We start from the raw sequence: 57,671 nt of genomic DNA on the forward strand, positions 1-57,671 counted from the left end.
ATGCCCGCGCGCCGCCAATGCCGACCTGGATCCGGCGCGGCGTGGTTTCCGGGCGCTTGGGAATGCTGATCTCCAGCACGCCATTGCGGCCTTCGGCGGTGATGCCTTCGGCATCGGCGCTGTCGGGCAGCGCGAAACGGCGGTGGAAGACGCCGTAGCGGCGCTCGATCCGGCTGTAATGCTCGCCGCCGTCGTCGAATTCGCTCTTGCGTTCGCCCTTGATCGACAGGATGCCCTTGTCCATCAGGATCTCGACTTCGGCCGGATCCACGCCCGGCAGATCGGCCTGGATGACGAAACGGCCGTCCTCCTCGCGGATGTCGACGCGCGGAGTCCACTGGCTGGTGACGACCGAGGAGCCATCGCCCAGGTCGCCGAACTGGAAGAATCGATCGAAGAACTGTCGCAGGTCGTCCTGCTGCAGCTGCTGCCCGTCGCGCTGTTCGTTGCGCGCGAAACGCGGTCCGTGTGCATGCCTCATCGGGTTCATGGCGCTCTCCTGTGTTCGTGGCCGCATTGCCACCTGCCTGCGATATGGGATCATGCAGACGCCACGCAAGGCGTCGTTTTGCCGCACACGCGCCTCCATTCAATTATCTTTCAGGATTCCAGGAGCGTTCCCATGCCCATCCAGATCGGTGACCGCATTCCGGAAGCGGTCCTGCAATTCATCGACGACGGCGTACGCAAGATCAACAGCGCCGATCTGTTCGCACACCGACGCGTGGTTCTTTTCGCTGTCCCGGGCGCGTTCACGCCAACCTGCTCCGAACGGCACCTGCCGGGCTATGTCGAGCGCTTCGATAGCTTCAAGCAGCGCGGCATCGAGGTGGTTTGCATGGCGGTCAACGACGCTTTCGTGATGCAGGCCTGGGGCAAGAGCCAGAACGTCCCCTCCGGCCTGCGCCTGCTGTCCGACGGCAATGCCGATTTCACCCGTGCGCTGGGCATGGAGTTCGACGGCAGCGGCTTTGGCATGGGCATCCGCAGCAAGCGGTTCGCGCTGTACGCCGACGACGGTATCGTGCGTGCACTATGGGTCGAGGCGCCTGGCGAGCTGCGGGTATCAGCGGCCGACGCCGTGCTCGCCGCGCTGCCCGTCTGAAGGCGTGTCCACCGCAGGCGAACAGGATTCGCAGGGCTGCGGTTCGAGGATTGCGAAACGCAGACTGTCCCAGGCGCCGCTGTCGGCGAGCGCGGTCAGTTCATGGCGTCCGGGTTCGGTGAACTCGCGAACGAACGGGCTTCCACCGTTGCTCTGCGCGATCCAGCGACCGTCCAGCAGCCACTGCACCGAGCCCGCAGTACCCAACGCCCGCAGCGTGACGCGTACACCGGTGCGTCCCGGCGCCGGCGCCAGCACGGTGTCGGCATTGATGCCCTGGATGCGCAGGGTTTCCAGCGCGGCGCGGCCGTCGTCCACGCAGTCCTTCGCCAGCGGCGGCAGGCTGGACTGCGCGCGCCAGTCCGCCGGCAGCCACGGCCCGAGCAGCGCCGGCCAGCGCGCGATCTCCCGGCTCTGCGCGACATGCGGCGCGCTGCACTCCGCCGACAGCCGCTGACCGCTGCCAGCATCGACTTCGAAGCGCTCGATGCCGGTGGCCCAGCGCCTCGCATCGCGCTCGGGGAAGGTTGGCGGGATCACGCCGTCCAGCGTCCACGCCTTCAGCCGTTTGCGGCACAGCGACGGCGGCTGCGCGTCGGCGGCAATCCCCAGCGGCCAGCAGATTTCGACTTCTTCCACGCCGGCCGGGGGTGGCGGCTCTCGCAGGTCTCCGGCGCCGTGCGGCAGGCTGTCCACCACTTCGAACAGCAGCGGCAGCGCCGTCACGGCGCCGTACTGCCCCGGCAGCGACGTGCCGTCCGGGCGGCCAACCCACGCGCCCACCGTGTAGCGCGGCGTGGTGCCCAGCGCCCAGGCGTCGCGAAAGCCGTAGCTGGTGCCTGTTTTCCAGGCCACGCGCGCGCGCCGGCCGCGCTCGAACATGCCTTCGGGTTCGCCGGGGCGGGCGCCGCCCGTGAGGATTTCGCGAACGATCCATGCGGAACCCGGCGACAGGATGCGCCGCTCGATTTTCGGCGCATCCGGCGTGAGGCGCACGCGCCCGGCGATGCCGTCGCGCTGGAACGCGGCGAAAGCGCCGACCAGATCCTCCAGCTTCGCTCCGGTGCCGCCGAGGATCAGGCTCAGGTTGGGCTGCGCACCGAGCGGAAACTGCAGCGCAACGCCAGCATGTTCGAGTCTTGCGGCAAAGCGCGCCGGGCCGATCCGGTCCAGCAGGTCCACCGCCGGAACGTTGAGCGACAGCCGCAATGCCTCGGCGGCGCCCACAGGCCCGCGGAAACTGGTGTCGAAATTGCTCGGGCGATAGCCGCCGAAGGACTGTGGCGCATCGACCAGCAGGCTTTCGGAATGAATCAGGCCGTCATCCAGCGCCATGCCGTACAGGAACGGCTTGAGGGTCGATCCGGGCGAGCGCAGCGCCCGCACCATGTCCACGTCGCCCAGCCGCTGGCGATCGCCGAAGGCGACCGAACCGACGTAGGCGCGTGCTTCCAGCGTGGCGTTGTCGACCACCAGCAGCGCCGCCGAGGTACGCGGCGGCAGGCTCGAAAAATAGGCGCTCACGCGATCTTCCAGCGCGCGCTGCAGGCCGGGATCGAGGGTCGTCACGATCCGGCGTGCCTGCGGCGACTGCGCATGCAGGCGCTGCGCCAGCAGAGCCGCATCCATCGGGTTGCGCAGCTGCCGCGCCACCACGGTTTCGACCCGCGCATCGGCCACCTGCGCCGGCGTCCAGATGTGCAGGCTGGCCATCCGCGCCAGCAGCTTGTCGCGCGCGGCCTGTGCCGCCTCCGGATTGCGGTCGGGCCGCAGCCGGCTGGGCGACTGCGGCAGCACCGCCAGCAGCGCGGCCTCGGCGTGCGAGAGCTGACGGGCCGGTTTGCCGAGATACGCCCAACTGGCCGCCTCGACGCCTTCGATGGTGCCGCCGAACGGTGCGCGTTCCAGATAGATCGTCAGGATCTCGCGCTTGGACAGGTGCGCTTCCAGTTGCAGCGCACGCAGGATCTGGCGCAATTTTCCGGAGGCGCTGCGGGTGCCGGAACCGTGCAGCTTGGGATCGACGATGCGGGCCACCTGCATGGTCAGGGTCGAGCCGCCGGAGACGATCCGCCGGCTGGTCACCAACTGCACTGCGGCGCGCGCCATCGCCACCGGATTGACGCCGGGGTGGTGCCAGTACCAGCGGTCCTCGTAGCCCAGCAGCGCCTCCAGGTAGAGCGGCGAGACCTGCTCCGGCGAGGCCGGATAACGCCACACCCCATGGGCATCGGCGAAGGCGCGCAGCGGGGTGCCGTCGCGCGCCACCACCACCGTCGAAAGATCGCGCCTGCCGGGCAGCGGCAGTGGAAACGCCAAGTCCAGCGCCAACAGCAGCGCCAGCGCGGCGGCCAGGCCCCAGCGCAGCCACGGCAGCAGCGCCCGCCAACGGCGCCGGCGCGTCGAGGACGCACCCGCCGCCTCGGCTTCCGGCGCCCGCGTTGGCTGCGATCCCTTCTCCGGCTCCGACGTCATTCGTCTCCGCGTTCCGGGCACGCGCCGGAAGCCAACGCGCGCCGCAGCGTTCCGGCGGCGTTGCGCTTCCCGGCCCGCGCGACCGGAGACATCACGGCTCCACCACCGTCAGCGTCGCTGGCACGGCGCGCCCCACCCCGCGCAGCTGCGGCCGGTACATGTCCTCGATCATCGGCGGCGGCACGGTGTAGGTACCCGGCGTGACGGCGCGCACGAGGTAATAGACGTGCGATGTCGAGCCGGAACTCAGGCGCAGCGCAGCCACGTAGCGGTCGTCGCGGAACTCTTCGTGGACCTGGTCGGACTCGCTCGAACGATCCTCCATGCTGACGCCGTCGATCGTCACGTCGGCCCAGCGCGCGCTGTCGCCGAGATTCATGTTCTCGAGCTCCAGTCCGGCTGGCAGCAGGTCGGTGAGCAGCGCATTGCTGGTGCTCTGGTCGGAGCGGATCGTCAGTCGCACGATCAGGCTGTCGCCTTCCTTGAGCGGACCCGGAGTCCACGGCTTGCCGTCGAGGGTGAACAGCGCGCGTTCGATCTTGATCACGCTGGCATCGGGCGCGGGCGCGCTGCGCGGCACGCCGACGACGTCGAGGCTGGCGAAGAACGGCGGCTGGCCTTGCGGCAGGAAGCGCAGGCCGCCGGCAAGTTCAGCGTAATCGAAGTCGCGGGCGAAGCTGCGCGCCGCCGCGATCGTCTCGTTCGTTCCGCGATGGACAAGCGTGCCCGAGACATCGCGCGTCTGTGCGGCCAGCAGCGCCTTGCCCAGCCGCGCCAGGGCGATCTGCTCCTGGGTGCTCAGCCAGAACCATGACGTCTGGCGACGCGCATCCAGTTCACGCCCGAGATCGATCACCCGCGCGTCGTACGCCGCCTTCGGATAACCGCGTTCGTGGGTGAGCGCGATCATCAGCGCCAGGTCGCGCAGCGGGCTGCCGTAGTCGCCCAGCCAGCCGACCCGGTCGCCCTTGAACGCGAAGCCTGCGGCAATCGCCTTGTCGCCGCGGCCACGGTCGCCCTGCAGCGACAGCGCCAGCCCCAGGTGCACCAGCGGCAGTCCCTTGAGCGCCTTGCCGCGGTCGTTGTCGTAGAGCGCGCGCAGCGTGCCCAGCGGCGCGCGATTGACGCGCGCCAGCACGTAGCCGGCATAGGCCTTGTAGGCGAACTTGAGGTATTCGCGGTTGTCGCGGCCGTAGAACTCGACGCCGTTGGTCAGCAGGTCCTCGCTGAGCCGCTGCAGCGCCTTTTGCAACACCGCATCGGGAATCGCGAAACCGGCTTCGCGGGCATCGAGCAGGAACTCGACGATGTAGGGCGTGAGCAGCGGATCGACGGAGTCGCTGTCGTTGCCGCCCCACATCGAGAAATGTCCGCTCGACACCTGCATCGCCGACAGCCGGCCAAACGCGCCGTCCATGCGCGCGCGACGTTGCGCCGCATCCAGGCCGGACACGCCGAACCCGCGCGCGGTCGCCGCATCGAGCTCCAGTGCGGCGTAGCCCTTGCTGGTGGTCTGCTCGGCGCAGCCGTAGGGATAGTCCAGCGCGCCCTTGAGCGCCGCGCCGAACGGGATCGGCGGCAACGCGCTGACCTGCATGCGCGCCCGCACCGAGCCGGGCAGCAAGCCTTCGGCGATGCCGGCATCCAGCGTGACGCCTTCGCCGGCGCGCAGCGCCAGCGTGCGCGAGCGCATCACCGCCGGCCAGGCGGGGCGCACCGGCAGGTCGTAGCGACGGTCCACCTTGAAGCCGTTGCCCTCGACCCGGACCCGCACCTGGGCGGTGCCGAAGCCTTCCTGCGCCGTCAGCGGGAAATTCAGCGTGGTCTTGGCCTGCGGTTCCAGCGTGGCGGTGCGGGTGCCGTTGCCGACCTGGGCCGGCCCGATGCCTTCGACATTGACGCTGAAGCTGCCCGGCTTGCCGGTGTAATTGCTCACGTCCAGCGTGACGGTGCCGCGATCGCCCGGCGCCATCGCGCGCGGCATGCTGGCCTCGGCCACGATCGGCGCACGCACCAGCACCTCGGTATCGCGGTTGCCGTATTGGCGATCCGAATACACCAGCGCCGAAACGCGCAGGGTGCCGTTGAAGTCCGGCGTGTGCAGGGTGACGCGCGCCACGCCCTTGGAGTCGAGTTGCACCGGCCCCGAGAACAGGTCCACGGTCTGCACCCGCGAAGTCGGCCGACGCGCCTGCGGCAGGGCCGCGAGCGCCATGTCGCCGCCGAAGCGCATCCGCGCCGTTCCGCCCTCGAAGCTTTCGATCACGCGGCTGTAGATGTCGTAGGCGTCCACCCCGAGCCGACGCTGGGCGAAGAAGTGCGCGTTCGCGTCCGGCACCGGATAGCGGGTGATGTTGAGGATGCCGACATCGACCGCGGACAGCGTCGCCCAAGCCTGCTTGCCCGCCAGTTTCGGCGCGGCGATGGTCACCTGCAGCGGCTCATCCGGGCGCATCTGCGATCGGGCGGTGAGCGCGACATCGACCCGGCGGTCGCCGCGATCCATCGGCACGAACACCTCGCCAACCGCACGGCTGGGCGTGATCTTGCTGGGCGCGCTGCCGCCGCGGAACACCAGCGCGGTGATGTAGACGTCGTGGCGCTCCCAGTCCTGCGTCACCGGGATTTCGACCACGGTGCCGGCTTTCACCTGCAGCGAGCGCACGAACAGCATGCGATCGGTTTCGACCATCACCAGCCCTTCCCCGGAATGCGGCGGGGTCAGCGTCACCTTGAGCGTCTCGCCGGCGCGGTAGGCGGTGCGGTCGAGCGACAGCTTGACCTTGTCCGGGCGCGCGTCGAGGCCGCGGTTGTCGTCATCCCAGCCCCAGCCGGCCTGGAACGGATAGCGCATGGTCAGCCTGGTCTCGGGGTCGTACACCTCGACCCGGTAGTCACCCCACTCCACCGGGAAATCGAAGCGGGTGGCGGTCTTCCCGGCATCCAGCGTGCGGGTTTCGACGTTCTCGAAGCGGCGGGTGAAGTCGTAGTTCCAGCCGTCATCACCGTGGGTCCAGTGGTAGTCGCGGCGCTCGCGCACCAGGGTCACCTTCAGTCCCTTGACCGGCATGGGCTGGCCGTTGCTGCCGTAACGCAGCAGTTCGAAGCCGGCGCGGGTATTGGCGCCGGAGCCGTCGGAATCGTCGAACAGCGGACGCACCCCGACCAGTGCATTGGCCGGCCACAGGGTGCGGGTGAGGCTGCGGTTGACGCTGCGGCCGCCGGTTTCGAACAGACTGCCGGCAACCACCACCTTGACCGGGGTGTTGCCCTTCACTTCCTCGGGCAAGTCGATGTCTTCCCGCAGCTCGCCCTGCGCGTCGAGCTTGGCGTCGATGGCGTCGCTGGGTTCCCGCGGCAAGGCCACGGTGGGATCGCCGAAGAACCAGCCCCGAAGGGATTCCAGCGGATGCTGGTCTACCACCACCGCCATCCTGGCCGTGAACCGGTTGCCGCTGGCCGGCGCGCCGTACAGGTAGGCGCCCTTGGCCACCAGCTTCAGCGGCTGGCCCGGGCGCAACACGGTTCCGGCGGCATCCAGATCGAGTTTCATGCGCTCGGGCAGGAATTCCTCGATCCGCAGCTGCATGCCCTGCACCGCCTCCTTGCTGGCGGGGTCGGTGCGGAACTCGACCAGCCAGCGCCCTGTCGGCGCCTCGGCCGGAATCGCGCGCTCGAAGCGGAAATAGCCGCCCGCCTGCGCCTCGATCCGCGATTCGACAAATGTCTTGCCATCGGGTTGCTTGAGCCGCACGAACAGCGGCTGCGGCTTTCCGTTCTTCGCCGCAGCCACCGGCTTGCCGTCGAAATCGCGCAGCAGGGCGGAAATCCTCACGGTCTCGCCGGGACGGTAGAGGTCGCGCCCGGACCAGGCGAACACGTCGAACCATGCCTGCGTCGGCCCGGCTACGGCAAATTCGGACAGGTCCAGCGCCGGCTGGTTGAAGCCCAGGATCGACATGTCCTTGCCGCGCCTGGCCACGATCACGTGGCCCGCGTCCAGGGTGTAGTTGAGCAGCGCATTGCCGTTGCCGTCGGTGGTGCCCTTGAAGATGGGTTCGCCGTTCGCATCGAGGATCTTCAGCTCGACGCCGCCGATTCCCGACCCATCGTGGAGCGAGGCGGTGTGCACGAACAGCTTGTCCTTGTAGGCACGCACATGCAGGCCGATGTCGCTGACGGTGAAAAAGGCGATGTCGTAATCGTCGCGGAAGCTGCCGGTCTTCTTCATGACCGCGAAATACAGGCCAGGCTGCTGCAGCTCCGGGATGTCCTGCACCGGCAGGTAGGTCAATGAACGCTCGTTGGGCTTGCCGCCGAGGACGAAGCGATTGACGTAGACCGGATCGGCCATCCGGGTGATCGGTAGGCGGCTGTCCGCATCGTCGGAGTCGTACCAGGACGGGTCGAGCTTCCAGCTGTCGGCCTTGCCGCCGCGCCGGTAGTTGGCGAGGAACTGCGGCAGCGAGGCATCTCGCACCCGCAGGAATTCGACATCGACCTCATCGACATTGACCGACACCACCGGCAGGCCGCGCGATTCGCGCGCCGGCAGCACGCTGCCCTGCGAGGCGAAGCCGACCGCCGGGTCGAGCTTGCCGGTATAGACCTTCAGTTCCCGATCGCTGCCGAGGGTGGAGCCGTCCGCCGCGGCCAGCGTGCCGGCGATGCGCAACGTGTAGGTCTTGTTCGCCTCGGCATAGGGAAAGCGCAGGCGCTTGCCGTCGTCGCTGAGCACCCAGCTGCTGTCTCCGTCGCCACCCTTGGCGTCGATCACCAGCAGCTTGTCGAAATCCTGGGTGCCGACCAGCGGACGGGAAAACTCGACCGTCACCGCCAGCCCGTCGGGGCGCTGCTCGGGATAGGCGCGCACGATGCCGAAGCCGCGAACCGTCTCGCGCTGGGCCTGGATCGCCTCGCCGCCGGCGGTCGGCAGCTGACCGCCGACGTTGCGCTTGCAGCCTGGCAGTCCGGTCAGCAGCGCCAATGCCAGCACGACCACGACAGCGGCGCCCAGCGCCCTCGTCCCTACACGCTTCATCGCAGCCCCGTCCTGTTGCAGCTCGTCATGAGTATAGGACGCGAAACGGCGCGGGAAACGGACGCACGACGGCGCGACCGGATGGCGAGGATTCAGATTCGACGCAATGGTCGCCCGCAACAGAACCCCTGGCGCTGCAGGCCAGGCCCGCCTTCACCTGCGACCATCCGGGTGCGGCAAGGCGGTTTGGCCAAGACCTCGCCTCAGCCCGCCGCTTCGCCGCCGTTGCCGTTCTCGCCGCTGTCCTCGTCCAACGTGGCATCCAGGCGTTCGATCGCCTGCAGTTTCTCGCCTTCGGACAGCCGCATCAGCGTGACGCCCTGGGTGTTGCGGCCGACCTGCGAGATGTCCGAAGCCGGGGTGCGCACCAGGGTGCCGCCGTCGGAAATCAGCAGCACGTCGTGGTGTTCGGAAAGCTGGATGGCGCCGACCAGCGCGCCGTTGCGGCCGTTGGTCTTCATCGCGATCACGCCCTGGGTGCCGCGGCCCTTCTTCGGGAACTCCTCCAGCACGGTGCGCTTGCCATAGCCGTTTTCGCTGGCGGTGAGGATGTCGCCCTCGCCGTGCAGCACCACCAGACTGACCACCTGTTCGCCCTCGGCCAGCTTCATGCCGCGCACGCCGGTGGCGGTGCGGCCCATCGGGCGCACGGTCTCGCCGGCGAAGCGCGCCGCCTTGCCGTTGCTGGCGAACAGCATGATGTCGCGGGTGCCATCGGACAGGTCGGCATTGACCAGCGCATCGCCCTCGGCGAGGTTGATCGCGATCTTGCCGCGCTGGAGCTGGTAGGCGTACTCGGTCAGCGGGGTCTTCTTCACCGTGCCGTTCCTGGTGGCGAAGAACACGAACTTGCCTTCCTCGTAATCGCGCACCGGCTGCACCGCCTGCACCTTCTCGCCCGCTTCCAGCGGGATCCAGTTGACGATCGGCCGCCCGAGCGCGTTCGGCCCGGCGTCGGGAATCTGGTGCACCGGCAGCCAAAACACCCGGCCGCTGCTGGTGAAGGTGAGCAGGGTGTCGTGGGTGTTGACCAGCCACAGCTGTTCGATGAAATCCTCGTCGCGGGTCGAGGCGGCGTTGCGCCCCTTGCCGCCGCGGCGCTGCGCGCGGTAGCTGGTCGCCGGCTGGCGCTTGACGTAGCCGGCGTGCGACAGCGTCACCACCACGTCTTCCGGCGCGATCAGGTCGAGGATGTCGAGGTCTTCCTCGGAGGCGCGGATCTCGCTGCGGCGCGGATCGCCGAACTCGTCCTTGAGCGCGCGCAGTTCGGTGCGGATCACGTCCAGCAGCACGCCGGCGTCTTCGAGGATGCGGATCAGCCCGGCGATGGTGTCGAGCAGCTGGCGGTATTCCTCGGTGAGCTTGTCCTGCTCCAGCCCGGTCAGGCGGTGCAGCCGCATTTCGAGGATCTGTTGCGCCTGCACGTCGGTGAGCTGGTAGCCGTCCGCCAGCAGCCCCACCCCGGCCGGCAGGTCCTCCGGCCGGCTCGCCGCGGCGCCGGCGGCGCCCAGCAGCGCGCCGACCAGCCCAGGCGACCAGCGCCGCGCCAGCATCCGTTCCTTGGCGACCTGCGGGTTTTCCGAGGTCTTGATCAGTTCGATCATCGAGTCGATGTTGGCCAGCGCGACGGTCAGGCCTTCCAGCACGTGGGCGCGGGCGCGCGCCTTGCGCAGTTCGAAGAGGGTGCGGCGAGTGACGACTTCGCGGCGGTGGCGCACGAAGGCTTCGAGGATCTGCTTGAGGTTGAGCAGCTTCGGACGGCCATCGACCAGCGCCACCATGTTGATGCCGAACACCGACTCCATCGGCGTCAGCGAATACAGGTTGTTGAGCACGACCTCGGCCGAGAAACCGCGCTTGATCTCGATGTAGATCCGCATGCCGTCCTTGTCGGACTCGTCGCGGCGCTCGCCGATCCCCTCGATCTTCTTGTCCTTGACCAGCTCGGCGATCTTCTCGATCAGCCGCGCCTTGTTCACCTGATAGGGTATCTCGGTGACGATGATGGCCTCGCGCCCGCTGTCGCTGACCTCGATCTCGGTTTTGGCGCGCATCCGCACCCTGCCGCGGCCGGTGCGGTAGGCGAGCTGGATGCCGGCGGTGCCGTTGATGATGCCGGCGGTCGGGAAATCCGGACCCGGCACGAACTGCATCAGGCTGTCGATGTCGATGTCCGGATCGTCGAGCAGCGCCAGCAGCGCATCGACCACCTCGCCGAGGTTGTGCGGCGGGATATTGGTCGCCATGCCCACGGCAATGCCGGCAGAACCATTGACCAGCAGGTTCGGCACCCGGGTCGGCATGACCGTGGGTTCCAGTTCCTTCTCGTCGTAGTTGGGCTGGAAATCGACCGTGTCCTTGTCGATGTCGGCCATCAGCTCGTGGCTGATGCGCGACATCCGCGCCTCGGTGTAGCGCATCGCCGCGGCGCTGTCGCCGTCCACCGATCCGAAGTTGCCCTGCCCGTCCACCAGCATGTAGCGCAGCGAGAACGGCTGCGCCATGCGCACCAGCGTGTCGTAGACCGCGCTGTCGCCATGCGGATGGAATTTGCCGATGACGTCGCCGACGATGCGCGCCGATTTGTAGTACGGCTTGTTGCTGTGCGCACCCAGCTCGTTCATCGCGTACAGCACGCGCCGGTGGACCGGCTTGAGGCCGTCGCGAACGTCGGGAAGCGCGCGCCCCACGATCACGCTCATGGCGTAATCGAGGTAGCTCCGCCGCATCTCGTCTTCGAGCTTGACCGGGATGATTTCCTGCGCGAGATCGCCCATCGTGCGTCCGTTTTCCTGTCGCTGGCCCACGCCCGGACGCGGACGGCGAAAAGGCTGTCCGCAAGCGGTTTACGCGGGGATTCCTGAGGCTATGAATTGTAGCATTTCCGCGGCTTTTCCGCAGCCTTCCGGGGGCCGGAAGGCCGGGTGTCCAAGCATCGGATCAGCTTTCGGAAAACACCCGCATGCGCGTCGCGTCGGGGCGTTCGACCACCCCGCGTTCGGTGACGATGGCGTCGATCAGCCCGTGCGGCGTGATGTCGAACACCGGGTTCCAGGCGCGCACGCCTTCGGCCACCGTGCGCATGCCGCGCGCGCTCAGCAGTTCGGCCGGATCGCGCTCTTCGATGTCGATCCGAGAACCGTCGGCGGTGTCCATGTCGACCGTGGATGCCGGTGCCACCACCATGAACTTCACGCCATGATGTTTCGCCACGATGGCGAGCTGGCAAGTGCCGATCTTGTTGGCGGTGTCGCCGTTGGCGCAGATCCGGTCGGCGCCGACGATCACCCATTGCACCTGCCCTGTCTGCATCAGGTGCGCCGCCGCGGAATCGGCGATCAGGGTGGCGTCGATGCCGTCCTGCTGCAATTCCCACACGGTCAGCCGCGCGCCCTGGTTCCAGGGCCGGGTTTCGGTGGCAAACACGCGTCCGATGCGGCCTTCCGCCACGCCGGCGCGGATCACGCCCAGCGCTGTCCCGAAGCCGGCCGTGGCCAGCGAGCCGGTGTTGCAGTGGGTCAGCACGCCACTGCCCGTGGCCACCAGAGCCGCACCCAGATGTCCCATGGCGCGGTTGGCGGCCAGATCACCTGCTTCGATCGCAGCCGCCTCGCGCTCCAGAACCTGAAGCCAGTCGGTTCCGGCCGTCGCGAGCGACGCGCGCATGCGCGCCAGCGCCCAGGCCAGGTTAACGGCGGTCGGCCGAGCGGCATTCAGGCGCTGCAATGCCGGTTCCAGCCGCGCGGCGGCCTCCGGCCCGGACGCCGCCTGCACCGCACGTGCGGCCAGCACCACGCCCCAGGCCGCGGAAATGCCGATGGCCGGCGCGCCGCGCACGACCAGATTCCGGATGGCCTCCGCCACCGCATCGCTGCTTCGGCAGGCCAGATACGTGACATCAAACGGCAGGACGCGCTGGTCGAGCAGATCCAGCGCCTCGCCGGTCCAGCGCAGCGGGCGCACGTGGTCGTAACGGCCGTAATCGATGATGTTCACGCCGCCATTTTACCTGCCCGCAAAAACATCCGGCGCACTGGGCGCCGGATGCAGCTGTCCTGCCGCGGGCACCGCGATCAGTAGCTGCGGAACTCCGCCCGGCAGCCCTGCGAAACCCACACGCCGACCCGGCCATAACCCCAGCTGCGCCCCTGAATGCAGGGGGCATTCGACAGCTGGCGAACCAACTGCACGCCGGCACGAACATTGGCCGCGCACTCCTGGGTTCGGCCATTGATGGACTCGCAGCGGAAGATGCGACCGCCGTAGCCGCTGTTGCCCCAGCCGCCACCGCTGTAGCTGTTGGCGAAATCGCCGCGGCAGCCGTTGTTCACCCAGACCGAGTCGCGGTCGGAGCCCCAGGTTCGCCCTTCGATGCAAGGTGAATTGGAAATCTGGCGCACCAGCTGCGGCCTGCCGCGTCCGGGCACCGCGCAGCGGTTGTAGCGGCCGTCGTGGGACTCGCAGCGAACGGCTTCGCCATAGCCGGGACGATCATTCCAACCGCCACCGCGCAGCACGCGGAAATCGGCGCGGCAGCCTTGGCTGACCCAGACTCCATCGCGGCTGTTGCCCCAGGTGCGACCTTCGATGCACGGTGCGTTGGAAACCTGCCGCTCAAGCACCACCCGACCGCCGCCGGTATAGCACTGGTTGCTTCGACCGTCGATCGATTCACAGCGGATGATGGAACCGTTGTAGTCGCCATAACCGTAATTCTGGGCGAAAGCCGGCGCTGAGCCGAAGGTGCCTGCCAATGCCAGAACGAGGGATGTGGCAACGGCAAGGATTGGTCTGGACACGGCGGTCTCCTGAAGCCTATGGACGAAAATTTTTTGCGGAACATCACTGTCGGAAAACGCCCAAGCACCCGAAAAACGGACACTCGACACACTGCGCGATCATTACCGCAACGGACGGTTCCCGTTTTGCCATCCCGCTGCCCGAATTGCAAATCCACGCTCACCGCCATTCAGGCCCTGGCAAAGTCGAAGGCCAGCACATCGGCAATCCGTGGCGTTTCCAGCAGCGCCATCAGCAAGCGATCCACGCCCAGCGCCACGCCGGCGCACGCCGGGAGGTTCGGCAGCCCGGCAAGGAAAGCCTCGTCGACCGGCAGCAGCGGATCGCCGCGCGCATTGCGGCGGCGCAGGTCGTGATCGAAGCGCGCGCGCTGTTCCACGGCGTCGTTCAGCTCGTGGTAGCCGTTGGCCAACTCGGTCGGCCCGAGATAAAGCTCGAAGCGCTCGGCCACCGGCGACGTGCCGTTGCGAATGACCGCCAGTGCCGCCTGGCTGGCCGGCCAGTCATGCACCGCGGTCATCGCCCCGGCCGGAAACGCCGGCTGGATGCGGTGGGTCATCAGCAGGTCCAGCCAGTCGTCGCGGGACAGGCCTCGCGGATCGATGGCGATGTCGCCCAGCGCCTCCCGAAGCTCGGCATCGCTCGCGGAGAAGGGGTCGAGGCCAAGCGCATCGCGGTACAGATCGCGGTAGGTGGTCGCCCGCAGCGCCGCGCTGCGGCCCACCAAGGCCAACGCGGCGTTGACGAGTTCCGCGGTTTCCTCGATCAGGCGCAAATGATCCCAGCCAACGCGATACCACTCGAGCATCGTGAACTCGGGATTGTGGCGACCGCCGGCCTCGCCGTTGCGGAACACCCGGCCCAGCTCGTAGCAGTCGCCCACGCCTGCCGCCAGCAGGCGCTTGAGCGGATATTCGGGCGAGGTGCGCAGCCAGCGTCGGCGCGCGCCGGCATCGACGTGGCCGCTGAAGTCGGTGTGGAAGCTGGCGATGTTCGGCTCGGTATTGCCGGCCGCGGACAGGATCGGGGTTTCCACTTCCAGGACATCGCGGGCGCGGAAGAATTCCCGCGCCAGCTGGTTGAAGCGGGCGCGCAGGCGCAGCGCATCGATGCTTGCCGAAGGCCTCCAGTCAGGCATGGTCGGCGAGGAAGGCAAGCAGGCGTGCCTCGTCCCAGAGTTCGACGCCCAGCTCCTGCGCCCTGGCCAGCTTGGAGCCGGCGTCGACTCCGGCGATCACCAGCGACGTTTTCTTCGACACGCTACCGGCCACCTTCGCGCCCAGCGCTTCCAGCCGTGTTTTCGCTTCGTCGCGGGTCAGGGCGTTCAGCGTTCCGGTCAGGACCACCGACTTGCCGGCCAGCGGACCCGCCGGCGCGCGCTGCGGCTGGCCTTCCTGCCAATGCACGCCGGCCTCGCGCAGCGCGGCAATCGCCTCGCGGTTGTGCGGCTCGGCGAAGAAATGCGCGATCCGCGCCGCCACCACCGGCCCGACGTCGGGCACCTGCCGCAGGTTCTCCTCGTCGGCCTCCATCAACGGCTGCAGTGCGCCGAAGTGGCGTGCCAGCGTTTTCGCGGTGGCCTCGCCGACCTCGCGGATGCCGAGCGCGAACAGCAGTCGCTCCAGCGTCGTGTCCCGGCTGGCGGCGATCGCGGCAACGAGATTTTCCGCCCAGCGGGTGGCGATCTTCCCGGCCTTGACGGTTTCCGGAAGCTCGCCGGCGGCCTCGTCGGCGCGCCTCTTCATCTCGACGAAATCATCGACCGTCAGCCGATAGAGGTCGGCGATGCCGTGGACAGGGCCGTATTCGACCAGCGCATCGACGAAGCGCTCGCCCAGGCCTTCGATGTCCATGGCGCGGCGCGAGGCGAAGTGGATCAGCGCCTGCTTGCGCTGCGCCGGGCAGACCAGCCCGCCGCTGCAGCGGGCGACGACCTCGCCGTCGATGTGTTCGATCGCGGAATCGCATTCCGGGCAGCGCTTGGGCATCTTCCAGGCGGGATGCAACGGATGTCCGCGGGAATCGTGCGGGCGCAGCTCCAGGTTGACGCGCACCACTTCGGGAATCACGTCGCCGGCACGGCGGATGATGACGGTATCGCCCGGCCGCACGTCCAGCCGCGCCACCTGGTCGGCGTTGTGCAAGGTGGCGCGGCTGACCGTCACGCCGCCCACCTGCACCGGCGCCATCTGCACCCAGGGCGTGACGGCGCCGGTGCGGCCGATGCTGACCTCGATCGATTCGACCGTGGTCGCCGCTTCCTGCGCCGGGAACTTGTGCGCGATCGCCCAGCGCGGGGCGCGGGCGACGAAGCCCATCGCCTGCTGCTGGTCGTAGCGGTCAAGCTTGTAGACCACGCCGTCGATGTCGAACGGCAGCCGGTCGCGCTGCTCGCCGATGCGGGCGAAGTAGTCCAGCAGTCCGGCTGCGCCGCGCGCGGTGCCGACCAGCGCGCTGACGGGAAACCCCAGCGTGCGCAGCCACTGCAGGGTCTGCGAATGGGTCGGCGGCAGCGCGACATCGAGGCTGACCTCGCCCAGCGCATAGGCATAGAACGCCAGCGGCCGCCGCGCGGTGACGGCGGGATCGAGTTGCCGCAGCGAGCCGGCGGCGCCGTTGCGCGGATTGGCCAGCGGTTTCTGGTCGTGGGCCAGCGCATGAGCGTTGTAGGCCGAAAAGCCGGCCAGCGGCATGTAGACCTCGCCGCGCACTTCCAGCACCGCCGGCGGAGCGTCGCCGCGCAGCCGCAGCGGGATCGCCTTGATCGTGCGCAGGTTGGCGGTGACGTTCTCGCCGGTCGCCCCGTCGCCGCGGGTGGCGCCGAGCACGAAGCGACCGCGTTCGTAGCGCAGGCTGATGGCCAGCCCGTCGAACTTGGGTTCGGTCGAGAACTCCGGCTCCGCCACGCCGGTTTCCTTCACGATGCGGGCGACGAACTCCTCGACCTCGGCCGCGCTGAAGGCGTTGCCCAGCGAAAGCATCGGGATCGCGTGCTGCACCGGCTCGAACTTGCCGGATGGCGCGGCGCCAATCCGCCGGGTCGGCGAGTCCGGATCGGCAAGCTCGGGATGCGCGACCTCCAGCGCTTCCAGTTCGCGCAACAGCGCGTCGTACTCGGCATCCGGGATCGACGGATCGTCGAGCACGTGGTAGCGGTAGCTGGCCTCGCGCAGGCGCTGGCGGAGGTCGGCGATTCGGGCCGTCGGCATGCCTGCGTTCATCGCCAACCTGCGTGTCCCGGCAGCATGCGGCTCACCAGCGCGTCGGCTTGCCCAGCGGCGGTACGGCGTGCTGGCGGTCGTAGCCTCGCAGTTCCTCGCGGATGTGCTGGATGCGCTGGCGACCGAGCGCATTGCGCTCCTGGTCGAGCACCACGCCATCGAGCAGGCCGGCCATGCGCTGCGCCGCCGGCTCCATGGTTTCCCAGGCATCCAGTGCCGCGACCGGTGCCGGCAGGGTGAGGAAGAACGCCAGCGCCGGGGTTTGCAGATCGGCGATCGCGGCCATGTCGAAACTGCCGGGCTTGATGATGTTGGCCACGCTGAAGATCGGGCCGGCGTCCGGCCGGCCGTCGACCAGGCGGTGGTAGACGCCCATGTAGCCATAGGTCAGTCCGGCCTTTTCCGCGGCGACCACGATGTCGGGACCGTGCAGGAGGTTGCCGGGCTTGGCGGCGACGTAGAGCGCGATGATCTTGTCGTAATCCTCGTTCGGGCGCTTGCCCGGTTCTTCCGCACGCGGGGCCTCGGGCAGGGGCAGTTCGCCCTGCGCCGCCGGCGCCTTGCCCCAGCTGTCGGCCAGTTGTTCGCCCAGCGACGGTTCCTTCCGATCATCGCCGCCTTGCGCGTCGCGCGGCCCGCGCAAGTCGCGCGCGCCTTTCTGGCTGCGCCCGAAATAGATGATGGCGCCCAGCAGCAGCGCCATCGCCACCGCGATGCCGATGCGCAGCAGGGTCAGGTCCGACATCGCGAAGTCTCCTTGGTGTTCGGCAGCAGGAATAAAGAAGCGCGCCTCACACGGCGCCGGCCAGACGTGCGGCTTCGGCCAGGTCCACGGAGACCAGTCGCGAGACGCCCGGCTCGCGCATGGTGACGCCCGAAAGCTGGTGGGCGGCTTCCATGGTGGCCTTGTTGTGGGTCACGAACAGGAACTGTACCGCTTCGCTCATCTCCGTGACCATCGTCGTGAAACGGCCGACGTTGGCTTCGTCCAGCGGCGCATCGACCTCGTCGAGCAGGCAGAACGGCGCCGGGTTGAGCCGGAAGATCGAGAACACCAGCGCCACCGCGGTCATCGCCTTTTCGCCGCCGGACAGCAGCGAGATGTTGGACACGCGCTTGCCGGGCGGCCGCGCCATGATCGTCACGCCGGTGTCGAGCAGGTCCTCGCCGGTCAGCTCCAGATAGGCATGGCCGCCGCCGAACAGGCGCGGATAGAGCTCCTGGATGCCGGCGTTGACGCGATCGAAGGTGTCCTTGAAGCGGCTGCGGGTTTCGCGATCGATCTTGCGGATCGCCTCTTCCAGCGTCTCCAGTGCGGAGGTCAGGTCGGCATTCTGGGCGTCCAGATACTCCTTGCGCTTGGCCGCTTCGGCATGCTCGGCAATCGCCGCGAGATTGACCGGTTCCAGCCGCCGCAGTTTGCCGTCGAGTTCCTGCACCGCCTGCTCCCAGCGGGTGGCGTCAGCCTCTTCCGGCAGTTGTTCGAGCAATGTCTCGATGACGAAACCGCCGGCGACGATCGCCTCGCTGAACTGCGCCGCCTTCAGCTCCAGCGCCTGCTGTTCCAGCCGGCGAATGCCGATCGCTTCGCGCTGCTCCAGCGCGAGGGCGTCGCATTGCTGACGCTGCTGTTCCTGACCGCGCAACTCGGCGTCGATCTCCTCCAGTCCGGCGCGGGCCTGCGCCAGCGCCTGGTCGGCCTGTACCCGCGCGTCCAGCGCGGATTGGCGTTCGCCTTCCAGCGTGCCGGCCTGGGCGCCGCCGTCGGCAAGCTGGCTGGCCAGATCCTGCAGCCGCGTGCCCAACTGGCCGCGCTGGCCGTCCATGCGCTGCAGGGCCTGCACCAGCGCCCCCATCTGCGCGCGCTGGGTTTCCAGTGCCAGCGAGAGCGCATAGGCGGCCTCGCGCGACTGGCGCGCGGCTTCGCGCGCGGCTTCCCGCTCGGCGGCCACGCCTTCGCGCTCCTGCTCAAGCGCCATCCGCGCCGACTCCAGTTCGGCCATGCGGCCAACCGCTTCCTCAAGCCGCTCGCGTGCCTGCCCGACTGCCGTGCGTTGATCCTGCAAGCCGGCTTCAATCTGGGCCTGCTCGGCCTCGATGCGTTCGATCCGGGCGCGGGCGCCGTCGAGCCGTCCCTGCGCGCCCTGCAGCCGGCCGGAAGTTTCCGACAGGTTCCGGTGGGCGAGGTAGAGCTGCCGCTGCGCGTCCTCGCGCTGCTGTTCGGCCTCGCGCAGCGCATCGCGCTGGCGCGTCAATTCGGCGTCGAGTTCGGTCTCGCGGCGGGCATCGGCCTCGATCGCCTCGCGCAGGGAATGGATGTCCTTTTCGCGCAGCAGCACCCCCTGCCGCGAGGCGTCCGCACGCGCCACCTGCGCCCAGCCGGCGCCGAGGCATTCGCCGGCGCGGGTGATGACGCTTTCGCCCGCCGGCAGGCTTTGCAGCAGCGTCCGCGCCTGCGCGAGGTCGTCGGCCGCATGCACCCTGGCCAGGCGCCGACGGATCACGTCCGGACCGCGCACGCGGGCCGCCAGCGAGGTGTCCGGATATTGCTGCCCGGATGCGGCGGCATCGGCCACCAGGGCCACCCGGCCCTCGCCCAGCTCGGCGAGCGATTCCACCAACGCGCTATCGAATACGCCATCGGCCGCGTCCACCAGCGCCGCCTCGATCCACTGCCCGAGCGCGGTTTCCACGGCGGTTTCCCAGCCCGAATCGACTTCCAGGCACTCGCCCACGCGCGCGGCGGAGCCCAGACCGTGTGCCTGCAGCCAACGCGCACCGGCGCCGGCTTCCTGCCCGAGCGCGGCCGCCTGCAATGTCTCCAGCGACGCCAGCCGACCGCGCGCCGTCTGCATCCGCTTGCGCAGCTCGGCCTGCTCGCCCTGCAGCTCGCGCTGGCGTTCCTGCACCTGCGCGCTGGCCGCACGGCCGGCATCGACCCGCGCGGTCAGTTCCTGCACCGCGGTCTTGCCGGTTTCGCAGCCGGCCGCCAGTTCGTTCAGGGCGGCAGTCAACGCTTCCAGATCGAGGCCGGCCCGCTCCTCGCCCAGCTGCCGGGCGCGGCGATCGGCATCGAGGATCTGGCGGTCGAGGTGTTCGATCCGGGTGCGCTCGACATCCGCGGCCTTGGCCGATTCGGCCTGCTCGCGCGCGTGCGCGTCGCGCCGCTGCTGCCAGTCGGCCAGCCGGGTTTCGGTCTCGCGCAGTGCCTGCTGGCGAACACGGTCGTCTTCCTGCAGTCCCTCAAGCCGCGGGCTGGCTTCCTCCACCGCGGCGCGTAGCGCCTCCAGCCGCGCGCTGTCGGAGGCGATCTGCCCGCCCAGTTCGTCCAGCGCGCTGCCGGCCTCGTCGCGGGCGCGCTGCAGGCGGGTCGCCAGCTCGCGCTGGTGGGCGATTTGCTGCTCGATCCGCGCCAGCGATCCGCTGGCTTCGTAGACGGCGGCCTGCGCCTGATTGAGCGTTTCGCTGGCGGCTTCGCGCCGCACCCGGCCGGATTCCAGCGCGCTCTCTGCGCGGCGCTGGCCCGAAATCAATTCCTCCAGCCGGGTCTCATCGCGCAGCAGTCCGGCGCGCAGCGCCTGCAGCTGGGCGTCCAGCGCGCGGTATTCCAACGCCCGCCACTGCGCGTCCTTCTCCTTGCGCGTGGCCTGCAGCGCGGTGTACTGCTCGGCCTGCCGGGCCTGCCGCGACAGGTGCTGCAACTGCTTGTCCACCTCGTCGCGCAGGTCGGTCAGGCGGTCGAGGTTCTCGCGGGTGTGACGGATGCGGTTCTCGGTCTCGCGCCGGCGCTCCTTGTACTTGGAGATGCCGGCCGCCTCCTCCAGATAGACGCGCAGTTCTTCCGGGCGCGCATCGATCACCTGGGAGATCATCCCCTGCTCGATGATCGAATAGCTGCGCGGGCCCAGCCCGGTGCCGAGGAACAGGTCGGTGATGTCGCGCCGCCGGCATTTGCCGCCGTTGAGGGAGTAGCTGCTCTGGCCGTCGCGCCCGACCGTGCGCTTGACCGAGATTTCGTTGAACGCGGCGTACTCGCCGGTGATGGTGTGGTCGGAATTGTCGAAGATGAGTTCGACGCTGGCCTGCGAGACCGGCTTGCGCGCGCTGCTGCCGGAGAAGATCACGTCGGTGAGCGAATCGCCGCGCAGCCGGCTGGCGGCTGACTCGCCCATCACCCAGCGGATCGCGTCGATGATGTTGGACTTGCCGCAGCCGTTGGGCCCCACGATGCCGGTCATGTTGGTCGGCAGGTGCAGCGTGGTCGGGTCGACGAAGGACTTGAAGCCGGACAGCTTGATGGTGGACAGGCGCATGCGCGTCGGCGAACCTCGGCGGCGCAGAGGCGCGCCACTTGATTAATTGGTTTAAATTGACCCTCTAAATTATTGTTATATCTAGAGGAAACTCTTCGGAACTCGAATACCGATGCACCCAGTATAACGGCGCTCAGGCGGCCTCGGCGGGCGTTCGCGCACGGATCGACAAGGCATGGATGTCGGTTTGCAGCATCTCGCCCAACGCGGCGTAGACGAGGCGGTGGCGCGCCGCCGGGAATTTTCCGGCAAACGCGGCGCTGACGATATCAACGCCGAAATGCCCCTGCCCGTGGCGACTGCCGGCGTGGCCGGCGTGCTTGTGGCTGTCGTCGGTAATCGTGAGCGACTGCGGCGACAACGCCGCCTCCAGCAGTTCGCGCATGCGCGCGATCCGCGCCGGGTTCAGGCGCGGAATGTCGGCCTCGGTCCAGCCGTGTTCCCCGGCCACCGTCACGGCAGCGACAGCCGGAATGGACGCACCTCGACCCGCGCATACACACCGGCGGCCACATAGGGGTCGGCGTCGGCCCAGGCGCGCGCCTCGTCCAGCGACGGGAACCGGGCAATGACAATGCTGCCGGTGAACCCCGCCGGTCCCGGATCCTCGGCATCGATCGCCGGACACGGACCCGCCAGCAGCAGGCGACCTTCGTCACGCAGCGCGATCAGCCGCGCCAGATGCGCCGGACGGACGGCCTGCCGGCTGGCGAGGACGTCGGCGCCGTCGAACCCTTCGATTGCGTACCACATCGGATGTCGCTCCCCATGTTTTCGATGTGGCGATTCTAGGGCGTGTCCGATCCACGCCGCTTATTCGCTCCAAACCGGACGTGCTCGCCATGCGGCTCTGGCAGGCAGGCGTGCCCGAGTTCCAGCCGCAGGCCACGTTCAGCCAGCCAGTCAGTCAGTGGACAGTCCCGGCGCGAAGCCTTAACCTAGCCCTTCGTTTCCGGCCCGATCCTGCGGCCCGCGCGACGTCCGGCGCCCCACGCCGCACCGCGCCCGTCGATCCGGTCGTGTTCCGCCACCCGTCCCGATGTCGCCCAATCCGGGCGCACGCGCGCAGGCATGGCGGGCTTGCAACAGGCGCAACGTGACACCCCGGCCGCCCGCGGCCATTTCGACGAGCGTGGCCCGGAGGGGCCGCCCACCGATGACAGTTGAAACCCGCAGCGGCAATCTGGCCGCCGCCATCAGCGCAGGCAATCCGCCTCCACAGCAGCAGGAAATGCCGCTGGCGGTGGTGCTCGGCCAGCCGGTGGTGGAGATCCCGAAGGATCTCTACATCCCTCCGGATGCGCTGGAAATCATCCTCGAGGCTTTCGAAGGGCCGCTCGACCTGCTGCTGTACCTGATCCGCCGGCAGAATCTCGACATCCTCGACATCCCGGTCGCCGAGATCACCCGCCAGTACGTCGATTACATCCAGGCCATGCACGAACTGCGTTTCGAGCTGGCCGCCGAGTATCTGGTGATGGCCGCGATCCTGGCCGAGATCAAGTCGCGCATGCTGTTGCCGCGCCCGCCCAGCGAGGAAGGGCTGGAGGAGGACCCGCGCGCCGACCTCGTGCGCCGGCTGCAGGAATACGAGCGCTACCGCAAGGCGGCCGAGGATATCGACACCCTGCCCCGCCAGGAGCGCGACACGGTGGCGGTGTCCGCCTTCGTCCCGGATCGCGCGGTGGTGCGCCTGCCGCCGCAGGTGGACATCCGGGAAATGCTGCTGGCCCTGCACGAGGTGCTGCAGCGCGCGGAGCTCTATACCCAGCACGCCATCCGCCGCGATCCACTGAGCGTGCGCCAGCGCATGGGCGAGTTGCTGGAACGGCTGTCCGACGGCGTCTTCCACCGCTTCGAATCCCTGTTCGCGGCCGAGGAAGGACGGCTGGGCGTCGTGGTGACCTTCCTCGGCCTGCTGACCCTGGCCAAGGAACAACTGATCGACGTCGTCCAGGAACAACTACCCGACGATGGCCCCGCCCATGCGCTGGCGCCGATCTACGTGAAGTCGCTCGCCGCGGGGGAAGCCGCGCCGGCGATGGACACGCTGTCCAGTGAATTCGACGACGACGCGGTCGCCGGGACCTGAGCCCTTCGACCTTCATCCCTTGCATCCTCGCGCCCCGACCCGACCTGCAATGCAGCCCTCCGAAACCACACGCGCCCTTGCCCCCACCCAGGACGACATGCCCGCGCCCATGGACCAGCAACTCGTCACCCGGATCGTCGAGGCCGCCCTGCTTGCGGCCGCGCAGCCGTTGACCGCGGTACAGCTCCACGGCCTGTTCCCGCTCGACGAACCCGCGCCCGAAGGCAGCGTGGAAGCCGCGCTGCAGGCGCTGTCCGAAGGCTGCGCCGGGCGCGGCATCGAACTGGTGGAAGTCGCCTCCGGCTGGCGCTTCCAGGTGCAAGCCGACGTCCACGCCTGGGTCGCACGGCTGTGGACAGAACGCCAGACCAAGTACAGCCGCGCCACCCTGGAAGTGCTGGCGCTGATCGCCTACCGGCAGCCGATCACCCGCGGCGAGATCGAGCAGATCCGCGGCGTGGCGACCAACAGCAACATCATCCGGGCGCTGGAAGAGCGCGACTGGATCCGCGTCGTCGGCCATCGCGACGTCCCCGGCAAGCCCGAGCTTCTCGCCACCACCAAGGCCTTCCTCGACTACTTCGGCCTGAAACGGCTGGACCAACTGCCGCCGCTGTCCGAACTCAAGGATTTCGGCGAACTGGAACCGCAGCTGCCGATCGCGGGCATCGCAGTGGAAGCAGGATCAGAGCCGACTTCCGCCCCCGAAACCAGCGAATCGAATCCGTCGTCTTCGGAAGACGACTCCGACCCCACTCCCTTCCCACAACCAAGAGACGACGCGGACGCCGCATCGTCGGAGCAGATTGATGAGCACTGATACCCCGCGCCGCCCGCTGAGCCTCAAGCGCGCCGCCAGCGAAACCACCGCCGCCGCCACGCACATCAGCGAACGCCTGCACAAGGTGCTGGCGCAGGCCGGCCTCGGCTCGCGCCGCGCGCTCGAGCAGCGCATCGCCGACGGCCTGGTCAAGGTCAACGGCGAGACCGCGCAGACCGGCATGAGCATCGGCGGCGGCGACAAGATCGAGATCGACGGCCGCACCTTCGTCGCCAGCGCGCTGACCGACCCACCGCGGGTGCTGATGTACAACAAGCCCGAGGGCGAGGTGACCACCCGCGAGGATCCCGAAGGGCGCCCGACCATCTTCGATGCACTGCCGTCGCTGCGCGGCGCGCGCTGGATCGCGATCGGCCGCCTCGACATCAACACCACCGGTCTGCTGCTGCTCACCACCGACGGCGAACTGGCCAACGCGATGATGCATCCCAGCCACGAGGTCGAGCGCGAATACGTCTGCCGCGTGCGCGCGCCGGAAGGCGAGGAGAACGTCAGCGACAAGCTGGTCGATCGCCTCGCCCGCGGCGTGGCGCTCGAGGACGGGCCGGCGAAGTTCGACGAAATCGAACGCATCGGCGGCGCCCACATGCCGGAAGAGAGCCGGCACAACTGGTTCCGGGTCCTGCTGAAGGAGGGCCGCAACCGCGAGGTGCGCCGGCTGTGGGAATCGCAGGGCTGCCAGGTCTCGCGCCTGAAGCGGATCCGCTACGGCCAGGTGCGGCTGCCGCAGCCGCTGCTGCGCGGCCACTCGCAGGAGCTGCCGCAGGACGAAGTCGATGCCCTGCGCAAGTCGCTCGGGCTGGAAGACAGCACGCCGTCCGCGCTGACCCTGATGCCGGTGCTCGGTCAGCGCAAGGCCGGCAAGACCGTCGTCACCGGCAATGCGCGCGGCCACGGCTACATCGGCGGGCACAACACCGCCGACGAGGGGCGCGAGCTGCGCCTCTTCGACAACGTGCGCGAGGACCGCGGTCGCCGTGGTGGCCGCAAGCCGTCCGGCGGCTTGACCGTCAGCGGCGAACAGGCCGCCAACCAGGCCAACAAGCGGCTGAAGGTCAAGGGTCCGCGCCAGCCCGGGCAGCGCATGAAGCCGGGCGAACGCCGCGACTCCGGCAACCCCGCCGCGATGCGCACCTGGTTCGTGCCCGATGGCGTCGATACCGGCCCCAGCGGTCACCGCAATCCCGGCGGGCGCGGTCCGAAGAACTTCAAACCCCGCGCTCAAGGCGCAGCCGCCGGCGATGCGCGCCCGGCGCGTCCGCCACGCCCCTACGGCCACCCCGGCAATGCCCCGTACTTCCCCTCCGATCACGCGCACGGCGATAACACCCGTCCCGGCAACCCGCGCGGCCCTCGGCCCGGTAGCGGCCAGCGCCCTGGCGGTCCGCGTCCGGGAGGCGCTCGCCCCGGGGGGCAACGCCCTGGCGGTCCGCGGCCCGGAGGCGCGCCGCGCCCGGGTGGGCGCAGTGGCCCGCGAGGACCGCGCGGCGGCTCGCGATAATCGCTAGAGTCACGGCAACGCGGAATCACCCGGCAACGCCTCAACCCCAGGAGCCCCGTACATGACCGCATCCCTGTTGCTCGCCCTGCTGCTGACGGCCCCGCAAACCGCACCTGCAAACGCGCAAGCGTCGACGGCGTCCGCCGCCGCCGCACCCACGATGGAGTACGCCGAGGCCAAGCGGCGTTCCGACGCCGACGAAGCCAGCGTCACCGGCCCGGCGCACGAGGACATGACCCAACGCCAGAGCGACCTGCTGGATGCCGGAATCGCGGCCTGCGCGCGCAGCGAACTGCGCGACGACTTCACTCCGTTCACGGTCGTGATGCAGCTGGACGCCACCGGCAAGGTCCAGCAAACCTGGCGCCAGGGCGGTTCACCGCTGGCGATCTGCCTGCAACGCTACGTGCGCGACAAGACCGTCTTCACGCCCCCCAAGGCGCCGTTCTTCAACTCGATCGAAGTCAGTTTCATGAAGTGAGCCCGGCTCGAAGGCCGGACGTGATTTCCGATCCTTCTTGACGAACAAGGCCCGCATTGCTGCGGGCCTTGTCGCGTGCGTCGCCGGCGGTTTCCGTTCTTCGGGTCACGCGGCTTCCGATCGACGATCGCCAATGCGGCGAAAGTCCCCGGCTTCAGCCCAGCGCCGCCAGCGCCGCCGCGTAATCCGGTTCCTGGGCGACTTCGGGAACCATCTGCGCGTGCAGGACCTTGTTGTTCTCGTCGAGAACGATCACGGCGCGCGCCGCGAGTCCGGCCAACGGGCCGGTTTCCATCGCCACGCCATAGTCCTTCAGGAATTGACGTCCGCGCATCATCGACAACATGGTGACGTTCTGGATGCCCTCGGCGCCGCAGAAACGTCCCTGCGCAAACGGCAGGTCGGCGGAGATGCACAGCACCGCGGCGTTCTTCAGGTTGGCGGCATCCTGGTTGAAGTGCCGGACCGAGGCCGCGCACACGCCGGTGTCGATGCTCGGGAAGATGTTGAGGACCTTGCGCTTGCCGGCGAAATCCTGCAGGCCCTTTTCGCTCAGGTCGCCCGCAACCAGCTGGAACGCGGGCGCCTGCTGGCCGACCTGCGGCAGGCTGCCGCCGACCTGGACCGGATTGCCGTGGAAGGTGACGCTGGACATGGGTGATGCTCCTGTGGGGTTGACCGCGCGAATGGTAGGTCGTTCGGCGTGATGGTGGCGTTGCCGCCCCCACGCTGCCAGGGTGACGTCAGGTGCGCCAGCACCCTGGAGCCGGTAGAAGACCCGGCATGCATTCTCAAGGCTCGGCCGCACAACTCAGCCATTGCGTCCCCAATGGCGAGCCCCTAGTCTCGGCAGGGCATTCCCGCCGAGCTGCCCGCATGCTGCACAACCACGCCGTCCGTGCCTTCGTTCTCGCCGCCTGCGTTGCCGGCACACTCGCCGGATGCCAGCAGACTGCCCCCACCGCGCCGGTTGCCGGCAACCTGCCGGCCGCAGCCACCACAGCCAATGACGATGCCGCGCTCGACAAGGCGGTCGAGGCCTTCATCGACGGCTACTTCCAGCGCAACCCGGTATTCGCCGCCAACGCCGGCAAGCACGAGTACGACGGCAAGCTGCCCGACTACAGCCCGGCCGCGATGCAGGTGAACGCCGCCTGGATGCACGCCCAGCGCGACATCTTCGCGGCCTTCCCCGATGCCCGGCTCGACACCCAAGGCCGCTTCCACCGCGACTACGTGCTGGCGGTGATCGACGGCTATCTGTTCTGGCTCGAGGATTCCGGCTTCGCACACGACAACCCGGCCTTCTACACCGGCGACCTCTCGCCCAGCATGTACCTGACCCGCCCCTACGCGCCGCTGGCACAGCGCATGGAGGCGTTCATCCGCTATCAGGAAGCGCTGCCGAAAGCGATCGCGCAGATCAAGGCCAACTTCAAGCTGCCGCTGCCGGCCACTTACATCGACCTCGGCGTCGATTCCTTCGCCGGCTACGCCAGCTTCTTCGAAAGCGACGTGCCGACGATCTTTTCGGAAGTGAAGGACGAAGCGCTGCAGGCAAGGCTCAAGGCCAGCAATGCCGCGGCGATCAAGGCCACCCGCGACATGGCCGACTGGCTGCGGGCGCAGAAACCGCACGCCACCCAGGACTTCGCGCTCGGCCCCGAGCGCTTCGCGCGCATGCTGCATGCGACCGAGCGGGTGGACCTCCCGCTCGACCAGCTCGAAGCGGCGGCCGACGCCGATCTGGCGCGCAACCTCGCCGCGCTGCAGTCGGCCTGCACCCTGTTCGCCCCGGGCAAGAGCCTGCAGCAGTGCGTGGCGAAGGTGAACGCGGACAAACCACAAGGCGGCGCGGTCGAAGGCGCGCGGGCACAACTCGCGGGCCTGCGCCAGTTCATCCTCGACAAGGACATCGTCAGCATTCCCGGCACCGAGCAGGCCAGGGTCGAGGAAGCACCGCCGTTCAACCGCTGGAATTTCGCCTACATCGAGATCCCCGGCCCGTACGAGAAGAACCTGCCCTCGGTCTACTACATCGCCCCGCCCGACCCGACCTGGCCCAAGGTCGAGCAGGACGCCTACGTGCCCGGCAAGTCGGTTCTGCTGTTCACTTCCGCGCACGAAGTCTGGCCGGGCCACTTCCTGCAGTTCCTGCATTCGAACCGTTCGTCCTGGAAGTTCGGGCAGTTGTTCGTCGGCTATGCCTTCGCCGAGGGTTGGGCGCACTACTGCGAGGAAATGATGCTCAACGTCGGCCTCGGTGGCGCCACGCCGGAAACCCACATCGGCCAGCTCAGCGAGGCCCTGCTGCGCGACGTCCGCTTCGTTTCCGCCATCCGCCTTCACACCGGAAAAATGAGCGTCGCCGAGTCCGAACAGATGTTCAGGGACAAGGCTTTCCAGGACCCCGGCAACGCCCGCCAGCAAGCCGCGCGCGGCACCTACGACCCGGCCTACCTCAACTACACCATGGGCAAGCTGATGATCATGCAGCTGCGCGAGGACTGGGTCGCCGCGCATCCCGGTCCGCATGCGCTGAAGGCCTTCCACGACCAGTTCCTGAGCTACGGCGGCCCGCCGATCCCTCTGGTGCGCGCGCAGATGCTCGGCGGCGCGCCGGAGGCGAAGCTGTGGCACCTGCCAGGGCCGGTGCCGCCCGGACAAGACAACCGGACGACCACCGGGGACTGAGTGTCCGCGCAACGGGAGGGTCGAGCAACACGCTGGCGTAGCAGTGTCCCTTGTAGAGGGCGAACTCATCCATCGTCAGACGCGTCGGTTGCCCATGCGGCAATGCATCCACCTGCGCCGCCAATCGCCGTTGATCCAGTTGGACGTTTGCTCGACACAAACGTCTTCACCCGGATCTAACGCTCCTTTTTGATGCCGTTTCCCGGACTTCCGTGAAGAACCTTGGTTTCAGCTCCATCCTTGAAATGGCTCAGGGGGCCTGGTCAGAGCCCCCAGGCGGCAACGCCTTGCTTCCGTCGCTCAAGGTCCATTCCGACTGCGACCAGTCGCGGAGCAACTGGCCCGGCTCCACATAATCTGCCGGGCACGTCTTGCATTGGGCGAGCGCCGGATAGGCGTCCTCAATGGCATTCATGGAGCCGCCAAGCTCCCGGAACCTCCACGCCTGCTGGAACCTGTCGCGCACGTTGTCGACGGTGTATTCGTCGGGATTCAGGTCCGCGACGTAATTTCCGATCTTGTAGGCCGACCGGGATTGTGGAGGGTCGATGCCTCCGTAGGAAGTGTATTCCGCGTAATAACCGCCAGCGGTCTGGATGGGCCAGGGGACGCCCAGCAGGGCGGCCACGAACCCGTACATGATGTCATTGCCGACGTGCTGCGGGAGGCAGTGGCCGAACAGGCTCATCGTCCCGCCGCCCGGGCCGGGCAGATCGGCGCAGGCACCGGTCGGGCACAGCCATTGCGAATCGTCGCCGGCGGCGGCTCCGGGTTTGTGTACGGGGCGCACGCGCTCATCGATGGAACCACCGTTTCGTGACAGGAATCCGGCACCATCCCACGCCCCCTTTTCCGAATCCGGCAGCGCTTCGATGCGTGCGCGCACACGATTGAGGGCTGCGACGTAGGCTGCGGTCATATCGGGGCCGCAATAGCACGGGATTTCTGCATTGGAGGGGTTGGTGCTCGACAGAATGCTGAGGTAAACCTCACGCTCGTGATCGTCCAAGTCGGAGGCATCGACGATCGATGGCTCGAGTTCGACGTCGTGGATGATGCGTTGGCCATCGGTGCCGTCGCCGGCTTCGAGGAGCACCAGCGCGCCGGGGAATGCGTCGGCCGGCGGTATGTCCGGTGGTTGCGGTTGCGGAGGACCGGAGTTCCGGTTCCGCGCGGCGAGCAGGCCGCCGAGTGCAAGCGCGATGCCCGGGGTGTCGTGTCGGCGGGAATCATCGGGGCGCCGCTCGTCCTGCGGCGGGCGATCGTTGCCACGGTCGTCCTCGACTTCATCCCCCAGATACCGCTCTTCAGGGGGCCGGTCCTGTTGTATCCGATCGTCATCGCGCTGCACCGGGGAGGCGGCATCGTCACGACGGGCATTGCTGCGGGTGGCACCGTCCACGGCCAAGGCCAATGCCAGCATTCCCACACGGCGACCCGGGCTGCTGCGATCATCGCGGCCGCGCTGCGGCCGGTCGCCGATGGCGTCGCCGTAGCGAAGGATGGAGACCCGCAGCCTGGGTAGATGTGGGACCGCGATTTGCACGCGATCCCCCGGGCGCAAACTCACGCTGCGGTAGAAATCGATTCGTGGCGACCGGCGCGAGAGCACGATGATCGCCTCATCTGCGCCCACGTTGCGTAACCTGACCGCGGCAATCGCGGGGCGCGAACCCGCAGCGGCTGCGTTGGCCGGGGACGGTACCTGTGCCTCTGGGTGGGCGGAGGCTTGTCCGTTACCGGCGGCAAGGCCAGGCGCGGTCAGAAACAGCAGGCAGGCGCCGAACAGGCCGGATGCGAAATGCATGACGAACCTCCCCATCGCGGGATGCACGCAATACGCCTTGATCGTCAATATCACGACATGGATGGGGAGTCAAATTGCCCGCAGGCATAAGATCGGCAGTCTGGATCACGATCGAATTTCGAGCCCGCCAGAGATCATGACGGTGTTCTTGAAACCACTGCGGCATCACCAAATCGCCCTTGCGGATGGTGGGGAATAACGGATCCAGCCCCACCTTCCTGACTGTCGCGCGCAAATCCCCTACGCGACGATACCCGTCCACCCCGCCGTCCCGAATTTTTCGCGGCAAAGATCGCACTGTGCACGGCCACCGCGAAGGCCTCGGGATCGACCCCGTACATCTGCGTCTGCGGCGGCACCCCGGCGATGCCGACGGCGGTCAGCATGTCCAGACTCACGTTCGCCGGCAGTCCGACCAGCGCGGCGTTGACCGCATCCAGCGCGCTGTCGGGTTCGAGGAAGAAATCACCGCTGACGGCGACCGCACGCAGCACGCCGTCGACGATGGCGACGTCGGCCACCACCAGCTTGCCGGCCGGCATCTTGTATTCGCCGTGTCCGCGCATGGGGGCATTCAAGGCCGAGGCGCGCGCCGTGCTTGACCCCGGACAAGCCCGCGGCGGTCGGGTTTCGGGGTGGGCTACGTCGCGTTGTGGTAGCCCAACGCGGCCAGCACGCGATCGGCCAAAGTGGCGGCGTCGGCTTCTTGGGTGCCCAGGCGCAATTCCGGCGCCTCCGGAACTTCGTAAGGCGAATCGATCCCGGTGAAGTTGGCCAGTTCGCCGCGGCGCGCCTTGGCGTAAAGCCCCTTGACATCGCGGCGCTCGGCATCGGCCAGTGGGGTGTCGACGTAGACCTCCAGGAATTCGCCCGGCTCGAACAGCGCCCGCGCCATCGCCCGTTCGGCGCGGAACGGACTGATGAAGCTGACCAGCACGATCAGGCCGGCGTCGGTCATCAGTTTCGCCACTTCGGCAACGCGCCGGATGTTCTCGACGCGATCCTCGTCGGTGAAGCCCAGGTCCTTGTTGAGGCCGTGACGGACGTTGTCGCCGTCGAGCAGGTAGGTGTGCTTGCCCAGCGCCAGCAGTTTCTTTTCGACGAGGTTGGCGATCGTCGATTTGCCGGCGCCGGACAGGCCGGTGAACCACAGGCAGCGCGGCTGCTGGTGCTTGATCGCGGCGCGTTCGCCCTTGTCGATGTCGAGGTGCTGCCAGTGGATGTTGCCGGCGCGGCGCAGCGCGAATTCCAGCGTGCCGGCGGCGACCGTGGCATTGCTCTGGCGGTCGATCAGGATGAAACCGCCGAGCGCGCGGCTGTCGGCGTAGGACTCGAACGGAATCGGCTGGTCGAGGTGCAGATTGCACAGCCCGACTTCGTTGAGTTCGAGGTGCTTGGCCGCCAGCTCTTCCTGGGTGTTGACGTCGACCTTGTGCTTGATCTCGGTGACCGACGCGCCGATGGTGCGGGTGCCCAGCTTGAGCAGGTACGGCCGTCCCGGCAGCAGGCGCTCGTCGCCCATCCACAGGACGTGGGCGGCGAACTGGTCGGCGACTTCCAGCGGGCTGGACGCCAGCGCGATCACGTCGCCGCGACTGGCGTCGATTTCATCGGTCAGGGTCAGGGTGACGGCCTGCCCGGTCGTCGCCTGTTCGAGATCGCCGTCGGCGGTGACGATCCGCGCCACGTGCGAGCGCCGGCCCGAGGGCTGCACCACGATCTCGTCGCCGGAAGCCACGGCTCCGGACACCACGGTTCCCGCGAAGCCGCGGAAATTCTGGTTGGGTCGGCACACCCACTGCACCGGCATGCGGAACGCGGATTCGGTGTCGTGGCGATCGACCGGCACCGTTTCCAGCAGTTCCAGCAGCGTGGGGCCGGCGTACCACGGGGTGCGCTGCGAACGCGCGATCATGTTGTCGCCCTGCAGCGCCGACAGCGGCAGGCAATCGACGTGGGCGATGCCCAGGTGCGCGGCCAGCGCGCGGTACTGGCCCGCGATGGCGTCGAACACCGCCTGATCGAAATCGACCAGATCCATCTTGTTGACCGCCAGGATCACCCGGTCGATGCCCAGCAGCTTGACGATGTAGCTGTGGCGGCGGGTCTGGGTGAGCAGGCCCTTGCGGGCGTCGACCAGCACCACGGCCACGTCGGCGGTCGAGGCGCCGGTGGCCATGTTGCGGGTGTACTGCTCGTGGCCGGGGCAGTCGGCGACGATGAACTTGCGGCGTTCGGTGCCGAAGAAGCGGTAGGCGACGTCGATGGTGATGCCCTGCTCGCGTTCGGCGGCCAGGCCATCGACCAGCAGCGCGAAGTCGATCTCGCCGTTCTGGGTGCCGAAGCGCCGGCTGTCGGCCTCCAGCGCGCTGACCTGATCGTCCAGCAGCAGCTTGGTGTCGTGCAGCAGCCGCCCGATCAGGGTGCTCTTGCCGTCGTCCACGCTGCCGCAGGTGATGAAGCGCAGCAGGCCCTTGGTTTCGTGCTGCTGCAGATAGGCCGCAACCGCGGTCTCGGCGCTCGTCGCGGCATTCATCAGAAATACCCCTCCTGCTTCTTCTTCTCCATCGAGGCGGTGGGATCGTGGTCGATCACCCGCCCCTGGCGCTCGGAGGTGGTGGCGATGAGCATTTCGGCGATGATCTTTTCGAGGGTGTCGGCGTCCGATTCGATCGCGCCGGTCAGCGGATAGCAGCCCAGCGTGCGGAAGCGCACCTGCTTCATCATCGGCGTTTCGCCGGGATGCAGCGGCAGGCGGTCGTCGTCGACCATGATCAGCGCGCCGTCGCGCTCGACCACCGGCCGCTCCTTGGCCAGGTACAGCGAGGGCACTTCGATCTTCTCGCGGAAGATGTACAGCCAGATGTCGAGCTCGGTCCAGTTCGACAGCGGGAAGGCGCGCACCGACTCGCCCTTGTGGATGCGGGCGTTGTACAGGTTCCACAGCTCCGGCCGCTGGTGCTTCGGGTCCCAGCGGTGCTGGGCGTTGCGGAAGCTGAAGATGCGTTCCTTGGCGCGCGACTTTTCCTCGTCGCGGCGGGCGCCGCCGATGGCGGCATCGAAACCGTACTTGTCCAGCGCCTGCTTGAGCGCCTGGGTTTTCATCACGTCGGTATGGACGGTGGCGCCGTGGGTGATCGGGTTGATCCCGCGCGCCAGCCCGTCGGGATTGGTGTAGACGTGCAGCGTGACGCCGGTTTCGGCGGCGCGGCGGTCGCGGAAGGCGATCATCTCGCGGAACTTCCACGTGGTGTCCACGTGCAGCAGCGGAATCGGCGGCCTGGCCGGATGAAACGCCTTGAGCAGCAGGTGCAGCAGCACCGAGCTGTCCTTGCCCACCGAATACAGCAGCACCGGATTGCTGAACTCGGCGGCGACCTCCCGCATGATGTGGATGCTTTCGGCTTCGAGCTGGTCGAGGTGGGACAGTCCGTTGTTCAAGTCGCGCGCCGTCGTGATCACAAACGAGGGATTTTATCAGGTTGTCTTGCTTGTCCGCAGGCGCAGCAGCCGCTCCGGAGCGGCGAAAGTGTCGCTGCGCGATTCCTCCCAGTAATCGCGGAACACGGCGTGACGGGGAATGCGCCCCTCCAGAAGTTCGCCCGGCTCGAGGAAGCGATACAGCGCCGCGAACGAGCGCACCTCGGTATTGGAAACGCGGCGCAGGATGTGCTCGGGGCCCAGTTCGTCGGGATGGCTCAGGCCCGCGGCGCACAGCAGGTCGCGCAGCGCGCGCAGGGTGTTGTCGTGGTACTCGGCGACGCGGGTGGTCTTGTCGGGTACGTCGAGGTGCTTCCAGCGGCTCGGATCCTGGGTCGCGATTCCGGTCGGACAGCGATTGGTATGGCAGCTCAGCGACTGGATGCATCCCAGCGAGAACATGAAACCGCGCGCGGCGTTGCACCAGTCGGCCCCCAACGCCATGGTGCGGGCGATGTCGAACGCGCTGACCACCTTGCCGGCTGCGCCGACCTTGATGCGGTCGCGCAGGCCCAGTCCGACCAGGGTGTTGTGCACCAGCAGCAATCCTTCGTGCATCGGCACGCCGACGTGATCGACGAACTCGGCCGGCGCCGCGCCGGTGCCGCCTTCGGCACCATCGACCACGATGAAATCCGGCAACAGTTCCGGACGCGATGCCGCACTCTCCTGCATGGCCTTGGCGATCCCGAACCATTCCCACGGATGTCCGATCGCCAGCTTGAAGCCGGTCGGCTTGCCGCCGGATTTCTCGCGCAGGCGAGCGACGAACTCCAGCAGGCCCAGCGGGGTCGAGAACGCCGAATGCTTCGCCGGCGACACGCAGTCCTGCCCCATCGGCACGTCGCGCGTCGCGGCGATCTCGGGACTGAGCTTGGCCGCCGGAAGCACCCCGCCGTGGCCCGGCTTGGCGCCCTGCGAGAGCTTGATCTCGATCATCTTCACCTGCGGGTCGTTGGCCTGCTCGGTGAAGCGCGCCTCGTTGAAACTGCCGTCGTGGTTGCGGCAACCGAAGTAGCCCGAGCCCAGCTCCCACACCAGGTCGCCGCCGTTCTCGCGGTGGTAGGGCGAGATCGAGCCTTCGCCGGTATCGTGATAGAAGTTGCCGCGCCTGGCGCCGCCGTTGAGGGCGCGAATCGCCGCCGCCGACAGCGCACCGAAGCTCATCGCGGAAATGTTGAACACGCTGGCCGAATACGGTTGCTTCGATCCGGCGCCGATCGTGATCCGGAAATCGTGATCGGCCACTTCGGCCGGCGCCATCGAATGGTTGATCCATTCGTAATCGGTGCCGTAGACATTGCGCAGCGTGCCGAACGGCCGCACGTCGTTGACGGCCTTGGCGCGCTGGTAGACCAGGGCGCGCTGCTCGCGCGAGAACGGCACCTTGTCGGTGTCGGCCTGGATGAAGTACTGCCGGATCTCCGGGCCGATGGTCTCCAGCCCGTAGCGGAAATTGGCCAGCAGCGGGTAATTGCGGCGCAGCGTGCTCTTGCGCTGGAGCATGTCGAACGTGCCCATCAGCGCCAGCCCGCCGAACACCGCCACGCCCCACCACGCCAGCGAAAACCGGAATGCCAGGGCCAGCATGACCAGGGCAAGGACGATGCTGGAGACGTAGGCGGTATAGCGGGACATGACGGCTCCTGCGCTGGTTTGACCATTGGTGCCCGGAGTGGGGATCGAACCCACATGGCCTTGCGGCCGAGGGATTTTAAGTCCCTTGCGTCTACCAGTTTCGCCACCCGGGCCCGTTGCCGAAGCTTAACGCGAAGGTGGCTTGCTTGGCCTGTTATTCGTTGTTCGGGCGTTCGGTGTGGTGATGGCAGGGGACAATCGGCGGCATGGATGCCGCCGATTAGCCTACATGGACGTACTTGCGGCGTGTCCCCTGCCATCATCACACCGAACGCACGCGCGCATGATTTTCACGGCCGCCGCAAACGAAGAGGCCCCGCAATTGCGGGGCCTTTGGTTTGGAGGCCGAGGTCGGAATTGAACCGGCGTACGCGGATTTGCAGTCCGCTGCATGACCACTCTGCCACCCGGCCGGTGGACTACATCGCGCGCATTCTTTCATACGTCATTGCGTCGCGCGATCCAAAAACAACGAAGCCCCGCGGACGGGGCTTCATCGTGGATATGGAGCGGGAAACGAGACTCGAACTCGCGACCCCGACCTTGGCAAGGTCGTGCTCTACCAACTGAGCTATTCCCGCGTTGAGCCGCGTATTTTACGGGATCACCTGCCGCTGTCAACAGATTGCGGCGGATCGTCGCGCAACGCCGGCCACGCGGCGCGCAGGTACTCGAAGCCCGACCACAGGGTCAGCAGCGCCGCCGCGGCCAGCAGCCATTCGCCGATCAGGAACACCGGGATGCCCCACAGCGGGTCGCGGTAGAGCAGGAAGCCCAGCGCGACCATCTGCACCGCGGTCTTGACCTTGCCGATCATTGCCACCGAGACCTTGGCATGCTGACCGATTTCGGCCATCCACTCGCGCAGGGCCGACACCGCGATCTCGCGGCCGATGATGACGCTGGCCCACAGCGCCATCCACACGGTGTGATGGTGCTGGACGGTGACGACCAGCGCCGTGGTGACCATGAGCTTGTCGGCCACCGGGTCGAGGAACGCCCCGAAGCGCGAGGACAGACGGTAGCGACGGGCGATCCAGCCGTCCAGCCAGTCGGTGAGTGAAGCCAGGACGAAGACCGCGGTGGCAAGGGGGTTGGACCAGCGACCGCCGAGGTAATAGACGGCGACCAGCACAGGGATCAGGGCGATCCGGCCGAGCGTCAGCCAGGTGGGGAGGGTCACGGTCATCCGGGTATTCTAAGTCAACGTCGAACCGGCCTTGGGTCGCCATCATCGCGAAGACCTCGACCAACCATCCCGGCGGAGATCGAGAGACAGGCTATCGAGGCGTCGCCTCGCCCATCCCGTGCAGGTGCTCCCAGATCCGCTGCGCCAGCGCGCTGTTGACGCCTTCGACACGGGCGATCTCGTCGACCGCCGCCGCCTTCAGGCCCGGCAGTCCGCCGAAGTGGCGCAGCAGCGCGGCGCGACGGCGCGGCCCGATGCCGGGGATGTCCTCGAGACGGCTGGTGACGCGGGCCTTCAAGCGCCGCTGCCGGTGTCCGGTGATGGCGAAGCGATGCGCTTCATCGCGCACCTGCTGGACCAGCTGCAGCGCCGGCGAGGCCGGCCCCGGCTCCACTTCGCGCCCGTCCGGAAGCAACAGGGTTTCCGCGCCCGGCTTGCGCTCCGGCCCCTTGGCCACGCCGACCAGCGCCACCCCGTCGACGCTGGCTTCCAGCAACACCGCACGCGCCTGCGCCACCTGCCCCGCCCCGCCGTCGATCAGCAGGACATCGGGCACCACCGCGTCCGGCGCGGCCTCGGCCACCGGACGGAAGCGCCGCTGCAGCGCCTGATGCATCGCCGCGTAGTCGTCGCCGGGCTGGATGCCGGTGATGTTGTAGCGCCGGTACTGCTTGCGCACCGGCCCTTGCGCATCGAACACAACGCAGGAAGCGACGGTGGCTTCGCCCAGGGTGTGGCTGATGTCGAAGCACTCGATCAGGTTGGGCAGCTCCGTCAGTCCGAGCAGATCGCGCAGCGCCTCGACCCGCGCCTGCTGGGCGCCGCTGCTGGTCACTTCCGCGGCCAGCGCCAGCGCGGCGTTGCGGCGAACCATGTCGAGCTTGGCCGCGCGTTCGCCGCGCACGCTGGTGCGCAGCGCGACGCGGTGGCCGGCACGCTCGCCCAGCGCCCGTTCGATCAATTCGCGCTCGGGAATGTCGCGGTCGAGCACGATCTCGCCGGGCGCTGTGTGTTCGTTGTAGTACTGCGAAACGAAGGCGCCCAGCACTTCCCCGGCGCTGTCCTCGCCGTTGGTCCTGGGGAAGAACGCATGTGTGCCCAGGTTGCGGCCGGCGCGGAAGGCCAGCAGCAGCACGCAGGCCGAGCCGCCCTGCTGGGCCACCGCCAGCACGTCGAGATCGGCGCTGCGGCCGTCCATGGTCTGCCGCGATTGCAACTTTCGGATCGAGGCGATCATGTCGCGCAGTTGCGCGGCTTTCTCGAATTCCAGCGCATCGCTGGCCGCCTGCATCGACGCGGTCAGTTCGGCGCCCAGTTCGTCGCTGCGCCCTTCGAGGAACAGCTCGGCGCGGCGCACCGACTCCGCATAGGCGGCGGGATCGATCAGGTTCACGCAGGGCGCGCTGCAGCGACCGATCTGGTACTGCAGGCAGGGCCGGCTGCGATTCTTGAACACGCTGTTCTCGCAATTGCGCAGCCGGAACAGCTTGTGCATCAGATTGAGCGTCTCGCGCACCGAGGTGACGTTCGGATACGGTCCGAAATAGCGGCCGGGGATCGTGCGCGGCCCGCGGTGCAGGGTCAGCCGCGGGAACTCGTCGGCGGTGATCAGCACATAGGGGTAGCTCTTGTCGTCGCGCAGCATCACGTTGTAGCGCGGCTGCAGCGACTTGATCAGTTCGTTTTCCAGCACCAGCGCGTCGGCTTCGCTGCGGGTGACGGTGACCTCGATGCGCGCCACCTGTGCCAGCATCGCCATGATGCGGGTCGGCTTCGGGGCGGCGTTGAAATAGCTGCCGACACGGTTGCGCAGGGCGCGGGCCTTGCCGACGTACAGGACCGTGTCGGCGGCATCGATCATCCGGTACACGCCCGGCGCCAGCGGCAGTCCGGCGGCAAAGGCGTGGCCGTCGAAGGTGGCGGCGTCGGAGGCGCGCTTGCCCATGCGCGTGCCGGTCAGTGCCGGCCCTCGCTCAGGCGGGCGACGATGCCCGCGGCGGCGGCGTCGATCAGACGGAAGGCGCGCTCGAAATCGCGCGCGCTGCCATAGTAGGGATCGGGCACATCCTTGTTGCCCACGCCCGCCCAATCGAGCAGCAGTTCGACGTCGGCGTGGGCGGTGCGCGGTTTTCGCACCCGGGCTTCGTGCAGGATGGTGCGGTCGGCGCACAGGATCAGGTCGAATTCGTCGAAATCCTCGTACTGCAGCCGGCGCGCGCGCAGGCCGGCGATGTCGATGTCGTGGCGCTGCGCGCATTCGATCGCGCGCGGATCGGGCGCGCAGCCGACGTGGGAGTCGCCGGTGCCCACCGAGTCCACCCGCACCCGCTTGTCCAGCCCGGCGGCGGCCAGGCGCGCGCGCAGCACGCCCTCGGCGGTCGGGGAGCGGCAGATGTTGCCCAGGCACACCATCAGGATCGAAAACGGTCGCGTCATGCGGTTTCTTGCAGTTGCCCGTAAATGCGCTGCGCGCGCGTCAAGTCGGCTTCGGTATCGACGCCGGGCGGAAACGGCGAAGGCGCCAGTTCCACCGCGATCCGCCAGCCGGCTTCGAGCGCGCGCAGTTGTTCGAGGGATTCGAGCCGTTCCAGCCGGCCCGGCGGCAGGGCGGCAAACGCCCGCAGCGCCGCGACGCGGTAGCCGTAGATGCCGACATGCCGCAGCCACTGCCCTTCCGGCAGCACGCTGCGGTCATGGGCAAAGGCATCGCGCGGCCAGGGCACAGGAGCGCGGCTGAAATACAGCGCATCGCCGTTGCCCGCGCGAACGACCTTGACGGCGTTCGGATCGAGCAGGATTTCGACATCGGCAATCGGCGTGGCCAACGTGGCGATCCCCGCGCCGCTGTCGGCCAGGGTGCGCGCCACGCAGACGATGCCGTCCACCGGCGCGAAGGGCTCGTCGCCCTGCAGGTTGACGACGATGGCGTCATCGGCCCAACCGGCAATGCCGGCGCACTCGGCGAGGCGGTCGGTCCCCGAGGCATGGTCGGGCGAAGTCATCGCCACCTGCACCCCGCTGCCGGCCAGCGCATCGGCGATGCGCGCGTCGTCGGTCGCCACCCAGACCGCGCTGGCACCGGCCGCCAACGCCCGGCGGGCGACCTGCAGCACCATCGGCACGCCGCCGATCGGTCGCAGCGGCTTGCCGGGCAGCCGGGTCGAGGCGTGGCGCGCGGGGATGGCGACGATGAAGCCGGGCGTGGTCATGCGCCCATTATGGGGGAGCGCGCCGCGCGGGACGAATCTGTTGACATGTCGGGCTTCCTAGAGAGCGTTTTTTGACGCGGATTCACGCGGAAAAAGCGGATCGAGCAAAGCTTTTGTGCTTGAAACCGCACTTGATCCCGTTCGGGTTTTATCCGCGTAAATCCGCGAAAATCCGCGTCAAAAACGCTTCCCGAGCATCAGCCCCGCTCCGGTAGCCTGGCCAGCAAGGCATCCTTGAACGCGTCCGGCAATCGCGCCGAGACCGGCACCGCGTACCAGTCCGGCCGGGCGATCGCGCGACATTTCTCCGCGTCCTTTTCGGTCATCAACACCGGCAGGGCGCTGCCGAAATCGAAATCGTCCTGGACATAGGCGTGGTGGTCGGCGAACGCATGCGGAACAACGCCAATACCCAGCCCGCGCAGCATCGTGAAAAAGCGATCGGGTTCGCCGATCCCGGCCACGGCGTGGACGCGCTGGCCGGCAAATGCCGACAGCGGAACCCCGCGCCCGCCCACCAGCGGGCGAACCTCGCCGACCTCCAGCCACATGGGCCATTCCCGGCCCGCCCCCGTCGCACATCCAGCCGCCATGGTCGGATCGACGACCTCGGTGCCCTCGGGCTGGCCGAGGTTGAGCACCCGGAACGCGCAGTCGGCGGCGCGCTCGAGCGGTTCGCGCAGCGGTCCGGCCGGGAGCAGGCGCCCGTTGCCGTAGCGGCGCCGCACGTCCTGCACCTCGATTTCGACATCGCGGGCCAACCGGTAATGCTGGAGTCCGTCGTCGCAAACCACCACGTCGCAGCCAGCTGCCGCCAGCGCCTGCGCGGCCGCCACGCGATCGACGTCGACCCGCACCTTCGCGCCGGTGCGCAGCGCGATCAGCAGCGGTTCGTCGCCCACCAGGGCCGGCTCCGACCGCGCATCGACCCAGCCCGGCGTCTTCTCATCCGCACGCCCGTATCCGCGGCTGGCGACGCCGGGGGTGAAACCCGCGCGCTGCAGGTATTCCACCAGCGCAATGCTCAGCGGCGTCTTGCCGCTGCCGCCGGCCACCAGATTGCCGACCACGATCACCGGAACGCCCGGATGCGTGCGCTTGAGGAGGCCCTTGCGGTATCCGAACCGACGCGACGCCACGAGGATGCCGTACACCGGCGCCAGCAGCCTGGCCCAAAGCGGCGGTGCGTCTCCCTCGAACCACCAGCGCGGCGTTGTCGGCGCGCGCCGTCCGCTCACGCCCCGCCCTCCTGGAACTGCATGCGGTGCAGCTGCGCGTAGATGCCTCCCCGCGCCAGCAGCTGCGCGTGGGTGCCCCGCTCGACGATCCGCCCCTCGTCGAGCACGAGGATCTGGTCGGCGCGTTCCACGGTCGAGAGCCGGTGCGCAACCACCAGAGTGGTGCGGTCCGGCATCAATTGCGTGAGCGCTTCCTGGACCAGGCGTTCGGATGCGTTGTCGAGCGCCGCGGTCGCCTCGTCGAGAATCAGGATCGGCGCATCCTTGAGCACCGCGCGGGCGATCGCCAGCCGCTGGCGCTGGCCGCCGGACAGCGACCCGCCCTTGGGTCCGACCTGCGATTGCAGGCCCTGCGGCATGCGTTCGATGAACTCCATCGCATTGGCCGCCCGCACCGCCCTGTCCACCGCCGCCGGATCGGCGTCGCGCAGTTCGCCGTAGGCCACGTTCTCGGCCACGCTGCCGTCGAACAGCATGACCTGCTGGCCGACCATGGCGATCTGCCGGCGCAGATCGGCCAGCCGGTAGTCGGTCAGCGGATGGCCATCGAGCAGGATTGCACCGCCGGTGGGCTCGTAGAACCGGGGAATCAGCTTGACCAGGGTCGATTTGCCGCTGCCGGAGCGGCCGACCAGCGCCGTGACGGTGCCCGGACGCGCGGTGAAGCTGACGCCGTCCAGCGCCGGGCCCTCGCGGCCCTCGTAGTGCATCCGCACGTCGCGGAATTCGACCAGTCCCTCGCAGCGTTGCAGCGTGCGGGTGCCGGCATCCTCCTCGTCGGGCGCGTCGAGCACCGTGAACAGGCGCTCGGCCGAGGCGATGCCGCGATGGAGCATGCCCTGCACATTGGTGAGCTGCTTGAGCGCCGGGATGATCGCCATCATCGACATCATCAGCTGCACGAAGCCGCCCGCGCTCAGGCGCCCGGCCAGCGCCTCGCGCCCGGCCAGCAGCAGCAGCACGGCCAACCCGGTGGCGCCGGTGAGCTGCACGACCGCCGAAAACAGGCCGCGGGTTCCCTCGACGCGCAGGAACAGCTTGAGATTCTGGTTGGCCAGCGCGGTGTATCGCTCCATTTCCACCGCGCGGGCACCATAGACCTTGACCTCCTGCTGGCCGGTCAGGGCCTGGTCGGCGGCCAGCATCAGCTGGGCCGAGGTTTCCTGCACGCGATGGCCGTAGCGGCGGTAGCGTCGACCCACCCTGTCCATCATCCACGCCACCAGCGGGCCGAGCAGCAGCACCGCCACCGTCACGCGCCAGCTGGCGTAGAGCATCACCGCGATCATGGCCGCGGCCTGCAGGCTCTGCTGGACCATGACCTTGCCGGAATCGATCACCGCCTGCGCAAGCTGGTCGCTGTCCGAGCTCAACCGCACCAGCATCGACGGCACCGGCTCGGAGTCGAAGCGCAGCCCGGGCAGGCGCAGGTACTTGTCCATCGCCGTCACCCGCATGTCGCGGGCGATGCCGCGCGCCGCCTTGGCCATGTTCAGGTCGGTGACATAGCCGGCAGCGCCGCGGACGACGAAGATCGCGATGATCGCCAGCGGCAGCAGCAGGCTGAACTGCTGGTTCTTCAGCACGAAGGTTTCATCGACCATGGGCTTGGTCAGCCAGGCGAAGGCGCCGGCTGCGGCGGCTTCCACGATCATGCTCGCGGCCGCGATCAACAGCACGAGGCGGTAGTGCCGCGTCAGGCCGAGCAGGCGCCGGTACACCGCCCAGGCCGAACCCGAGCCGCCGCTCATCGCCTGTCGCCCTGCGCGGGCACCTGCGGCGCTGTGGCATTGGCGATCCGCCGGAACCCGAGCTGCGCCAGCGCCTCATAGGCGGTGACGACCGCCTGCCACGGCGTGCGGGCATCGGCGCGGATCAGCACCACGCGCTCGCGGTCGCTGCCGGCCACGTCCGCCAGCGCTTGCTTGAGCGAATCGAGATCGGTGCGCAGCACCTCGCGATCCCCGACGAAATAGCGCCCGTCGGCGTTGATCAGGATCCCCAGCGGCTGGTTGGCCGAGGTGGCCGGCTCGCCGCCGGCCTTGGGCAACTCGATCTTGAGCACCGAACGCGCATCGAAGGTGGTGGTGACGACGAAGAAGATCAGCAGGCACAGCACCACGTCGATCAACGGGATCAGGTTGATCTCGGGGCTGTCGTCTTCACGGTGGTCGGCGATTCGCACGCGTTGCGCCTTCAGTTCGCCTGCCGCGCGTTGGCGTGGGCGGTGGCGTCCAGCACGTCCTGCAGCTGCATCGCCTCATGCTCCATGTCCACGATGTAGCTGGCGATCCGGCCGCGGAAATAGCGATGGAAGGCCAGCGCCGGAATCGCCACGATCATGCCGGTCGCCGTGCACACCAGAGCCTTGCCGATCCCGCCCGCCAGTTGGGTGGCATCGCCGATGCCGTGGTCGAGGATGCCCAGGAACAGCTGGATCATGCCGACCACGGTGCCGAACAAGCCCAGCAGCGGGCCGGCGGCGGCGATCGTGCCCAGCGAGTTGAGGAAGCGCTCCATCCGGTGGACGAGGTGGCGGCCCACGTCCTCGACCCGCTCGCGGATGATTTCCCGATCGCGGTGACGCACGTCGAGTTCGGCAGCCAGCAGCGCCCCCAGCGGCGAGGTGGCGCGCAGCGAATCGATGTGGGCCGGGTCGAGCGCGTTCCCACGGGCCACCCAATCGCGCACCTCGTTGCCCAGGCCGGGCGGCAGGACGCGCTCGCGACGCAGGCTCCAGAAGCGCTCCACCACGATCGCAAGCGCAGCCACGGTCAGCAGCAACAGCGGGATCATCGGCCAGCCTCCGGCCTTGATCAATTCCAGCACGGGTCGAACCTCCGGCCCTCATGGCCGTCATCACTCAGGCGCGTAGCATAGCCCAGCCGACTGCCCGCGCCGACGCACGGCGTCCCAGGCGCGCATCCGGAAACTGCGGTATTCCCGCACGCGCAGGCCTTCCCGACCCAGCCAGACCCGCAACGCGCCGGAACGGGCGGTGTCCAGCACTTCGGCCCCGGCGTCGCACCAGCGCCGCACGACCTGCGGCCGCGGATGGCGGAATCGGTTGTCCGCCCCCGAGGACACCAGCGCCAGGCGTGCACCGACGGCGGCGATGAAGGCAGGATCCGAAGAGCCGTCGCTGCCGTGGTGGGGCACCAGCACGACGTCGCTGCGCAGCCTGGAGGCGCGTTCATGCACCAGCTTGCGCTCGGCATAGCCGCCAATGTCGCCGGGCAACAGGACACTGCCGAAGGCGGTTTCGACATGCAGGACGCAGCTGGCTTCATTGCCCAGATAGGGGAATCCCTTTCCCGGGTGCAGGAGCGTGAATCGCACGTCGTCCCAGACCCAGCTTTGGCCGGCAATGCAGTCGCGGCTGCCAGGCGACGGACTGCCGGCCGGAGCCAGGACCTCCGGCATCGGGAACTCCGTCGCCACGGCGTTGCGGCCGCCGGCATGGTCCATGTCGCCGTGGCTGACGATTCCGGCATCCAGATGGCGCAGGCCCAACCCGTGCAACGCGGGCACGACGGCACGTTCACCGGCATCAAAGCCGTCGGGCACGGCCGGCCCCATGTCGAACAGCAGCGCATGATTCCGGGTTCGGACCAGCACCGACAGTCCCTGGCCCACGTCAATCGTGGTCAGATCCAGTTCGCCCGGCCCCGGCAGTTCCAGCGGTGGATGCAGCAGCGGCAGCCACAGCAACAGCGCCAGCCAGCGCCCCGGCAGACCGCGCGGGAGCAGTAGCCAGAACGCCGAAAGCAGCGCCAGTGGCAGCGCATACCAGCGCGGCTCCGGCAGCCACAGCATGGCCAGCGGGCTGTCCGCGATCCGCACGAGCGCCGGCCAGAGCAGATCGAAGCACCACGCCGCCGCCTGCCAGAACCAGGCACCCCAGCCGGCATGGAGGCTGTCGGCGAGGCCGCCGAGCAGGCTCAGCGGAACCACCACCAGGCTCCACCACGGCACCGCTGCCAGGTTGGCCAACGGTCCGGCGGTCGAGGCCTGCCCGAACAGGACCACGCACAGCGGCAACAGGCCAAGACTGGCCACCGCCTGCGCCGAAACGAAGCCCTGCAGCAGGCCGCGCAAACCAGCACCGTCGCCTTCCGGCAGGCACCACAGCAACCAGGCCACGCCGGCGAAACTCAGCCAGAATCCGGCGCCAAGCACCGCCAGCGGGTCGAGCAGCAACAGGACGATGCAGCCCAGCGCCAGAGTGTCGGGCAGCCGTTGCCGCCGGCGCAGCCAGCGGGTGGCCACCAGAGCCGCGATCATCACCGCAGTGCGCAAGGTCGGCACCGCCATGCCGGTCAGCAGGGCATAGCCGAACGCGCCGAGGATCGCCCCGCCTCCGGCGGCGAACTGGCGCGGCTGCCAGCGACACAGCGCGGGGAACAACCACCACAGCGCCGCCGCCAGCAGCGCGCAAAAGCCGGCAACCAGACCGACGTGGAAGCCGGAGATGGCGATCAGATGGGTCAGCCCGGCCGCGCGCAGGCGGGTCCAGTCGGTCTGGTCGAGGAATCGGGTGTCGCCGAGCGCCAACGCACGCACGTAGCGCGAGGACTCGCCGCTGACGGCGGCAGCGATCCGTGCGCTCATGCGCTCGCGCCAGGCGTCGATTCCGGACGGCCCGTCCAGCCGCCGCGCGCGCAGCGGCTTGACGACATGGCCGGTCGCGGCAATGCGTGCGGCCAGCGCGTATTTCTCGGCATCGCTGCCCCCCGGGTTGCGCAGCCCGCGCGGTGCGCGCAGGCGCACCGGAAACCGCCAGCGACTGCCCGCCTGCAGCGCCGCGCGCGGGCGGGGATCGTCGTCGTACCAGCTCAGCCGGACGATTTCGCCGCGCAGCGCTTCCGGTTGCCCGGCATCATCATCGACCACGAATTCGAACCGGGGGCGCGTAGGTTCGGCGACGGGAAGGTCGCGGATCTGGCCGCTGAGCGTGACGGGTCTGCCCTGCAGGCGCTCGGGCAGCTGCGCATCGAGCGCCGCCGTGGCCTGAAGACCGGCAAACGCCAGACCGATCAGGAACACGCCCAGCATTCGCAGCGCCGTCTTGCGCCAGGCAAGAGCCACGCCGGAGACGAACAGCGCCAGCAGCAGCCAGCGCGGCGGAAACGCCGGCAGCAGCAGGCAGACGCCGACCCCCGCCAGCAGGGCAATGGCGCCTGCTGGGCCGAACAGCGGCGGCGCAGACGCGCCCCGCAGGGATCGCACCCCAATTCCCGCGATCAGTGAACCGGGCGCGGCTGTCCAGCAACGGGTGGCGGCATTGGCCATGCCGCCAGTCTGCCCACCGTCGATTGCCCGGGGGATCGGCGAATGCGGCGCCGCGAGGTCGGATTTTTCCGATCCCCGTCTGCGCCGGGGCAGCCGTCAGACCTCGAAGGTCGCCAGCGCCTGCAGCCGTCCCTCGCGCAACTCCAGCACGCGATCGAGCCGGCGCGCGAGGCGGCGGTCGTGGGTCACCACCACGAGGCTGGTGGCGTGGGCCCGATTGAGTTCGAGCATCATCTCGAACACGGTGTCCGCCGTCTTGTCGTCGAGGTTTCCGGTCGGCTCATCGCCGAGCACGCAGGCCGGATTGTTGGCCAGGGCGCGCGCGACCGCGGCGCGCTGGCGTTCGCCGCCGGACAGTTCGCCGGGCTTGTGCGTCAGCCGGTGTCCGAGCCCGACCGATTCCAGCAATGCCTGCGCACGCTGCCGCGCCTCGGCGGTGGGACGCCCGGCCAACAGCACCGGCATCATCACGTTTTCCAGCGCGGTGAATTCCGGCAGCAGGTGGTGGAACTGGTAGATGAAACCGAGTGCGGCATTGCGCAGTCGCCCGCGCGACGCATCGGACAGGGCGCTCATTTTCTGCCCGGCGACGTAGACCTCCCCGATCGTCGGGACATCCAGGCCGCCCAGCAGATGCAGAAGGGTGCTCTTGCCCACGCCCGACGCACCGACAATGGCGACGGTCTCCCCGCGCGCAACGGCAAGGTCGAGGCCGTCGAACACCGGTGTGTGCAGCCCGCCCTCGCGGTAGGTCTTGCCCAGCCGTTCCGCCCGGATCACTTCGCCGTCAGGCGCCGATGACGCCACGCGATCCTCATTCATAGCGCAGCGCCTCCGCCGGTGCCGTGCGCGCCGCGCGCCAGGCCGGATACAGGGTGGCGAGGAACGCCATGCCGAGCGCGACGCAGGAGATCGTCGCGACGTCCGATGCCTGCAGATCGGTCGGCAGTCCGGTGATGTAATACACGTCCTCCGGCAGCAGCTTGACGTGCAACAGCAGTTCGATGCCGTGCAGGATGGCGTCCAGGTTCAAGGTCAGCAGCACTCCGCCAACGACGCCGGCCAAGGTGCCGATGATCCCGATCAGACTGCCTTGCACCATGAACACCTGCATCACCTTGCCCGGCGTCAGGCCCAGCGTGCGCAGGATGGCGATGTCGGCCTGCTTGTCGGTCACCAGCATCACCTGCGAGGACACCAGGTTGAACGCCCCCATCGCCACCAGCAGCGACAGCAGGATCGCCATCACCGTCTTTTCCATCTTCAGCGCGCGGAACAGATTGGCGTTGTCCTGGGTCCAGTCGCTGACCCGGTACGGGCCCTTGAGCGCCAGCGCCAGGTCGCGCGCCACGTCGAAGGCCCGGTCCATGTCGTGCATCTTCAGGCGCACGCCGGTGACGCCCTGCCCCATCCGCAACACCCGCTGCAGGTCTTCGAGGTTGACCACCGCCAGCCCCTTGTCGAATTCGTTGTAGCCGGCCTCGAAGATGCCGCTGACGCGAAACCGCTTCATGGTCTGCACGCCGCCGACCGGCGTGCTGCGGAATTCGGCCAGTGTGACGATGACGTCGTCGCCCACGCGCACGCCCAGCCACAGCGCAAGTTCGCGTCCGAGCACGATGTTGAAGCTGCCGGGCGTCAGGTCGGCGAGCCTGCCCTGCACCATCCTGTCGGCGAGAACCGACACCCGCGCCTCCTCGGCCGGGAGCACGCCGCGCACCATCGCCGGCTGGTTGTTGGCGCCGGAAATCAGGGCTTCCTTCTCGATGTAGGGCGCCGCACCGGCAACGCGCGCATCCTTCAGCGCCACCTGCACGGCATGCCGCCAGTCCTGCAGCGGCTCGCCATAGCCGCTGACGGTGGCGTGCGCGGCCATGCCGAGCATGCGGTCGCGGATTTCCTTCTGGAAGCCGCTCATCACCGCCAGCGTGGTGATCAGCGCGGTGACACCCAGCGCGATGCCGAGGATCGAGGCCAGCGAGATGAAGGAAATGAAGCCGTTGCGACGTTTGGCGCGCAGGTAGCGCAAGCCGATGGCGACGGGGACGGGTTTGTACATCGGGGGCCCTTGCAGTGACCGCCTATCGTGCCACCGAAGCCGTTTTCGATACAGCGTCGCGCCGCCGCGCGGCCAGCCGCAGTTCACGTCGCGCCGCAGCGTCGAGCACGTCCGGCCAGAACACGAGGTATTGGCGGGGGCCGCCGGCAGGCGACTGCCAGTCCAGAAACGCCAGCGGGCCGCGCCAGCGCAAGTGCAGGTCCCGCATGGGGGCGCCATCGCAGCTTGCCTCCGACTGCGGATCGGCGATGAGCACCCAGCGCTGCGGCGCGCGCAGGCTCTTGCATGCGCCACGCGCCCCGGACAGGCCCGCCAGCAACGCCACAGGCCACGCCAGCGCGGCCGGGAGTTCGCTGGCAAGCACCGACAGCGGCGCCAGCAGCGCCAGCGCCCACAGCATCAGCGCACAGGCTCGCGAGGGGCGCCAGAGGAAGCCGCCGCGCGGCAACGCCGGTTCAGGCGCGGACAGGCAGGTTGCGGATGTCGTCGACGAGCGCGGCGAGCCCTGGGTCATCGGGGGATTCCCGTCCGGAAAGCCAGCGCCAGAGTCTGTCGTCTTCGCAGTCCAGAAGCTGCAGGAAAACCGCCCGTTGCGCCATCGGACTTTGCCGCCAGCGGCGCTCCAGCCAGCGCGCCAGCAGCACGTCCAGTTCCATCATCCCGCGCCGGGCGCGCCAGCGGACCTTGTTGAATTCGACGTCTTCGTTCATCGGCATCGCGGGGATCGCGCCATTGGCATCACGACAGCCCCGCGTCCCGGCCCCTGCACGCAGCCGTTCACATCTTCCGCGCCAGCATCAGCTTCTTGATTTCCGCGATCGCCTTGGCCGGATTCAGGCCCTTGGGGCAGGTGCGGGTGCAGTTCATGATGGTGTGGCAGCGGTACAGCTTGAACGGGTCTTCCAGTTCGTCCAGGCGGGTCCCGGTGTCCTCGTCGCGGCTGTCCACGATCCAGCGGTAGGCCTGCAGCAGGATCGCCGGACCGAGGTAGCGGTCGCCGTTCCACCAGTAGCTCGGGCAGGACGTCGAGCAGCAGGCGCACAGGATGCACTCGTACAGGCCATCGAGCTTCTTGCGGTCCTCGGGGGATTGCAGGCGCTCGCGGTCGGACGGCGCCGGCGACTGGGTGCGGATCCACGGCCGGATGCTGGCGTACTGGGCGTAGAAATGGGTGAGGTCGGGCACCAGATCCTTCACCACCGGCATGTGCGGCAGCGGATGGATCTTGACGTCGCCCTTGTCGACCTTCTCGATCGCGCAGATGCAGGCCAGCGTGTTGGTGCCGTCGATGTTCATCGCGCACGAACCGCAAATCCCCTCGCGGCAGGAGCGGCGGAAGGTCAGGGTCGGGTCGATCTCGTTCTTGATCTTGATCAGCGCGTCCAGCACCATCGGGCCGCATTTGTCCATGTCCACCTCATAGGTGTCCATGCGCGGATTGGCGTCGTCGTCCGGCGACCAGCGATAGATGTGGAAGGTGCGCGGTTTCTTCGCATTGGGCGCGGGCCAGTGCTTGCCCTTCTGGATCTTCGAGTTCTTCGGAAGCGTGAATTCGGCCATTGCCTTGCCTGTGATTTGGTGATGCGTGAACGCCGGAAACCGCTGTCTCTACTTTCCGACCCCCGAACTTCCAACCGCTGCCTTCAGTACACCCGCTTCTTCGGCGGCACCGTCGCCACCTCATCGGTCAGGGTGTTGGTGTGGACCGGACGCGAGTCGAAGGCTACATTGCCGGCTTCGTCCACCGTCACCAGAGTGTGCTTCATCCAATTGTGGTCGTCGCGTTCCGGGAAGTCCTCGCGAGCGTGGGCACCGCGGCTTTCCGGACGCTGCTCGGCCGAATGCATGGTCGCCACCGCCTGGTCCAGCAGGTTGGCCAGTTCCAGCGTTTCGATCAGGTCGGAGTTCCAGATCAGCGAGCGGTCGGTGATGCGTACCTGCTCGAAGGATTTGCGCACCACGTCGATCTTGCCGCAGCCTTCCTTGAGCGACTGCGCGGTGCGGAACACCGCGGCGTCGGCCTGCATGGTGCGCTGCATGTCCAGCCGGATCTGCGCGGTGGGCAGCTCGCCGCTGGAATGGCGGATGCGGTCGAAGCGGTCCAGCGCCTTGTCGAGAATGTCGCCGGGCAGGTCCTTGTGCGGCGCGTTCGCGGTGTGGGTTTCGGCGCAGCGATTGGCGACGGCACGGCCGAACACCACCAGGTCGAGCAGCGAGTTCGATCCGAGCCGGTTGCCGCCGTGCACCGAGACGCAGGCCGCCTCACCGATGGCGTACAGACCCGGCACCTGGACGTCGTTGTTCTCGCCGACCTTCTGCACCACCTCGCCGTGGTGGTTGGTCGGGATACCGCCCATGTTGTAGTGGACGGTCGGCAGCACCGGGATCGGCTCCTTGGTGACGTCGACACCGGCGAAGATGCGCGCCGACTCGGCGATGCCGGGCAGGCGCTCGTGGATGACCTCGGGGCCGAGGTGCATCAGGTTCAGGAAGGCGTGGTCCTTGTGCTCGCCGACGCCGCGGCCTTCGCGGATCTCGATGGTGATCGCGCGGCTGACCACGTCGCGCGAGGCCAGATCCTTGGCGCTGGGCGCGTAGCGCTCCATGAAGCGCTCGCCGGCGGAATTGGTGAGGTAGCCGCCCTCGCCGCGCACGCCCTCGGTGATCAGGCAGCCGGCGCCGTAGATGCCGGTGGGATGGAACTGCACGAACTCCATGTCCTGCAACGCCAGCCCGGCGCGCAGCGCCATGCCGCCGCCGTCGCCGGTGCAGGTGTGCGCCGAGGTGCAGCTGAAGTAGGCGCGTCCGTAGCCGCCGGTGGCCAGCACCACGCCGTGGGCGCGGAAAAAGTGCATCGTGCCTTCGTTCATGTCGAGGGCGAGCACGCCGACGCAGCTGCCGTCGGTGTCGAAGATCAGGTCGATGGCGAAGTATTCGACGAACACGGTCGCGCCGTGCGCCAGCGACTGCTGGTAGAGCGTGTGCAGCATGGCGTGGCCGGTGCGGTCGGCCGCGGCGCAGGTGCGCTGCGCGGTGCCCTGGCCGTAGTGGGTGGTCATGCCGCCGAACGGGCGCTGGTAGATATGACCGTCTTCGGTGCGCGAGAACGGCACGCCGTAGTGCTCGAGCTCGATCACCGCCTGCGGCGCGTTCTTGCACATGTACTCGATCGCGTCCTGATCTCCCAGCCAGTCGCCGCCCTTGACGGTGTCGTAGAAGTGGAAGCGCCAGTCGTCCTCGCCCATGTTGCCGAGCGCGGCGGCGATGCCGCCCTGGGCCGCCACGGTATGGCTGCGGGTCGGGAAAACCTTGCTGATGCAGGCGGTCTTCAGGCCCTTTTCGGCCAGCCCGAAGGTGGCGCGCAGGCCGGAGCCTCCGGCGCCGACCACCAGCATGTCGTACTTGTGTTCCTGGATCTTGTAGGCAGGCATCGGCGATCAGCTCCCAAGCGCGATGCGCAGCACCGCAAGCACGCTGGCGATTCCGGCCAGCGCGCAGACAAGAAGGGTGAGGATGTGCAGGATCACGCCGTTGAGCGGCGTGTGCACGTAGTCTTCGATCACGACCTGCAGCCCCATTCGGGCGTGCCAGAACACCGACACCAGGAACAGGATCAGCACGGTGGCGTTGACCGGATCGGCAACCAGTCCGTGGAAGATTTCGTAGCTCGCGCTGCGCAGGGTCAGGACGATGCCCAGCAGCCACAGCGCGGTGACGCCGATCAGGATGGCGGTGACGCGCTGCCAGATGAAGTGATGGACGCCGTCCTTGCCGGAGCCCCAGTTGCGCGCGGTCTTGAGCGGGTTGCGCAGGTCGTCGATGCGATTGGCCATCACTGCCCCCAATGCGTCAGGACGACGCCCCAGACGATTGCGGTCAACACCACGCTGCCGATCATCGAGATCAGGCTGCTGCGCACGAACTGCGGGATCTGGAAGCCGAGGCCGCCATCCTGCAGCAGGTGGCGGATGCCATTGATCAGGTGGTAGCTCAGCGCCCAGGTGAAGCCCAGCAGCACCACGAGGCCGGGAAGCGAGCCGGCATAGCCGGTGAACCGGGCCCAGCCCTCCGGGCCGGCGGCCAGCGCCACCAGTCCGCAGGTCATCAGCAGGGCGCCCAGCGACAGGGCGATTCCGGTCGCACGGTGATAGATCGAGGTCTGCATCTGCACCTGCCACTTGTAGATCTGCAGGTGCGGCGATAAAGGTCGTTCGCGGGTCGCCATGGGCGGTCGCTTCTCCGTGTTGGCTGGCGGCCGGGGCCGCGTGGCGTGAAAGCGTGGATCAGAAATCGATGCAGCGGCCGTCTTTTTCCCAGTCGCCATAGCGGGTGGGCTCCAGCCCGCTCTTGCGGCCACCATACTCCGGCGGCAATTCGGGGGCCTGCGTGGGCTTCGGGGCTTGTCCGGCGTCGGTCCCGGGCGGCTCGCCCGGAACCTTTCCTACCCCGGATTGGCCTGCTGTCGATGCATTCATGATGGCTTAAGTCTACGTCGCGGCGACGCATCGGGACAAGCGCGGGCGCCGTGATGCGCGAGACATCAGCCCGGATGGGCTCGCCTCTTCAAAGTCCGACACACCCCGGAATTGCGACCTGCGCCGCAAATCCTGCGCCCGTGCTGAAGCCGTGCTTCACCCGACTGGCGCACGGCCGCCTCCCGAGCCATGATGGGCGCGGGAGGTAGCGGATGACGCCAGAGCAATCGCACGTCCAATCCGACGTTTTGGTCATCGGCGGCGGATTGGCGGGAATCGTGACCGCGCTGGAATGCCTGCGCGCCGGCCAGCGCGTGGCGCTGGTCGATCGCGACACGCGCGAGCGTTTCGGCGGACTGGCGCTGTGGGCTTTCGGCGGCATGGCGCTGGTCGGCACCCCGCTGCAGGAACGCGCCGGCATCCCGGACACGCCGGAGCGCGCGCTGCGCGACTGGGTCCGCTTCGGCGAACTCGATCCCAACGACACCTGGCCCTACCTGTGGGCGCAGCACTACGTGGAGCGCTCGCGCAACGACGTCCACGACTGGCTGGAAGCCCACGGCATCGGCTTCCTGCCTGCGGTCAACTGGGTCGAGCGCGGGCGCTTCGGCGAAGGCAACAGCCTGCCGCGTTACCACATCATCTGGGGCACCGCGCAGCGGATGGTCCACCGCCTCGCCGAGGCTCTGCGCACGGCCGGCTCCGGGGGCAAGCTCACCTTGCTGCACCGACACAGCGTGATCGGACTGGAGTACGGGCAGGGACGGATGGCCGGGGCGACCGCGCGCAACGACGAAACCGGCGCCGAAGTGCGACTGGACGCGCCGGTCGTGGTGATCGCCACCGGCGGCATCAACGGCAGCCACGCGCAGGCGCGCCGCAACTGGCCGATCCAGTTGCCGTTGCCGACGCAGATGCTCAACGGCGCCAACCCGCTGTCCGACGGCAAGCTGCACCAGATCGCCACCGGCTTCGGAGCGCAGATCACCCACGCCGGCGAGATGTGGAATTACGCCGCCGGCATCCCCCACCCCAGACCACAGTTCCCGGGCCACGGCCTGTCGCTGATTCCCTGCAAGTCGGCGCTGTGGCTGGACCATCGCGGCCGGCGCATCGGCCCCGAGCCGCTCGTCACCGGTTTCGACACCCACTGGCTGTGCCGGCGCGTCGCCGAGCAGGAAAAGCACTGGACCTGGCACCTGCTCAACCGCAGGATCGCCCTCAAGGAATTCGCGATCTCCGGCGCCGAGCACAACCCGCGCATCCGCGACCGCCAGTTCCTGCATTTCCTGCGCGAAACCCTGCTGGGCAACGCGCGGCTGGTGGACCAGATGCAGCGGGAAGTACCGCAGTTCCTCGTCGACGACAGCCTCGCCGGGCTGGCGGCGCGGATGAACGCGCTGACCGGCAGCGAGGACATCGATCCGGACATCCTGCAAGCCACGGTCGATGCCTTCGACGCCAACTTCGTCGACGGCAAGACACTGGAAAACGACGCCCAGATCCGCGCCATCCAGCACGCCAGACAATGGCGGCCGGACCGCCTGCGCACCTGCAAACCGGCGCCATTGCAGAGACCGGGTTTCGGCCCCTTCATCGCCATCCAGACCCAGCTGATCACCCGCAAGAGCCTGGGCGGGCTGCGCACCGATCTCGACAGCCGCGTGCTCGACGGCAACGACCAGCCGATCGACGGGCTGTACTGCGTCGGCGAAGCGGCGGGATTCGGCGGCGGCGGCTCCTGCGGCAAGCGCTCGCTGGAAGGCACCTTCCTGCCCGGCTGCATCCTCACGGCCCGCGCCGCCGCCCGTTCGATCAAGAAGGCGGGTTGAGGCCATGCCCAACGGTGCCCAGGCCCTGCTGAAGACGCTGGCCGATGCCGGGATCGAGGTTTGCTTCAGCAACCCCGGCACCAGCGAGATGCACTTCGTCGCCGCGCTCGATTCCGAGCCGCGGATGCGCGCGGTGCTGGCGCTGTTCGAGGGCGTGGCCACCGGCGCCGCCGACGGCTACGCGCGGATGGCCGGCAAGCCGGCCGCCACCTTGCTCCACCTCGGCTGCGGCCTCGGCAACGGACTGGCCAACCTGCACAACGCCCGCAAGGGCAAGGTGCCGGTGCTCAACATCGTCGGCGACCACGCCACCTACCACGTGCCGCTCGACGCCCAGCTGCAGTCCGACATCGAGACCGTGGCGCGCAACGTCTCGCCCGGCTTCGTGCGCACCTCGCAAACCACCGCCGCACTGTGCCGCGATGCCGTCGATGCGCTTGCGGCCGCGCGCGGGCTTCCCGGGCAAGTGGCGACCCTGATCCTGCCGGCCGACGTGAGCTGGGGCGAAGGCGGCCAGCCCTGCCCGCCCCCGCCGCCAGCCTCCCCGCAGCTGGCCGATGCGGCGCAGATCGAGGCGATCGCAGCGGCGATCCGCGGCGGTGGCAAGGTCGCCCTGCTGCTGGGCGGGCAGGCGCTGCGCGAGCCGGCGCTGCTGTCGGCGGCGAAGATCGCCGCGCACAGCGGGGTCAGGCTGTATTGCGAAGTCTTTCCCACCAGACTGGAACGCGGCGCCGGCCTGCCCGCCGTCGAGCGCATCGCCTATCTCGCGGAGATGGCGACGCTGCAATTGACCGGCATCCAGCACCTGGTATTGGTCGACGCCAAATCGCCGGTGTCGTTCTTCGCCTATCCGGACAAGGCCAGCGACCTCGTGCCGGAAGGCTGCACCGTGCACACGCTGGCCCGTCCCGACCAGGACGCCGTGTCCAGCCTGGAAAAACTGGTCGAAGCGCTGGGCGCGGCCTCGGCAACGCCCGTGCTGCAGCCCGCCCAGCGCCCATCGCGCCCGCGCGGCAAACTGACCGCGCCCAAGGTCTGCAAGGCCGTGGGCCACCTGCTGCCCGAGCGCGCGATTCTCGTCGATGAAGCCATCACCTCGGGCCTGATGCTCGGCGTGATAACCGCAGGCTGCCCGCGCCACGACCTGCTCACCCTCACCGGCGGCGCGATCGGACAAGGCCTGCCGAATGCCGTCGGCGCGGCGATCGCCTGTCCGGACCGCAAGGTCATCGCGCTGGTCGGCGACGGCGCCGCGATGTACACGGTGCAGGCGCTGTGGTCGATGGCGCGCGAGCGGCTCGACGTGATCGCGATCGTTTTCAACAACGCCAGCTATTCGGTGCTCAACGTCGAACTCGACCGGGTCGGCGCCGGCAGCGGCGGCGGCCCCAAGGCGCGATCGCAGCTCGACCTGCACGCGCCCGGTCTCGATTTTTCCCTGCTGGCGCGCGGCATGGGCGTGTCCGCCGTGCGCACCGACCGCGCCGGCGATTTCTGCAAGGTGCTGGAGCACGCCCTCGCCCGCCCGGGCCCGCACCTGATCGAAGCGGTGATCCCGGAATCTCTCAGCGGCGCCAAGCGCAAGATCCTGCCCTGGCTGCTGCGCAGCCTGCCCAACCTGCCGCAGCCGCTGGCGCGGGCGCTGAAGCGGAAGATTGCGCCCTAGCTTCCTTGCGGATTCCATCGCGGCGTCTGTCAGTCTGTCGAGTCCGCCGCATTTCGGGTTCCGTCGAGGCGTCTGTCGGCCTGTCGAGTCCGCCCCGCCAGACGCGAGGCAACCGGCAGGCCTCCGTGGCCCCCTTCAGGACCGAGCAGGCCATGGATGGCCTGCGGCCGCGAATTGGAGCCGGACGCGGAACCTGAGCGGCGGTTCTGAAGGGGGCCAGCGGAGGACCCGCGACAGAATCCAGCATGCGGTCTCCCCTTATCCGCGCTCCCGCTTACAGTGCATCCGCCGCCGCCACGATGTCTTCATCCTTCGGAATCACGAGGAACGCCGCGCCCGCCAGCGGCGTGTAGGTATCGGCGCCGACCACGCGCTGGAGGGGTTTGCCGCCGAAGCCCGCCTCGGTGATCGCGGTGATGACGCCTTCGCCGATGCCGGCGCTGTGGCGACCCTCGTCGACGACCAGAATGCGCTTGCACTCGCCGGCATGCCTGGCAATCGCCGCCGCATTGAGCGGCACCAGCCAGCGCAGGTCGACCACGCGCACCTTCCAGCCGCGCCTGGCCTCGATCTGCCGCGCCGCGCGCAGGCTCATCGGCACGCCGTTGCCGAAGGTGAAGATCACGCAGTCCTTCGCCTTCGGGTTGTAGATGCGCTCCTCGCCGAGCGTCAGCGCCTGGTCCGGCGCCGGATACTCGGTCAGCCACTGGCCATCGCCGACTTCGTACAGATCCTTGGTCATGTACAGCGCGATGGGTTCAAGGAACACCGTCACCCGGCCGTCGACCTTGGCCAGCGCCGCCAGCGTGCGCAGCATCATCGCCGCATCGTCGCCGCGCGAAGGACAGCCGACCACGAGGCCCGGGATATCGCGCAGCGCGGTGATCGAGTTGTCGTTGTGGAAATGGCCGCCGAAACCGCGCTGATAGCCCAGTCCGGCGATGCGGACCAGCATCGGATTGGCGTACTGGCCGTTGCTGAAGAACTGCAGCGAGCAGGCCTCGCCGCGGAGCTGGTCGATGGCGTTGTGCAGATAGGCCAGGTACTGGATCTCCGGTATCGGCAACATGCCCATGTTGGCGAACCCCTGGGCCATGCCGAGGATGGTGGTTTCATCCAGCAGCGAGTTGAACACCCGACGCGCGCCGAAGGCCTTGTACAGGCCCTTGGTGACAGTATAGACGCCGCCCTTCTGCGCCACGTCCTCGCCGAACAGCAGGCT

Annotated in this window: 42 protein-coding genes, 3 tRNA genes and 3 pseudogenes (1 of these 48 running past the window's edge); 8 read left to right on the forward strand and 40 right to left on the reverse strand. The window is 68.3% G+C overall.

Annotated features, from left to right (window positions below):
• Window positions 1-481, reverse strand: a 481-nt coding sequence (locus Q0X16_RS08565) for an Hsp20/alpha crystallin family protein (RefSeq protein ID WP_297833258.1), incomplete at its 3' end; no start/stop codon positions are given.
• Between the two features lie 141 nt (window positions 482-622).
• Here Q0X16_RS08565 and Q0X16_RS08570 point away from each other — a divergent pair.
• Window positions 623-1,105 carry a peroxiredoxin gene (locus Q0X16_RS08570; RefSeq protein ID WP_297833205.1) on the forward strand — a complete coding sequence of 161 codons (483 nt, stop codon included), beginning with the start codon at window positions 623-625 and terminating at the stop codon, window positions 1,103-1,105.
• Between the two features lie 45 nt (window positions 1,106-1,150).
• On the opposite strand, the pseudogene pbpC reads toward Q0X16_RS08570, so the two are convergent.
• From pbpC to Q0X16_RS08625, 11 genes and pseudogenes are all read right to left on the reverse strand, one after another.
• Window positions 1,151-3,580, reverse strand: a pseudogene (gene pbpC / locus Q0X16_RS08575) (penicillin-binding protein 1C); the annotation flags it as partial.
• Between the two features lie 91 nt (window positions 3,581-3,671).
• Window positions 3,672-8,621, reverse strand: a complete 4,950-nt coding sequence (locus tag Q0X16_RS08580) for an alpha-2-macroglobulin (protein ID WP_297833206.1) — start codon at window positions 8,619-8,621, stop codon at window positions 3,672-3,674.
• Between the two features lie 203 nt (window positions 8,622-8,824).
• A complete protein-coding gene (gene gyrA / locus Q0X16_RS08585) occupies window positions 8,825-11,398 on the reverse strand; it encodes a DNA gyrase subunit A (RefSeq protein ID WP_297833207.1) in 2,574 nt (857 codons plus the stop codon).
• Between the two features lie 163 nt (window positions 11,399-11,561).
• The gene (gene mtnA / locus Q0X16_RS08590; protein ID WP_297833208.1) at window positions 11,562-12,617 is read right to left on the reverse strand and encodes an S-methyl-5-thioribose-1-phosphate isomerase; all 1,056 of its coding nucleotides are present in this window, start codon (window positions 12,615-12,617) and stop codon (window positions 11,562-11,564) included.
• Between the two features lie 77 nt (window positions 12,618-12,694).
• A complete protein-coding gene (locus tag Q0X16_RS08595) occupies window positions 12,695-13,420 on the reverse strand; it encodes a DUF3011 domain-containing protein (protein ID WP_297833209.1) in 726 nt (241 codons plus the stop codon).
• 170 nt (window positions 13,421-13,590) lie between these two features.
• Complete coding sequence (epmA, locus tag Q0X16_RS08600) at window positions 13,591-14,559, reverse strand: EF-P lysine aminoacylase EpmA (protein ID WP_297833210.1); 969 nt, start codon at window positions 14,557-14,559, stop codon at window positions 13,591-13,593.
• Window positions 14,552-16,630 carry an NAD-dependent DNA ligase LigA gene (ligA, locus tag Q0X16_RS08605; protein WP_297833211.1) on the reverse strand — a complete coding sequence of 693 codons (2,079 nt, stop codon included), beginning with the start codon at window positions 16,628-16,630 and terminating at the stop codon, window positions 14,552-14,554. The genes epmA and ligA overlap by 8 nt, the downstream gene beginning before the upstream one ends.
• Before the next feature lie 43 nt (window positions 16,631-16,673).
• The gene (gene zipA / locus Q0X16_RS08610) at window positions 16,674-17,387 is read right to left on the reverse strand and encodes a cell division protein ZipA (protein ID WP_297833212.1); all 714 of its coding nucleotides are present in this window, start codon (window positions 17,385-17,387) and stop codon (window positions 16,674-16,676) included.
• Window positions 17,388-17,433: 46 nt separating this feature from the next.
• The gene (smc, locus tag Q0X16_RS08615; protein ID WP_297833213.1) at window positions 17,434-20,955 is read right to left on the reverse strand and encodes a chromosome segregation protein SMC; all 3,522 of its coding nucleotides are present in this window, start codon (window positions 20,953-20,955) and stop codon (window positions 17,434-17,436) included.
• A gap of 133 nt (window positions 20,956-21,088) precedes the next feature.
• Entirely contained in the window at window positions 21,089-21,340 is a 252-nt protein-coding gene (locus Q0X16_RS08620) for a BolA family protein (RefSeq protein WP_297833259.1), read from the reverse strand.
• Between the two features lie 68 nt (window positions 21,341-21,408).
• Window positions 21,409-21,708 carry a YciI family protein gene (locus Q0X16_RS08625; protein ID WP_297833214.1) on the reverse strand — a complete coding sequence of 100 codons (300 nt, stop codon included), beginning with the start codon at window positions 21,706-21,708 and terminating at the stop codon, window positions 21,409-21,411.
• Window positions 21,709-22,111: 403 nt separating this feature from the next.
• Between Q0X16_RS08625 and Q0X16_RS08630 the strand changes: the two are divergent.
• The 4 genes and pseudogenes from Q0X16_RS08630 to Q0X16_RS08645 all read left to right on the forward strand — a co-directional run.
• Window positions 22,112-22,981, forward strand: a pseudogene (locus Q0X16_RS08630) (ScpA family protein); the annotation flags it as partial.
• 175 nt (window positions 22,982-23,156) lie between these two features.
• A pseudogene (scpB, locus tag Q0X16_RS08635) lies at window positions 23,157-23,708 on the forward strand (SMC-Scp complex subunit ScpB); the annotation flags it as partial.
• A gap of 148 nt (window positions 23,709-23,856) precedes the next feature.
• Entirely contained in the window at window positions 23,857-25,389 is a 1,533-nt protein-coding gene (locus Q0X16_RS08640) for a pseudouridine synthase (protein ID WP_297833216.1), read from the forward strand.
• Window positions 25,390-25,450: 61 nt separating this feature from the next.
• A complete protein-coding gene (locus Q0X16_RS08645; RefSeq protein ID WP_297833217.1) occupies window positions 25,451-25,870 on the forward strand; it encodes a hypothetical protein in 420 nt (139 codons plus the stop codon).
• Between the two features lie 154 nt (window positions 25,871-26,024).
• Here Q0X16_RS08645 and tpx read toward each other — a convergent pair whose 3' ends face one another.
• On the reverse strand, window positions 26,025-26,525 hold the full coding sequence (gene tpx, locus Q0X16_RS08650; RefSeq protein WP_297833218.1) for a thiol peroxidase: 501 nt from the start codon (window positions 26,523-26,525) through the stop codon (window positions 26,025-26,027).
• Window positions 26,526-26,746: 221 nt separating this feature from the next.
• On the opposite strand from tpx, the gene Q0X16_RS08655 reads away from it, so the two are divergent.
• A complete protein-coding gene (locus Q0X16_RS08655; RefSeq protein WP_297833219.1) occupies window positions 26,747-28,564 on the forward strand; it encodes a DUF885 domain-containing protein in 1,818 nt (605 codons plus the stop codon).
• A 250-nt stretch (window positions 28,565-28,814) separates the two neighbouring features.
• Here the strand turns inward: Q0X16_RS08655 and Q0X16_RS08660 are convergent, their stop codons facing one another.
• The 26 genes from Q0X16_RS08660 to Q0X16_RS08785 form a co-directional block, all read right to left on the reverse strand.
• Entirely contained in the window at window positions 28,815-30,425 is a 1,611-nt protein-coding gene (locus Q0X16_RS08660; RefSeq protein ID WP_297833220.1) for a hypothetical protein, read from the reverse strand.
• An 80-nt stretch (window positions 30,426-30,505) separates the two neighbouring features.
• The gene (locus Q0X16_RS08665) at window positions 30,506-30,937 is read right to left on the reverse strand and encodes a hypothetical protein (protein WP_297833221.1); all 432 of its coding nucleotides are present in this window, start codon (window positions 30,935-30,937) and stop codon (window positions 30,506-30,508) included.
• 74 nt (window positions 30,938-31,011) lie between these two features.
• On the reverse strand, window positions 31,012-32,907 hold the full coding sequence (gene cysN / locus Q0X16_RS08670; protein ID WP_297833222.1) for a sulfate adenylyltransferase subunit CysN: 1,896 nt from the start codon (window positions 32,905-32,907) through the stop codon (window positions 31,012-31,014).
• Window positions 32,907-33,812 (reverse strand): sulfate adenylyltransferase subunit CysD, encoded by a 906-nt coding sequence (gene cysD, locus Q0X16_RS08675; protein ID WP_297833223.1) that lies wholly within the window; start codon window positions 33,810-33,812, stop codon window positions 32,907-32,909. The genes cysN and cysD overlap by 1 nt, the downstream gene beginning before the upstream one ends.
• A 36-nt stretch (window positions 33,813-33,848) precedes the next feature.
• The gene (locus Q0X16_RS08680; RefSeq protein WP_297833224.1) at window positions 33,849-35,489 is read right to left on the reverse strand and encodes an FMN-binding glutamate synthase family protein; all 1,641 of its coding nucleotides are present in this window, start codon (window positions 35,487-35,489) and stop codon (window positions 33,849-33,851) included.
• Window positions 35,490-35,515: 26 nt separating this feature from the next.
• A tRNA-Leu gene (locus Q0X16_RS08685) sits at window positions 35,516-35,602 on the reverse strand.
• Between the two features lie 226 nt (window positions 35,603-35,828).
• Window positions 35,829-35,902: transfer RNA gene (locus Q0X16_RS08690), tRNA-Cys, on the reverse strand.
• 92 nt (window positions 35,903-35,994) lie between these two features.
• Window positions 35,995-36,070: transfer RNA gene (locus Q0X16_RS08695), tRNA-Gly, on the reverse strand.
• 23 nt (window positions 36,071-36,093) lie between these two features.
• The gene (gene pgsA / locus Q0X16_RS08700; protein WP_297833225.1) at window positions 36,094-36,678 is read right to left on the reverse strand and encodes a CDP-diacylglycerol--glycerol-3-phosphate 3-phosphatidyltransferase; all 585 of its coding nucleotides are present in this window, start codon (window positions 36,676-36,678) and stop codon (window positions 36,094-36,096) included.
• A gap of 91 nt (window positions 36,679-36,769) precedes the next feature.
• On the reverse strand, window positions 36,770-38,623 hold the full coding sequence (uvrC, locus tag Q0X16_RS08705; RefSeq protein ID WP_297833226.1) for an excinuclease ABC subunit UvrC: 1,854 nt from the start codon (window positions 38,621-38,623) through the stop codon (window positions 36,770-36,772).
• Between the two features lie 11 nt (window positions 38,624-38,634).
• Window positions 38,635-39,114 carry a low molecular weight protein-tyrosine-phosphatase gene (locus tag Q0X16_RS08710; protein ID WP_297833227.1) on the reverse strand — a complete coding sequence of 160 codons (480 nt, stop codon included), beginning with the start codon at window positions 39,112-39,114 and terminating at the stop codon, window positions 38,635-38,637.
• Complete coding sequence (gene kdsB / locus Q0X16_RS08715) at window positions 39,111-39,887, reverse strand: 3-deoxy-manno-octulosonate cytidylyltransferase (RefSeq protein WP_297833228.1); 777 nt, start codon at window positions 39,885-39,887, stop codon at window positions 39,111-39,113. The genes Q0X16_RS08710 and kdsB overlap by 4 nt, the downstream gene beginning before the upstream one ends.
• A 197-nt stretch (window positions 39,888-40,084) precedes the next feature.
• Window positions 40,085-41,125: a tetraacyldisaccharide 4'-kinase gene (gene lpxK, locus Q0X16_RS08720; RefSeq protein WP_297833229.1), complete on the reverse strand. Its 1,041-nt coding sequence runs from the start codon at window positions 41,123-41,125 to the stop codon at window positions 40,085-40,087.
• A complete protein-coding gene (gene msbA, locus Q0X16_RS08725; RefSeq protein WP_297833230.1) occupies window positions 41,122-42,876 on the reverse strand; it encodes a lipid A export permease/ATP-binding protein MsbA in 1,755 nt (584 codons plus the stop codon). The genes lpxK and msbA overlap by 4 nt, the downstream gene beginning before the upstream one ends.
• On the reverse strand, window positions 42,873-43,310 hold the full coding sequence (locus tag Q0X16_RS08730) for a biopolymer transporter ExbD (RefSeq protein WP_297833231.1): 438 nt from the start codon (window positions 43,308-43,310) through the stop codon (window positions 42,873-42,875). Before Q0X16_RS08730 ends, msbA begins: the two co-directional genes overlap by 4 nt.
• 11 nt (window positions 43,311-43,321) lie before the next feature.
• Window positions 43,322-43,954, reverse strand: a complete 633-nt coding sequence (locus Q0X16_RS08735; RefSeq protein ID WP_297833232.1) for a MotA/TolQ/ExbB proton channel family protein — start codon at window positions 43,952-43,954, stop codon at window positions 43,322-43,324.
• 30 nt (window positions 43,955-43,984) lie between these two features.
• Window positions 43,985-46,354, reverse strand: a complete 2,370-nt coding sequence (locus Q0X16_RS08740; protein ID WP_297833233.1) for a DNA internalization-related competence protein ComEC/Rec2 — start codon at window positions 46,352-46,354, stop codon at window positions 43,985-43,987.
• Between the two features lie 159 nt (window positions 46,355-46,513).
• Entirely contained in the window at window positions 46,514-47,239 is a 726-nt protein-coding gene (gene lolD / locus Q0X16_RS08745) for a lipoprotein-releasing ABC transporter ATP-binding protein LolD (RefSeq protein ID WP_297833234.1), read from the reverse strand.
• The gene (locus tag Q0X16_RS08750) at window positions 47,232-48,476 is read right to left on the reverse strand and encodes a lipoprotein-releasing ABC transporter permease subunit (protein WP_297833235.1); all 1,245 of its coding nucleotides are present in this window, start codon (window positions 48,474-48,476) and stop codon (window positions 47,232-47,234) included. The genes lolD and Q0X16_RS08750 overlap by 8 nt, the downstream gene beginning before the upstream one ends.
• Window positions 48,477-48,498: 22 nt before the next feature.
• Window positions 48,499-48,990 carry a hypothetical protein gene (locus Q0X16_RS08755; RefSeq protein ID WP_297833236.1) on the reverse strand — a complete coding sequence of 164 codons (492 nt, stop codon included), beginning with the start codon at window positions 48,988-48,990 and terminating at the stop codon, window positions 48,499-48,501.
• A complete protein-coding gene (locus Q0X16_RS08760) occupies window positions 48,932-49,186 on the reverse strand; it encodes a succinate dehydrogenase assembly factor 2 (RefSeq protein ID WP_297833237.1) in 255 nt (84 codons plus the stop codon). The genes Q0X16_RS08755 and Q0X16_RS08760 overlap by 59 nt, the downstream gene beginning before the upstream one ends.
• 67 nt (window positions 49,187-49,253) lie before the next feature.
• Complete coding sequence (locus tag Q0X16_RS08765) at window positions 49,254-50,036, reverse strand: succinate dehydrogenase iron-sulfur subunit (protein WP_297833238.1); 783 nt, start codon at window positions 50,034-50,036, stop codon at window positions 49,254-49,256.
• Window positions 50,037-50,119: 83 nt separating this feature from the next.
• On the reverse strand, window positions 50,120-51,907 hold the full coding sequence (gene sdhA, locus Q0X16_RS08770; protein ID WP_297833239.1) for a succinate dehydrogenase flavoprotein subunit: 1,788 nt from the start codon (window positions 51,905-51,907) through the stop codon (window positions 50,120-50,122).
• 6 nt (window positions 51,908-51,913) lie between these two features.
• The gene (gene sdhD, locus Q0X16_RS08775) at window positions 51,914-52,309 is read right to left on the reverse strand and encodes a succinate dehydrogenase, hydrophobic membrane anchor protein (protein WP_297833240.1); all 396 of its coding nucleotides are present in this window, start codon (window positions 52,307-52,309) and stop codon (window positions 51,914-51,916) included.
• The gene (gene sdhC / locus Q0X16_RS08780) at window positions 52,309-52,701 is read right to left on the reverse strand and encodes a succinate dehydrogenase, cytochrome b556 subunit (protein ID WP_297833241.1); all 393 of its coding nucleotides are present in this window, start codon (window positions 52,699-52,701) and stop codon (window positions 52,309-52,311) included. Before sdhC ends, sdhD begins: the two co-directional genes overlap by 1 nt.
• A 58-nt stretch (window positions 52,702-52,759) precedes the next feature.
• Complete coding sequence (locus tag Q0X16_RS08785) at window positions 52,760-52,951, reverse strand: DUF1674 domain-containing protein (RefSeq protein ID WP_297833242.1); 192 nt, start codon at window positions 52,949-52,951, stop codon at window positions 52,760-52,762.
• A 212-nt stretch (window positions 52,952-53,163) separates the two neighbouring features.
• On the opposite strand from Q0X16_RS08785, the gene Q0X16_RS08790 reads away from it, so the two are divergent.
• Window positions 53,164-54,783 (forward strand): FAD-dependent oxidoreductase, encoded by a 1,620-nt coding sequence (locus Q0X16_RS08790; RefSeq protein WP_297833243.1) that lies wholly within the window; start codon window positions 53,164-53,166, stop codon window positions 54,781-54,783.
• Window positions 54,784-54,787: 4 nt separating this feature from the next.
• A complete protein-coding gene (locus Q0X16_RS08795) occupies window positions 54,788-56,449 on the forward strand; it encodes an acetolactate synthase large subunit (protein WP_297833244.1) in 1,662 nt (553 codons plus the stop codon).
• A gap of 274 nt (window positions 56,450-56,723) precedes the next feature.
• Here Q0X16_RS08795 and Q0X16_RS08800 read toward each other — a convergent pair whose 3' ends face one another.
• Window positions 56,724-57,671 carry the 3' portion of a thiamine pyrophosphate-dependent enzyme gene (locus tag Q0X16_RS08800; RefSeq protein WP_297833245.1) on the reverse strand. 1,320 nt of this gene lie beyond the right edge of the window, so the window shows 948 of its 2,268 coding nt (coding positions 1,321-2,268); the start codon falls outside the window, past its right edge — the gene reads right to left on this strand; its stop codon occupies window positions 56,724-56,726.

It is taken from the genome of Thermomonas sp., assembly GCF_025993755.1.
In the GTDB taxonomy this organism is placed as follows: domain Bacteria; phylum Pseudomonadota; class Gammaproteobacteria; order Xanthomonadales; family Xanthomonadaceae; genus Thermomonas.

Coding starts and splice junctions, on each gene's coding strand:
- Q0X16_RS08570 (WP_297833205.1), top strand. CDS start 623: ATGCCCATCCAGATCGGTGACCGCATTCCGGAAGCGGTCCTGCAATTC.
- Q0X16_RS08580 (WP_297833206.1), bottom strand. CDS start 8,621: ATGAAGCGTGTAGGGACGAGGGCGCTGGGCGCCGCTGTCGTGGTCGTG.
- gyrA (WP_297833207.1), bottom strand. CDS start 11,398: ATGGGCGATCTCGCGCAGGAAATCATCCCGGTCAAGCTCGAAGACGAG.
- epmA (WP_297833210.1), bottom strand. CDS start 14,559: ATGCCTGACTGGAGGCCTTCGGCAAGCATCGATGCGCTGCGCCTGCGC.
- ligA (WP_297833211.1), bottom strand. CDS start 16,630: ATGCCGACGGCCCGAATCGCCGACCTCCGCCAGCGCCTGCGCGAGGCC.
- zipA (WP_297833212.1), bottom strand. CDS start 17,387: ATGTCGGACCTGACCCTGCTGCGCATCGGCATCGCGGTGGCGATGGCG.
- smc (WP_297833213.1), bottom strand. CDS start 20,955: ATGCGCCTGTCCACCATCAAGCTGTCCGGCTTCAAGTCCTTCGTCGAC.
- Q0X16_RS08620 (WP_297833259.1), bottom strand. CDS start 21,340: ATGCGCGAACTGCTGGAGGCGGCGTTGTCGCCGCAGTCGCTCACGATT.
- Q0X16_RS08625 (WP_297833214.1), bottom strand. CDS start 21,708: ATGTGGTACGCAATCGAAGGGTTCGACGGCGCCGACGTCCTCGCCAGC.
- Q0X16_RS08640 (WP_297833216.1), top strand. CDS start 23,857: ATGAGCACTGATACCCCGCGCCGCCCGCTGAGCCTCAAGCGCGCCGCC.
- Q0X16_RS08645 (WP_297833217.1), top strand. CDS start 25,451: ATGACCGCATCCCTGTTGCTCGCCCTGCTGCTGACGGCCCCGCAAACC.
- tpx (WP_297833218.1), bottom strand. CDS start 26,525: ATGTCCAGCGTCACCTTCCACGGCAATCCGGTCCAGGTCGGCGGCAGC.
- Q0X16_RS08655 (WP_297833219.1), top strand. CDS start 26,747: ATGCTGCACAACCACGCCGTCCGTGCCTTCGTTCTCGCCGCCTGCGTT.
- Q0X16_RS08665 (WP_297833221.1), bottom strand. CDS start 30,937: ATGCGCGGACACGGCGAATACAAGATGCCGGCCGGCAAGCTGGTGGTG.
- cysN (WP_297833222.1), bottom strand. CDS start 32,907: ATGAATGCCGCGACGAGCGCCGAGACCGCGGTTGCGGCCTATCTGCAG.
- Q0X16_RS08680 (WP_297833224.1), bottom strand. CDS start 35,489: ATGTCCCGCTATACCGCCTACGTCTCCAGCATCGTCCTTGCCCTGGTC.
- pgsA (WP_297833225.1), bottom strand. CDS start 36,678: ATGACCGTGACCCTCCCCACCTGGCTGACGCTCGGCCGGATCGCCCTG.
- uvrC (WP_297833226.1), bottom strand. CDS start 38,623: ATGGGCAAGCGCGCCTCCGACGCCGCCACCTTCGACGGCCACGCCTTT.
- Q0X16_RS08710 (WP_297833227.1), bottom strand. CDS start 39,114: ATGACGCGACCGTTTTCGATCCTGATGGTGTGCCTGGGCAACATCTGC.
- kdsB (WP_297833228.1), bottom strand. CDS start 39,887: ATGACCACGCCCGGCTTCATCGTCGCCATCCCCGCGCGCCACGCCTCG.
- msbA (WP_297833230.1), bottom strand. CDS start 42,876: ATGAGCGGCGGCTCGGGTTCGGCCTGGGCGGTGTACCGGCGCCTGCTC.
- lolD (WP_297833234.1), bottom strand. CDS start 47,239: ATGAATGAGGATCGCGTGGCGTCATCGGCGCCTGACGGCGAAGTGATC.
- Q0X16_RS08750 (WP_297833235.1), bottom strand. CDS start 48,476: ATGTACAAACCCGTCCCCGTCGCCATCGGCTTGCGCTACCTGCGCGCC.
- Q0X16_RS08755 (WP_297833236.1), bottom strand. CDS start 48,990: ATGACCCAGGGCTCGCCGCGCTCGTCGACGACATCCGCAACCTGCCTG.
- Q0X16_RS08760 (WP_297833237.1), bottom strand. CDS start 49,186: ATGAACGAAGACGTCGAATTCAACAAGGTCCGCTGGCGCGCCCGGCGC.
- Q0X16_RS08765 (WP_297833238.1), bottom strand. CDS start 50,036: ATGGCCGAATTCACGCTTCCGAAGAACTCGAAGATCCAGAAGGGCAAG.
- sdhA (WP_297833239.1), bottom strand. CDS start 51,907: ATGCCTGCCTACAAGATCCAGGAACACAAGTACGACATGCTGGTGGTC.
- sdhD (WP_297833240.1), bottom strand. CDS start 52,309: ATGGCCAATCGCATCGACGACCTGCGCAACCCGCTCAAGACCGCGCGC.
- sdhC (WP_297833241.1), bottom strand. CDS start 52,701: ATGGCGACCCGCGAACGACCTTTATCGCCGCACCTGCAGATCTACAAG.
- Q0X16_RS08785 (WP_297833242.1), bottom strand. CDS start 52,951: ATGAATGCATCGACAGCAGGCCAATCCGGGGTAGGAAAGGTTCCGGGC.
- Q0X16_RS08790 (WP_297833243.1), top strand. CDS start 53,164: ATGACGCCAGAGCAATCGCACGTCCAATCCGACGTTTTGGTCATCGGC.
- Q0X16_RS08795 (WP_297833244.1), top strand. CDS start 54,788: ATGCCCAACGGTGCCCAGGCCCTGCTGAAGACGCTGGCCGATGCCGGG.